At 63.5% G+C, this 56,745-nt stretch carries 53 protein-coding genes, 1 pseudogene and 1 riboswitch (1 of these 55 only partly in view); of the genes and pseudogenes, 30 read left to right on the top strand and 24 right to left on the bottom strand.

The genetic code is table 11. The features are described 5' to 3' along the window. Positions 1-421, bottom strand: partial view of a LysR family transcriptional regulator gene (locus tag HHL14_RS12810; protein ID WP_169497983.1) — the start only. 521 nt of this gene lie to the left of the window's left edge; only the first 421 of its 942 coding nucleotides appear in the window; the start codon lies at positions 419-421; the stop codon falls past the left edge of the window. Positions 422-588: 167 nt separating this feature from the next. Here HHL14_RS12810 and HHL14_RS12805 point away from each other — a divergent pair, with 167 nt between their 5' ends. The 4 genes from HHL14_RS12805 to HHL14_RS12790 all read left to right on the top strand — a co-directional run bounded on the left by HHL14_RS12805 (position 589) and on the right by HHL14_RS12790 (position 4,059). Next, on the top strand, positions 589-1,806 hold the full coding sequence (locus HHL14_RS12805) for an FAD-dependent monooxygenase (protein WP_169497982.1): 1,218 nt from the start codon (positions 589-591) through the stop codon (positions 1,804-1,806). A 258-nt stretch (positions 1,807-2,064) separates the two neighbouring features. Next, positions 2,065-2,607, top strand: a complete 543-nt coding sequence (locus HHL14_RS12800; RefSeq protein ID WP_169497981.1) for a DUF488 domain-containing protein — start codon at positions 2,065-2,067, stop codon at positions 2,605-2,607. 68 nt (positions 2,608-2,675) lie between these two features. After that, entirely contained in the window at positions 2,676-3,302 is a 627-nt protein-coding gene (locus HHL14_RS12795; RefSeq protein WP_169497980.1) for a uracil-DNA glycosylase family protein, read from the top strand. 48 nt (positions 3,303-3,350) lie between these two features. Continuing rightward, a riboswitch (FMN riboswitch) is annotated at positions 3,351-3,512 on the top strand. A 70-nt stretch (positions 3,513-3,582) separates the two neighbouring features. Then, positions 3,583-4,059 (top strand): 6,7-dimethyl-8-ribityllumazine synthase, encoded by a 477-nt coding sequence (locus HHL14_RS12790; protein ID WP_169497979.1) that lies wholly within the window; start codon positions 3,583-3,585, stop codon positions 4,057-4,059. Between the two features lie 121 nt (positions 4,060-4,180). Here the strand turns inward: HHL14_RS12790 and HHL14_RS12785 are convergent, their stop codons facing one another. Further along, positions 4,181-6,394 carry a TonB-dependent siderophore receptor gene (locus tag HHL14_RS12785; protein WP_230413015.1) on the bottom strand — a complete coding sequence of 738 codons (2,214 nt, stop codon included), beginning with the start codon at positions 6,392-6,394 and terminating at the stop codon, positions 4,181-4,183. Between the two features lie 574 nt (positions 6,395-6,968). Between HHL14_RS12785 and HHL14_RS12780 the strand changes: the two genes are divergently transcribed. From HHL14_RS12780 to HHL14_RS12755, 6 genes are all read left to right on the top strand, one after another. Continuing rightward, positions 6,969-8,351 carry a lysine N(6)-hydroxylase/L-ornithine N(5)-oxygenase family protein gene (locus HHL14_RS12780; protein ID WP_169497978.1) on the top strand — a complete coding sequence of 461 codons (1,383 nt, stop codon included), beginning with the start codon at positions 6,969-6,971 and terminating at the stop codon, positions 8,349-8,351. After that, entirely contained in the window at positions 8,348-9,649 is a 1,302-nt protein-coding gene (locus tag HHL14_RS12775; RefSeq protein WP_169497977.1) for an MFS transporter, read from the top strand. Before HHL14_RS12780 ends, HHL14_RS12775 begins: the two co-directional genes overlap by 4 nt. Further along, positions 9,639-10,289: a GNAT family N-acetyltransferase gene (locus HHL14_RS12770; RefSeq protein WP_169497976.1), complete on the top strand. Its 651-nt coding sequence runs from the start codon at positions 9,639-9,641 to the stop codon at positions 10,287-10,289. The genes HHL14_RS12775 and HHL14_RS12770 overlap by 11 nt, the downstream gene beginning before the upstream one ends. Next, positions 10,286-12,181, top strand: coding sequence for an IucA/IucC family protein (locus HHL14_RS12765; protein WP_329601651.1), 1,896 nt, complete (start codon positions 10,286-10,288; stop codon positions 12,179-12,181). Before HHL14_RS12770 ends, HHL14_RS12765 begins: the two co-directional genes overlap by 4 nt. 2 nt (positions 12,182-12,183) lie before the next feature. Further along, positions 12,184-13,014: a siderophore ferric iron reductase gene (locus tag HHL14_RS12760; RefSeq protein WP_169497975.1), complete on the top strand. Its 831-nt coding sequence runs from the start codon at positions 12,184-12,186 to the stop codon at positions 13,012-13,014. 64 nt (positions 13,015-13,078) lie between these two features. Next, positions 13,079-14,284, top strand: a complete 1,206-nt coding sequence (locus HHL14_RS12755) for an aromatic ring-hydroxylating oxygenase subunit alpha (protein WP_169497974.1) — start codon at positions 13,079-13,081, stop codon at positions 14,282-14,284. Positions 14,285-14,318: 34 nt separating this feature from the next. Here HHL14_RS12755 and HHL14_RS12750 read toward each other — a convergent pair whose 3' ends face one another. After that, positions 14,319-14,702 (bottom strand): nuclear transport factor 2 family protein, encoded by a 384-nt coding sequence (locus tag HHL14_RS12750; RefSeq protein WP_169497973.1) that lies wholly within the window; start codon positions 14,700-14,702, stop codon positions 14,319-14,321. A gap of 309 nt (positions 14,703-15,011) precedes the next feature. Between HHL14_RS12750 and HHL14_RS12745 the strand changes: the two genes are divergently transcribed. Both HHL14_RS12745 and HHL14_RS12740 read left to right on the top strand, forming a co-directional pair. Further along, positions 15,012-16,490, top strand: a complete 1,479-nt coding sequence (locus tag HHL14_RS12745; RefSeq protein ID WP_169497972.1) for an aldehyde dehydrogenase — start codon at positions 15,012-15,014, stop codon at positions 16,488-16,490. Positions 16,491-16,569: 79 nt separating this feature from the next. Next, the gene (locus HHL14_RS12740) at positions 16,570-17,472 is read left to right on the top strand and encodes an NAD(P)-dependent oxidoreductase (RefSeq protein ID WP_169497971.1); all 903 of its coding nucleotides are present in this window, start codon (positions 16,570-16,572) and stop codon (positions 17,470-17,472) included. Positions 17,473-17,482: 10 nt separating this feature from the next. Here HHL14_RS12740 and HHL14_RS12735 read toward each other — a convergent pair whose 3' ends face one another. From HHL14_RS12735 to HHL14_RS12725, 3 genes are all read right to left on the bottom strand, one after another. Continuing rightward, positions 17,483-18,385, bottom strand: a complete 903-nt coding sequence (locus tag HHL14_RS12735; RefSeq protein ID WP_169497970.1) for a LysR family transcriptional regulator — start codon at positions 18,383-18,385, stop codon at positions 17,483-17,485. A gap of 177 nt (positions 18,386-18,562) precedes the next feature. Continuing rightward, the gene (locus HHL14_RS12730) at positions 18,563-19,966 is read right to left on the bottom strand and encodes an MmgE/PrpD family protein (protein ID WP_169497969.1); all 1,404 of its coding nucleotides are present in this window, start codon (positions 19,964-19,966) and stop codon (positions 18,563-18,565) included. A gap of 66 nt (positions 19,967-20,032) precedes the next feature. After that, positions 20,033-21,103: an amidohydrolase family protein gene (locus HHL14_RS12725; protein ID WP_329601650.1), complete on the bottom strand. Its 1,071-nt coding sequence runs from the start codon at positions 21,101-21,103 to the stop codon at positions 20,033-20,035. Positions 21,104-21,462: 359 nt separating this feature from the next. Between HHL14_RS12725 and HHL14_RS12720 the strand changes: the two genes are divergently transcribed. From HHL14_RS12720 to HHL14_RS12695, 6 genes are all read left to right on the top strand, one after another. After that, on the top strand, positions 21,463-22,827 hold the full coding sequence (locus HHL14_RS12720; RefSeq protein WP_206002300.1) for an LLM class flavin-dependent oxidoreductase: 1,365 nt from the start codon (positions 21,463-21,465) through the stop codon (positions 22,825-22,827). Positions 22,828-22,865: 38 nt separating this feature from the next. Continuing rightward, positions 22,866-24,230 (top strand): acyclic terpene utilization AtuA family protein, encoded by a 1,365-nt coding sequence (locus HHL14_RS12715; RefSeq protein WP_230413014.1) that lies wholly within the window; start codon positions 22,866-22,868, stop codon positions 24,228-24,230. Between the two features lie 2 nt (positions 24,231-24,232). Beyond that, entirely contained in the window at positions 24,233-24,544 is a 312-nt protein-coding gene (locus tag HHL14_RS12710; protein ID WP_169497967.1) for a DUF4387 domain-containing protein, read from the top strand. A 52-nt stretch (positions 24,545-24,596) separates the two neighbouring features. Further along, positions 24,597-25,424, top strand: coding sequence for a 3,4-dihydroxy-2-butanone-4-phosphate synthase (ribB, locus tag HHL14_RS12705; protein WP_230413013.1), 828 nt, complete (start codon positions 24,597-24,599; stop codon positions 25,422-25,424). Between the two features lie 17 nt (positions 25,425-25,441). Further along, on the top strand, positions 25,442-25,939 hold the full coding sequence (locus tag HHL14_RS12700; RefSeq protein ID WP_169497966.1) for a flavin reductase family protein: 498 nt from the start codon (positions 25,442-25,444) through the stop codon (positions 25,937-25,939). 381 nt (positions 25,940-26,320) lie between these two features. Further along, the gene (locus HHL14_RS12695) at positions 26,321-27,250 is read left to right on the top strand and encodes a LysR family transcriptional regulator (protein ID WP_169497965.1); all 930 of its coding nucleotides are present in this window, start codon (positions 26,321-26,323) and stop codon (positions 27,248-27,250) included. A 258-nt stretch (positions 27,251-27,508) separates the two neighbouring features. On the opposite strand, the gene HHL14_RS12690 is transcribed toward HHL14_RS12695, so the two are convergent. Next, on the bottom strand, positions 27,509-28,891 hold the full coding sequence (locus HHL14_RS12690; protein WP_169497964.1) for an MFS transporter: 1,383 nt from the start codon (positions 28,889-28,891) through the stop codon (positions 27,509-27,511). 179 nt (positions 28,892-29,070) lie between these two features. Beyond that, on the bottom strand, positions 29,071-29,772 hold the full coding sequence (locus HHL14_RS12685) for a GntR family transcriptional regulator (RefSeq protein ID WP_169497963.1): 702 nt from the start codon (positions 29,770-29,772) through the stop codon (positions 29,071-29,073). 208 nt (positions 29,773-29,980) lie between these two features. Between HHL14_RS12685 and HHL14_RS12680 the strand changes: the two genes are divergently transcribed. From HHL14_RS12680 to HHL14_RS12670, 3 genes are all read left to right on the top strand, one after another. Further along, complete coding sequence (locus HHL14_RS12680) at positions 29,981-31,255, top strand: glucarate dehydratase family protein (RefSeq protein WP_169497962.1); 1,275 nt, start codon at positions 29,981-29,983, stop codon at positions 31,253-31,255. A gap of 160 nt (positions 31,256-31,415) precedes the next feature. After that, positions 31,416-32,753 carry an MFS transporter gene (locus HHL14_RS12675; RefSeq protein ID WP_169497961.1) on the top strand — a complete coding sequence of 446 codons (1,338 nt, stop codon included), beginning with the start codon at positions 31,416-31,418 and terminating at the stop codon, positions 32,751-32,753. Positions 32,754-32,819: 66 nt separating this feature from the next. Further along, positions 32,820-34,109: an MFS transporter gene (locus HHL14_RS12670; RefSeq protein ID WP_169497960.1), complete on the top strand. Its 1,290-nt coding sequence runs from the start codon at positions 32,820-32,822 to the stop codon at positions 34,107-34,109. Between the two features lie 81 nt (positions 34,110-34,190). On the opposite strand, the gene yddG is transcribed toward HHL14_RS12670, so the two are convergent. Then, positions 34,191-35,117, bottom strand: coding sequence for an aromatic amino acid DMT transporter YddG (yddG, locus tag HHL14_RS12665; protein WP_169497959.1), 927 nt, complete (start codon positions 35,115-35,117; stop codon positions 34,191-34,193). A 286-nt stretch (positions 35,118-35,403) separates the two neighbouring features. On the opposite strand from yddG, the gene HHL14_RS12660 reads away from it, so the two are divergent. From HHL14_RS12660 to HHL14_RS12650, 3 genes are all read left to right on the top strand, one after another. Next, entirely contained in the window at positions 35,404-36,138 is a 735-nt protein-coding gene (locus HHL14_RS12660; RefSeq protein WP_169497958.1) for an ABC transporter substrate-binding protein, read from the top strand. A 401-nt stretch (positions 36,139-36,539) separates the two neighbouring features. Then, a complete protein-coding gene (locus HHL14_RS12655) occupies positions 36,540-37,661 on the top strand; it encodes an FAD-dependent monooxygenase (RefSeq protein WP_329601649.1) in 1,122 nt (373 codons plus the stop codon). Positions 37,662-37,695: 34 nt separating this feature from the next. Beyond that, positions 37,696-38,457 carry an IclR family transcriptional regulator gene (locus HHL14_RS12650; protein ID WP_169497956.1) on the top strand — a complete coding sequence of 254 codons (762 nt, stop codon included), beginning with the start codon at positions 37,696-37,698 and terminating at the stop codon, positions 38,455-38,457. Between the two features lie 192 nt (positions 38,458-38,649). Here HHL14_RS12650 and HHL14_RS12645 read toward each other — a convergent pair whose 3' ends face one another. The 3 genes from HHL14_RS12645 to HHL14_RS12635 all read right to left on the bottom strand — a co-directional run bounded on the left by HHL14_RS12645 (position 38,650) and on the right by HHL14_RS12635 (position 40,299). After that, positions 38,650-39,066, bottom strand: coding sequence for an organic hydroperoxide resistance protein (locus HHL14_RS12645; RefSeq protein ID WP_169497955.1), 417 nt, complete (start codon positions 39,064-39,066; stop codon positions 38,650-38,652). A gap of 255 nt (positions 39,067-39,321) precedes the next feature. Continuing rightward, positions 39,322-39,525, bottom strand: coding sequence for a hypothetical protein (locus HHL14_RS12640; protein ID WP_169497954.1), 204 nt, complete (start codon positions 39,523-39,525; stop codon positions 39,322-39,324). Positions 39,526-39,561: 36 nt separating this feature from the next. After that, positions 39,562-40,299, bottom strand: a complete 738-nt coding sequence (locus tag HHL14_RS12635; RefSeq protein WP_169497953.1) for a protein-L-isoaspartate(D-aspartate) O-methyltransferase — start codon at positions 40,297-40,299, stop codon at positions 39,562-39,564. A gap of 208 nt (positions 40,300-40,507) precedes the next feature. Between HHL14_RS12635 and HHL14_RS12630 the strand changes: the two are divergent. The 3 genes and pseudogenes from HHL14_RS12630 to HHL14_RS12620 all read left to right on the top strand — a co-directional run bounded on the left by HHL14_RS12630 (position 40,508) and on the right by HHL14_RS12620 (position 42,086). Continuing rightward, positions 40,508-41,345 (top strand): annotated as a pseudogene (locus HHL14_RS12630) (RNase A-like domain-containing protein). Then, positions 41,293-41,643, top strand: coding sequence for a contact-dependent growth inhibition system immunity protein (locus HHL14_RS12625; RefSeq protein ID WP_329601648.1), 351 nt, complete (start codon positions 41,293-41,295; stop codon positions 41,641-41,643). The pseudogene HHL14_RS12630 and the gene HHL14_RS12625 overlap by 53 nt, the downstream one beginning before the upstream one ends. A gap of 131 nt (positions 41,644-41,774) precedes the next feature. After that, the gene (locus HHL14_RS12620) at positions 41,775-42,086 is read left to right on the top strand and encodes a contact-dependent growth inhibition system immunity protein (protein ID WP_169497951.1); all 312 of its coding nucleotides are present in this window, start codon (positions 41,775-41,777) and stop codon (positions 42,084-42,086) included. 143 nt (positions 42,087-42,229) lie between these two features. On the opposite strand, the gene HHL14_RS12615 is transcribed toward HHL14_RS12620, so the two are convergent. Beyond that, a complete protein-coding gene (locus HHL14_RS12615; RefSeq protein WP_169497950.1) occupies positions 42,230-43,840 on the bottom strand; it encodes a glycoside hydrolase family protein in 1,611 nt (536 codons plus the stop codon). 358 nt (positions 43,841-44,198) lie between these two features. Then, a complete protein-coding gene (gene metE, locus HHL14_RS12610) occupies positions 44,199-46,505 on the bottom strand; it encodes a 5-methyltetrahydropteroyltriglutamate--homocysteine S-methyltransferase (RefSeq protein WP_169497949.1) in 2,307 nt (768 codons plus the stop codon). Between the two features lie 121 nt (positions 46,506-46,626). On the opposite strand from metE, the gene HHL14_RS12605 reads away from it, so the two are divergent. Further along, positions 46,627-47,535, top strand: coding sequence for a LysR family transcriptional regulator (locus tag HHL14_RS12605; RefSeq protein ID WP_169497948.1), 909 nt, complete (start codon positions 46,627-46,629; stop codon positions 47,533-47,535). A gap of 37 nt (positions 47,536-47,572) precedes the next feature. On the opposite strand, the gene HHL14_RS12600 is transcribed toward HHL14_RS12605, so the two are convergent. The 7 genes from HHL14_RS12600 to HHL14_RS12570 form a co-directional block, all read right to left on the bottom strand. Continuing rightward, on the bottom strand, positions 47,573-48,823 hold the full coding sequence (locus HHL14_RS12600; protein ID WP_169497947.1) for an acetyl-CoA hydrolase/transferase family protein: 1,251 nt from the start codon (positions 48,821-48,823) through the stop codon (positions 47,573-47,575). 87 nt (positions 48,824-48,910) lie between these two features. Next, entirely contained in the window at positions 48,911-49,186 is a 276-nt protein-coding gene (gene catC, locus HHL14_RS12595) for a muconolactone Delta-isomerase (protein ID WP_169497946.1), read from the bottom strand. Continuing rightward, positions 49,071-49,619 carry a thioesterase family protein gene (locus HHL14_RS33950; RefSeq protein ID WP_407945285.1) on the bottom strand — a complete coding sequence of 183 codons (549 nt, stop codon included), beginning with the start codon at positions 49,617-49,619 and terminating at the stop codon, positions 49,071-49,073. Before HHL14_RS33950 ends, catC begins: the two co-directional genes overlap by 116 nt. A gap of 491 nt (positions 49,620-50,110) precedes the next feature. After that, complete coding sequence (locus HHL14_RS12585; protein WP_230413011.1) at positions 50,111-50,440, bottom strand: EthD domain-containing protein; 330 nt, start codon at positions 50,438-50,440, stop codon at positions 50,111-50,113. 67 nt (positions 50,441-50,507) lie between these two features. After that, the gene (locus HHL14_RS12580; protein WP_230413010.1) at positions 50,508-51,944 is read right to left on the bottom strand and encodes an MFS transporter; all 1,437 of its coding nucleotides are present in this window, start codon (positions 51,942-51,944) and stop codon (positions 50,508-50,510) included. Further along, positions 51,850-52,512 (bottom strand): 3-oxoacid CoA-transferase subunit B, encoded by a 663-nt coding sequence (locus tag HHL14_RS12575; RefSeq protein WP_169497943.1) that lies wholly within the window; start codon positions 52,510-52,512, stop codon positions 51,850-51,852. The genes HHL14_RS12580 and HHL14_RS12575 overlap by 95 nt, the downstream gene beginning before the upstream one ends. 23 nt (positions 52,513-52,535) lie before the next feature. Continuing rightward, positions 52,536-53,213, bottom strand: a complete 678-nt coding sequence (locus tag HHL14_RS12570; RefSeq protein WP_169498195.1) for a 3-oxoacid CoA-transferase subunit A — start codon at positions 53,211-53,213, stop codon at positions 52,536-52,538. 460 nt (positions 53,214-53,673) lie between these two features. Between HHL14_RS12570 and HHL14_RS12565 the strand changes: the two genes are divergently transcribed. Further along, the gene (locus HHL14_RS12565; protein ID WP_169497942.1) at positions 53,674-53,910 is read left to right on the top strand and encodes a hypothetical protein; all 237 of its coding nucleotides are present in this window, start codon (positions 53,674-53,676) and stop codon (positions 53,908-53,910) included. Positions 53,911-53,960: 50 nt separating this feature from the next. On the opposite strand, the gene HHL14_RS12560 is transcribed toward HHL14_RS12565, so the two are convergent. Next, positions 53,961-54,356: a hypothetical protein gene (locus HHL14_RS12560; protein WP_169497941.1), complete on the bottom strand. Its 396-nt coding sequence runs from the start codon at positions 54,354-54,356 to the stop codon at positions 53,961-53,963. Beyond that, entirely contained in the window at positions 54,353-55,657 is a 1,305-nt protein-coding gene (locus tag HHL14_RS33790) for an RHS repeat-associated core domain-containing protein (protein ID WP_169497940.1), read from the bottom strand. The genes HHL14_RS12560 and HHL14_RS33790 overlap by 4 nt, the downstream gene beginning before the upstream one ends. A gap of 39 nt (positions 55,658-55,696) precedes the next feature. On the opposite strand from HHL14_RS33790, the gene HHL14_RS12550 reads away from it, so the two are divergent. After that, complete coding sequence (locus tag HHL14_RS12550) at positions 55,697-55,924, top strand: SymE family type I addiction module toxin (protein ID WP_169497939.1); 228 nt, start codon at positions 55,697-55,699, stop codon at positions 55,922-55,924. A gap of 33 nt (positions 55,925-55,957) precedes the next feature. Here HHL14_RS12550 and HHL14_RS12545 read toward each other — a convergent pair whose 3' ends face one another. Then, positions 55,958-56,287: a hypothetical protein gene (locus tag HHL14_RS12545; protein WP_169497938.1), complete on the bottom strand. Its 330-nt coding sequence runs from the start codon at positions 56,285-56,287 to the stop codon at positions 55,958-55,960. Positions 56,288-56,745: the final 458 nt, after the last annotated feature.

The following is a 56,745-nucleotide window of genomic DNA, read 5'->3' as shown; positions in this document are numbered from 1 at the left end:
GTTCGCCGAGATTGACGCCGCTGTGACGCACCGTATTGAGCGCGACGCCCGGTGCTTCCCGCGACAATCGTTCGAGCAGCGCGGGCAGAAACACCACTTCGCCGATATCCGTCATGCCGATGGTCATCGTCGACGTCGCGCGCAGCGGATCGAAGCCGGTCACCGGATTCAGCGCGCCGCGCAGCGTCGCGAGTGCCTGCGCGACCGGTTCCGCCAGCCGCAGCGCGAACGGCGTGGGCACCACGCCGCCCGGCCCGCGCACGAACAGCGGATCGCCCAACCGGCGACGCAGCTTCGCGAGCGCATTGCTGACGCCGGGCTGGCTCATGTTCATCTGCTCGGCCACGGTCGCGACGCGCCGCTCCTGCATCAAGCGATGGAAAAGCAGCAGCAGATTAAGATCGATCTCGCCCAGTTCCATGGTTCCGGCCTTCCGAGGTTCATTCAATTCAGTGATGAAGCAGATTTCCTCCATTTTATTGTGGAATGAGAGTCGGCCACCGAGAATAGCCACACGGCGTACGCATTCGACACGCCACGAGCGGCCAGCGTCGCCTCGCCTACCAATCTGAATAGCGGAGACACCTCATGAAGCAGAACGATCTGAAAATCGCCATCGTCGGCGCCGGCATCGGCGGTCTGACGCTTGCGCTCGCCCTGCGCGAACACGGCATCGATGCGCAGCTCTACGAGCAGACCGACGAGCTTCGCGAGGTGGGCGCGGCCGTCGCGCTGTCGGCCAATGCGACGCGCTTCTACGATCGGATGGGCTTGCGTGCCGCCTTCGAAAAGGTCTGCGCGGAAGTCCCCGCCCTCGTCTATCGCGACGGCCGCAGCGGCGAAGTGATCGGCCATCATCGCGGCGCGCCGGACTATCGCGGGCAATTCGGCGGCTCGTATTGGGGTGTGCATCGCGCCGATCTCCAGGCGATCCTGTCCAGCGCGGTCGGTCTCGACCGCATCAAGCTCGGCCATCGGCTCGTCGAGCTGACCCAGAACGCGGATCGCGTGGAACTGACGTTCCAGAACGGCGAGCGCGTCGAGGCCGATCTGGTGATCGGCGCCGACGGCGCACGTTCTCTCACGCGACGCTGGATGCTCGGCTACGACGACGTGCTGTATTCGGGCTGTTCCGGTTTCCGTGGCGTGGTGCCGGCCGAACTCATGGATCTGTTGCCCGATCCCGAGACGATCCAGTTCTGGGTCGGACCCGGCGGTCATCTGCTGCACTATCCGATCGGCGACAAGGGCGACCAGAATTTCCTGCTGGTCGAGCGTCATCCGTCGCCGTGGCCGTCGCGTGACTGGGTCATGCCGGCGAGCGAGGGCGAGCAGTTGCGGCTCTTCAAGGACTGGCATCCGGCCGTGGTGCAGATGATCACGGCGGTACCGATCAGCCAGCGTTGGGGTCTGTTTCACCGTCCGCCGCTCGGCCGCTGGAGCAAGGGCCGCGTGACGCTGATCGGCGATGCCGCGCATGCGCTGGTGCCGCACCACGGCCAGGGCGCGAATCAGTCGATCGAAGACGCGGTGGTGCTGGCCGACCAGCTCGCGAAGGCGGGAGCGGGAAACTGGCGCGCGGCACAGGAAGCTTACGAGCGTCTGCGTCGAGGCCGCACGCGCAAGGTGCAATACGCGTCGATTTCCACCGCCGACGTGCTGCATCTGCCCGACGGCCCAGCAGCATCGGAGCGCAACGCCCGCCTCGGCTCGCGCGAACGTGTGCTGCATCACCTCGACTGGATTCACGATTTCGATGCGCTCTCGCAGGAGCCGAATGAACGTCAGGGCGGCACCTGGCTTTAAGCTGCGGCATTCCAGGTCGCTGTAAGCGGGGGATTCTTGCCTGACGGCATCCGATCAGTCGAGCCGTATCACGAGGAGAGCCGAACCGGCTCTCCTTTTTCATTGCCGCGTCGCACGCGTGCACATAAGCGGCAACGCAGCATGAGCGGCGAATGCGTTCGGTTCGCTGAGCCTGTCATGCCACACCGCGGTTGACCATCCATGTTCCACGTTGTAAACCTATGGCGATCGTCGCCCGACCCATCCGGCGAGGCACCGATGAAACGCGCGTTTTACACGATCGGCCACTCCACCCGTTCATTGCAGGACTTCGTCGCGCTGCTGAAAGGCGAGCAGATCGCGATGCTGGTCGACGTGCGCAGCATTCCGCGCTCGCGCACCAATCCGCAATTCAATTGCGACACGCTGCCCGCATCGCTCGCGCCCGAGCATATCGATTACGTGCATCTCGCGGCGCTTGGCGGGCGTCGTAGCAAGCGCAAGGACGACACCCCGTCGCCGAACGGGTACTGGACCCATCCGGCGTTTCGCAACTACGCGGACTACGCGATGAGCGACGCGTTTCGCGAAGGATTCGCGCAACTGCTGACGCTCGGACAGCGGCAGCGCTGCGCGATCATGTGCTCGGAGGCGGTCTGGTGGCGCTGTCACCGGCGTATCATCACGGACTATCTGCTGATGCACCGCGAAACCGTGCTGCACATCCTGGACGCGCACCACACGAACCCCGCCACGATGACGCCGGGTGCGCAGCCTCAATCCGACGGCACGCTGATCTACCCGGCTCAGCAGGAAACCTGAACCGACTCCCGGCTAATCGCCTTTCAGTCGCCCCTGAGTCTCCCGCCCGTCACATCGCTCCACCTTATATGGCTGTGACGAAGACACCCACTTCCCCACCTTCCTCGCTCGACACCCTGCTGCTCGAGATCCGCGCGTGCACGCTGTGCGCGCCGCAGTTGCCGCACGCGCCCCGCCCCGTGTTGAGCGCGTCGGTGGAGTCACGCGTGCTGATCATCGGCCAGGCGCCGGGCGCCAGGGTTCATGCGTCGGGTGTGCCGTGGAGCGACGCGAGCGGCGCGCGGCTGCGGACGTGGCTCGGCGTCGACGATGCAACGTTCTACGACGCCTCGAAGTTCGCGCTCGTACCGATGGGCTTCTGTTTTCCGGGGCGCGGCGCGAGCGGCGACTTGCCGCCTCGCCCCGAATGTGCGAGCCGCTGGCATCGCGAGTTGCTCGCGCAGATGGAGTCGGTGCGGCTCACGCTGCTGATCGGCCAGTACGCGCAGCGCTTCGGGCTCGGCGACGCATTCGGCCCGACCCTGACGGATACGCTTCTCCGCGGGTCGAAGTTCGGGCCGCGCATCATGCCGCTGCCGCATCCGTCGCCGCGCAATATCGCGTGGTTCAAACGCAATCCGTGGTTCGAAGGCGAGGTGCTGCCGGCCTTGCGCGAGCGGGTCGCGGCGGCACTGACTTACGGCGCCCGCGGCTAGCCAGCAGTGCGCCTGAATTCATGGTAAGGTACGCGCCGTTCGTCAAGAACCCGTTCTCGGGGCGGGGTGAAATTCCCCACCGGCGGTAATCGTCTTTCGCAAGACGTAGCCCGCGAGCGCTCTGGTGCTGCTCCCATTGCGGCGACAGAGGTCAGCAGACCCGGTTGGATTCCGGGGCCGACGGTATAGTCCGGATGAAAGAGAACAGGACGGCCAGCCTGCTCGCGCATGCGGGGAGACGGCCGTCCTTCGCCCTGTTCACACAAACAGGCTGAAGTCCATGAACACATCTTTCTTTTTTTCCAACGAACGTCCGCGTATCGCGTTCATCCAGGCATGCTGGCATCGCGACATCGTCGATCAGTGCAAGACCTCGTTCCTCGAAGCGATCAAGGAATACGGCTATAGCGCCGACGATATCGATCTGTTCGAAGTGCCCGGCGCGTTCGAAATTCCGTTGCACGCGAAGCGTCTTGCGCAAAGCGGCCGTTACGGCGGCATCGTCGCCGCGGGTCTGGTGGTGGACGGCGGCATCTATCGGCACGAGTTCGTCGCGCAAGCGGTGATTACGGGACTTATGCAGGTGCAGCTCGAAACGGGTACGCCGGTCTTCTCGGCAGTGCTCACGCCGCACCATTTCCATAGCGGTGAAGAGCACGTGAAGTTCTTCCGCGAGCACTTCGTCGTGAAGGGCGCGGAGGCCGCACGCGCATGCGCCGAAACCGTGCGCAAACTGTCGGAGCTGGTCGCGCGATAACTCGCCCTACCCGTTCGATACGTGGCCGCGAACTCACACACGGTCGCGGCCACGCCAACTCAAACGAATACGGCCGGTTCACCGTCGAGGCGAACCGGCCGCTAAACGCATCACGCGTCGATCAGAAATCGATCTTCGCGTTCACGCTGACCATGCGCGGATCGCCCGGCGCGATGTAGTCCGAGTACTGATACATCCAGTAGCGACGATTCGTGATGTTGTCGATCGCCGCGCGCAGCGTCACATCGTGCCCACCAATGCGGGTCAGGTAGTTCGCGCCGACGTTCACGATCATGTAGCCGCCCGTCTCCAGATCGCCCGCCGGACGCACCTTGGTGCTGCCCGTGAATTTCGCGGCGGCGCCGACCTGCAGACCCGGAAGCTGCGGCACGTCATAGGTCACGCGGCCGGAGGCCACGAATTGCGGCGCACCGGCGACGCGATTGCCGTTGTAGGCCTGCCCCTTCGCATACCACGAGTCGAGCAGCATCATCGAGCCGGCCACCTTCCAGTTGCGTCCGAGCTTCACGCTGCCAGCCGCTTCGACGCCTTGATAGATCGAATTGCCGTCCTGCACGTAGACGTTCTGATCGTTTGCATAAGACGCGCCGCGTTCGATGCGGAACAGCGCGGCCGTCGCGCTCCAACGCTCCCGCTCGGTCTTGATGCCGACCTCGTACTGACGCGAGCGCAGCGGATTCAGCAGCGCTCCGCCGTTCGCGTAGATCGTATTGACCAGCGCGCCCTGCTCCAGCGCCTCCACGTAGCTCGCGTAGAGCGTGGTGTACGGATCGAGCTTGTACATCAGCGCGGTCGTCGGCGTGAGCACGCCGTTCTGACCGTACCGCGACGCAAGCGAACCGTCGAGGTTATAGGTTTCCTGATCGTAGTTCGTGTAGCGCACGCCGGCGAGCAGCGACAGGCGATCCGTCAGCTGGACCGTATCGCTCGCGAACAGCGACTTCTGCGTGATCTCGCTAGCACGGTACGTCTCCAGACCCGCACCTGAGTAGTAACGCCACGGGTTCGGCTGGAACAGATTGCCGTCGCCCAACGTGAAGTAGTGCGAAACAGAGCTGTAGTCGTTGGTCTGATGCTGATACGCCGCGCCGAACACCAGCTGATGCGAGAAGATGCCAGTCTTCACCTTGCCTTCGAACATGCCCTGCCAGTAGATATCCTGGTGAGCTTCGTCGCCGTTCCAGCGGTTGTCGGTGTAGTCGCCCGCCTGGTTCAGCAGCGTCAACGTGCTCTCGTTACGATCGCGCGACGACTTGCTGTAGCTCATCGACGTGTTGAACGACCAGTTCGGCGTGATCTGATATTTGACGCCCCCCGTGTACAACTGCAGGTTCGTATTCAGATGCTGATCGGTGCCGCCGAGAAAATTGCTGCCGCCGCTGATCGTCGCGGGCAGGCTCGTGCCGACATAACTGCCGGTATAGATCGCGGGCGTCTGACCGCTCGAGCGGCTTTGCTGATAGATCGCGTTGAAGTAGACACTAAGGTCGCGCGTGAGCTGACCGTCGAGCGCGACCGCCAGCGAATTGCGGTTGATGTCGCCCGCGTTGTAGGTCTTGCCCGCCTCGTGCGTGTAGTTGATGCGCGCGCCGAACATGCCGTCCGGGCCGAAGCGCCGGCTCAGGTCCGCGTGCTGGCTGAACACGCTGTCCATCCTGTAGCCGACCGAGACGCTCGTCACCGGCTGGTCCGCCGGCTTCTTCGTCACGTAGTTGACCATCCCGCCCGGCTGCGCGAAGCCATACATGAAGCCACCGAGGCCCTTCAGCAGTTCGACTCGTTCGAGGTTTTCGTAGGGCATCGTGATGCCGTACGAAATGAACGGATTGCCGTCGATACGGAAGCCGTTCTGCCAGTCGATCGGCAAACCGCGAATCGAAATATAGGTGGCCCACGCGCTATACGCGCTGCTGTTGTCGGTGACCGACGCGTCCCCCGCGAACACGTCGCCGAGCTTGTTCGCCTGGCGGTCGGCGAGATCTTCGCCGGTCACGACCGTGGTCGAAAACGGCGTCTCGAGCTGGGAGCGCGAGCCCAGCGCGCCGGACGACACAGGCGTGCGCAGGTTCAACGGCGAATCGCTCTGCGCGCTTGCGCTGACGTTGACGGCCGGTAATGCCCGTTCCGCCCCGCTTGCCGCTGGCGCTCCCGACGTCGGCGCGGCGGTACTGGCGCCCGGCGCCGCGGCTTCCCCGCTCGCGGCGCTTTGGGCTAACGCAGCTTGCGCCGCGCCGGCAAAAGCCAGCCAGACGGCAATCTGCAACGGACGATGAAGGGAGAGTCTTCCTGTACGTGTGTTCTTTTGATTCTTCATGTCTACCAGCGAACGAGCGCCTCCGTCAGTATGAGAATGAGATTGATTCTTATTCCAAGAGAGCGCGATAGTAGCAAAGGCTTATGCCTTTTGAAAGCATTACGACCTGATTCGAATGGCTTGCAGTGGTAACGGCGCGACAGCCGCGGCTTTCCCGCGGCGCTAGCCCGGACAGCGACTTGCCGCGTGAGGCCCCATCGTCAGAAGGGTTTTTACGAGACAAAATCTCGAAAAAACGACGCCGTCGAGGAGCTGATCGGCGCGGCCAAAGCAAGCCCTCTGCCATCCGTGGCCGACCCGAGCCGGCTGGACTTTCGCGTCGATACGGCGCGTCGCTGCGCGATGCGTGGCGAATCGAGCCATTGATTCGGATTCCTACCGACACCGCGATTTGGCTCTTGCGATCCTTCAACAAACTTCCTATGATTCGCCAACAAGAATGAGATCCATTCTCATTTGATGCATTTCTCAGGTCGTCTACGTCCTGCCGCACAGCCGTCTGACATCTCTCCGATTTCCGTCCATCGATGAGGCATCTCACCATGGTCTTATCCGGCCAAACAGGAAGCTAACCATGAGTACACCTAATGTTTATTCAGGAATTCAAGCAAGGCAGACGCATGCCGCGACGCAGCCCGCCGTGCTCGACTTCGTCGCGATCGGTCTGGGGCCGTTCAATCTGAGCCTCGCGTGTCTCGCCGAGCCGATCCGCGATCTGCACGGCCTCTTTCTCGAGCGCAACGAAGACTTCGACTGGCATCCCGGCATGCTGATCGACGACACCACGCTGCAGAATCCCTTTCTCGCCGACCTCGTCAGTCTCGCCGACCCGCAGAGCAAGTTCAGCTTCCTCAACTACTGCAAGCAGGAAGGCAAGCTCTACGCGTACTACATCCGAGAGCGCTTCTATCTGAGCCGCGCCGAGTACAACCGCTATTGCAAATGGGCGATCGGGCAACTGTCCAGTATCGCGTTCGGCTCGAACGTCGAGACCGTCGAATACGATGCCGAGCATGCGCATTACGTGGTGAGCGGCCGGCACGTACGGACCGGCCAGCCGTTCGTGCATCGCGCGAAACGCCTCGTGGTGGGCGTCGGCTCGGTGCCGCAACTGCCGTCCTGCTGCGAAGACACACGCGAGCGTTGCATTCACAGCGCGCAATACGTCGCGCGTAAAGAGGAGTTGCAGCACAAGCGCTCGATCGCGGTGATCGGCAGCGGCCAGAGCGCCGCCGAAATCTTCTACGACCTGCTGAAGGAAAGCGACGAGCACGACTACTCGCTCACGTGGATCACCCGCTCGCCACGCTTCTTCCAGATGGAGAACACCAAGCTCACGCTGGAGATGATCTCGCCGGATTACATCGACTATTTCTACAACCTGCCGGATGGCGTGCGTGAAAGCATCATCGCGAAGCAGGACAGTCTTTACAAAGGCGTGAACGCGTCGCTGATCAACCAGATCTACGACCTGCTCGACGACCGCCGCAGCCGGGGCCATCAGAACGCGCGGCTCATCACCAACTCCGAGATGACCGGCTGTCATTACGACGCCGTCGACGACCGCTACCACCTGCGCTTCGTGCAGCGCGACGAAGGCGTGCAATACACGCACGTGACCGATGGCGCGATCTTCGCGACCGGTTATACGCAGAACGTGCCGCGCTTTATCGACGGTATTCGCGAGCGCATCCGCTGGGACGACAAGGGCCGCTATCGGCTGTCGCGCAACTACGCGATCGACGTCAACGAACGCGACGTGTTCGTACAGAACGCCGGGCTCTACAGCCATGGCCTGACCAACCCCGACCTCGGCATGAGCTGCTACCGCAACTCGTGCATCCTGCGCGAAATCACCGGCGTCGAGCACTACAAGATCGAGCGACGCATCGCATTGCAGGACTTCTCGGTGCCGGACACCGACGCCTTCGTGAAGGCGCCGCTGGAGGCCGAATGAGTTTGCGCAACATGATCATCCTGATGACGACGTTTGCCGTCATCAGCGACGCGATCCTCATTCCGTTCTACCCGCAGTTCTTCGCCGCGCGCTATGGTGTGACGAGCCCCGTGCATGCGGGCGCCTACGTCGCGTTCATTTCGATCGTCGTGATGCTGACGCTGCCCGTGTGGGCGCGCATCGCGAAGCGGCTCGACGCGATGCACCTGCTCGTCTATACGCAATTCGCGGCCGGCGTGCTGTCGCTCGCGAGCTACTGGGCGCCGACGGTGCCGCTCTTCTGGGTGCTGTCGCTCGCGATGTTTATGTGCAAAAGCAGCTATCTGCTGATGTATCCGTACATGATGCGCTTCGAGCCGAAGGAGTCGCACGCGCATACGATCGGGCTGCTGTCGGTGGTCGTGCACTTCGGCGCGATCGCGGGCGCGGTGGCGGGCGGCTTCGTGATGCAGGTCTGGGACGCGCACACCTGCATCTTCGCAATGGCCGCCGGTGACTTCGCGCAGATGTTCATCTGCCTGTGGCTGATCCGCGCCCATGCGATCCCGCGACGCTGCCGCTTCGCTGACGAAGCCCACGCCGGGACACCCGCCGGGATGCACGCAGACGCGCACACCGCGCGCCGCACGCTGCGCGACCGTCTGCCGATCTTGCGGCTCGCGCTGCTGATGCTCGCGTTCGATTTCTGCGTGTACCTGATCCGGCCGTTCATGTCGTCGTACTGGCAAAGCGTCAGCGGCTCGCCGAGCGAACTGGTGTCGGGCGCCGTGTTCGCGATTCCCGGCATGGTCGCGCTGATCGCGTTGCGCATCAACAAGCGGATCGCCGACGCGGGCCGACGGCTGCCGGATCACATGATCGGCAACCTGCTGCTGTGCACCGTGGGACTGCTGCTGCAAGGCATCGAGACGCCGCTCGCGATCATCGTCGGGCGCGTGCTGTTCGGCTGGGCGTTCTTCCAGATCGTCGTGAAGCTCGACGTGACGATGTTCGCGCTCAGCAAGCCCGCTTCGTATGCAGCCGACTTTGCCGTGGTCAATTTCTTCCAGAACCTCGGCGTGTTGCTCGCGTCGTTCGCGGCCGGCGCGATCGTCGATGAAACCGGCTTGCGTGCGCCGTTCTTCGTCGCCTCGGCGGGGCTCGTGCTGACCGGCCTGCTCAGTCTCTGGCTGCTCGAACGCGCGCCGGCCACTCAACCGGCTAATCAACCCGCAGGACAACCCGCGAATGCCGCGCTCGCCGACGCGACGCTTGCCCCCGAACTTGTCGAACCAGGAGCCCCTGCCCATGCGAACTGACATCGTCGCCGACGAAATCGCGCTGCGCTACGCCGCGCCCTTGCCTGCCGTCCAGCGCTCGCCGCGCGTCGCGGGACTCTCCCGCAGCACCGCCAACGACTTCGAGATCCGCGCGCTCGACGTTGCGCGTGACGCGCCGACGCTGCATCGCTGGTTCATCGAGGAACGCGCGGCGTTCTGGAACATGCGCGACAAGAGCGTCGACGAAGTCGCCGCGTTCTATCAGGCGATCCAGGATTCCGGCCATGCACAAGCCTGGATCGGCAGTCAGCACGGCGCGAGCGCGTTCCTGTTCGAAAGCTACGACCCCGCGCACGACGAAGTCGGCGAGCACTACGCGCCGCTGCCGGGCGACCTCGGCATGCATCTGTTCGTCGGACCCGCGACGAAGCCTGTGCCCGGCTACACGCAACACGTATTCCGCTCGCTGATGACGTTCCTGTTCGAGCAACGGGACGCGATGCGTATCGTCGTCGAACCGGATGCGCGCAACACGCGCATTCATGCACTCAATCGCGCGATGGGCTTCGTCTATGCGAAGAACGTCGCGTTCCGCGAGAAAACCGCGTCGCTGGCGTTCTGCACTCGCGCGGATTTCTACGCTACTCAAACCACTCCGGAAAAGGATCAATCGCAATGACTTCGACGACCCAACTGACCATGCAACAAGCCACCCAGAACGTGATGCTGAACCCGCCCGAGGCCGCCGCGCATCTGACGCCGGCAGTGTGGCGCAACGCCAACCGCATGCTGGTGCGCAAGGCGCTCGCCGAATACGCGCACGAGCTGATCGTCGAGCCGCAACGGATCGGCGACGCGGCGGCCGAGCATCACGCCCGCTACGAAGTGAAATCCGACGACGGCACGCGCGTCTACACGTTCGACGCGCGCCAGCTGGCGCTGCGCCACTGGAGCATCCGGCCGGAATCGATCGTCTGCACGAAAGACGGCGTCGAACAGCCGCTCGACGCGCTCGCGTTCATCCTCGACGTGCGCGCCCGCCTCGGCATCAAGGAAGAGATGCTGCCGATCTATCTCGACGAAATCAGCAGCACGCTGTACGGCGCCGCCTACAAGGCCGTCAAGGAGGGACCCGACACGCCCGATCTGCTGCACGCGGATTTCCAGGCGATCGAGACCGCGATGAGCGAAGGGCATCCGGGCTTCGTCGCGAACAACGGCCGCCTCGGCTTCGACGCAGGCGACTACCGTGCGTTCGCGCCCGAGGCCGGCTCGACGATCCAGGTGATCTGGCTGGCTGTCCACAAGGACAATGCCGCGTTCCATTGCTCGGAGGATCTCGACTACGCGCGCCTGATGGACGAAGAACTCGGCGCATCGACGGTGGCGAAATTCCGCGCGATCGTCGAGGCGCGCGGTTGCGATTTCGACGACTATCACCTGATGCCCGCTCATCCGTGGCAGTGGTTCAACAAGCTGTCGATCGCGTTCGCGTCTTACGTCGCGACGAACCGGATCATCTGTCTCGGCTACGGCGAGGACCGCTATCTCGCGCAGCAGTCGATCCGCACCTTCTTTAACGTATCGGACCGCTCAAAGCGCTACGTGAAGACCTCGCTGTCGATCCTCAACATGGGCTTCATGCGCGGCCTGTCGCCGTACTACATGTCGGGCACGCCGGCGATCAACGACTACATCAAGGGTCTCGTCGACGGCGACGCGTATCTGCGCGGCCAGGGCTTCACGATTCTGCGCGAAGTCGCGTCGCTCGGTTTCCGCAACGGCTACTACGAAGCGGCCGTGCAAACGGATACGCCGTACAAGAAGATGTTTTCTGCGCTGTGGCGTGAAAACCCGCTCGCGCATGCGGGCGAGGGCCAGCGCCTGATGACGATGGCCGCGTTGCTGCATACCGATCGCGATGGCCGCGCACTGCTGCCCGCGTTGATCGAAGCGTCGGGGCTCGGCGTACAAGCGTGGCTCGACCGCTATATGGAAGCGTATCTGGCGCCTCTCGTGCACTGCTTCTACACGTACGATCTCGTCTTCATGCCGCACGGCGAAAACCTGATCCTGGTCCTGGAAAACCACGTGCCGGTGCGCGCGATCATGAAGGACATCGCGGAAGAATCGGCGATCCTGAACAAGGACGCGAAGCTGCCCGACAACGTCAAGCGGCTCGCGGTCGACGTGCCCGAGCGCGTGAAGCTGCTGGCGATTTTCATCGACGTGTTCGACGGTTTCTTCCGCTACGTGAACCAGATTCTCGTCGAGCATGGCTGCTGCACCGAAGACGTGTTCTGGAACGCGGTCGCGCGTTGCGTCACGCGTTATCAGGAAGCGCATCCGCAGCTCGCGCAGAAATACGCGGAATACGACATGTTCGCGCCGGAGTTCCTGCACTCGTGCCTGAACCGCCTGCAGCTCGGCAACAACCTGCAGATGGTCAATCTGTCCGACCCGGCCGGCAACCTGAAGATGGCGGGCAACCTGCACAACCCGCTCGCGGGCCGACGCGCGGCAGACCGAACCGCCGACGCGGGCGTGCTCGCGGAAGCCGTCGAGGCCTGAGCATGACGGCGCGCCCTGCACTGGACCATCTGCTGCGGCTCGCCGCGAGCGTCGTGCCTGGCCTGCGCGGCGTAGTCGCCGACGGCCCGCGTGTGATCGGCACCCTCGACGCCATCGGCACTGTCAGCACCGCCGAAGCCGGACGCGGTGGCGTCGCGCAACAACGCCCCGCTGCGGACGACGGCAATCGCGCCGCGCTCGAAGCCCTGCTCGCGCACTGGACCGACGCCTATCCCGAGGCTGGGCGCGCGTACTGGTCGCTGCGCTGTTGGGGCATTCTGATCTGGCAGCCGATCTACCTGAGCGTGATCGGCGCGCATACGACGCAGCGCGTGCTGTCGCTCGCGCGCTTCGAGCAGCCGATCGAAAACGGCTGGACCCGCGAAGTGCGCGTGCCCGCTCACGAGCCGGCGCAGGCGGAGCCCGCCGCGCTGATCGAACTCACCGCGCGCGAAATCGTCGCGTGTTGCACGCAGAGCTTCGACGATTTATCGCGCGTGATTCGCGTCAATCCGATCGCCGCCGCGGGCATGCAGGCCGACTGTGTGCTCGCGGCGCTGCTGGCGGTACGCGCCGTGCATCCCGAGTGGGATCACGCGCACGTCGAAGCGCTCGGCGAGCGTTGGCTCGCGGCGCTCTCGCTCGACGGACGCGGCGGCTTCTTCGCCTACACGCGCAGCGACCGGTCGAGCGCCCTCGCGCTCGATCGACAGACCTGCTGTTATCACTATCGGCGGCGCGACGGCGAACTCTGCAGCACCTGTCCACGGCTGCAGAAGTGCGAGCGCATCGCCCGTCTGAATGCGGAGCACGACGCCGCGGCGGCCGCATGAATGCACCCGCATCGACACACGCGCATGCCGGAGCGCGCGGCGCTCCAACGAAAGGAAACGATCGATGAACGACATCAGCAACCTGCCCCATCTCGCCCTGACGGACGACGTCGGCGACGGGGACCTTCCACTGCCCGCGAGCGCGTACTTCGACGACGCGCTGTTCGAGCTCGAGATGGCGCGCATCTTCGCGAACTCCGCGCTCTACGTTGGCCACGAGCAGTCGGTGCCGAATCCTGGCGACTGGCGACGCCTGCCGCAGGACGAAGGCGGCCGCGTGCTGGTACGCAACGCGGGCGGCGTGCAGTTGCTATCGAACGTATGCCGGCACCGCCAGGCACTGATGCTCGGCGGCGAGGCTGGCGACGTCAGCGGCTCCAGCCACACCAGCGGCAATCTCGCGGCGACGGGCGGCAACATCGTGTGTCCGCTGCATCGCTGGACCTATGACGGCCGGGGCGAACTGATCGGCGCGCCCGAATTCGAACACAAGCCGTGCCGCAATCTCGAACGCTTCGGTCTGAAGCATTGCCACGGACTCCTCTACGAAGGACCGCGCGAACCCGCCGACGACATGGCTCGCGTGTTCGCGCGTCTCGAGTTCGATTTTTCCGGCTACGTGCTCGATCACGTCGAAACGCACACGTGCCATTACAACTGGAAGACCTTCATCGAGGTCTATCTGGAGGACTATCACGTCGCGCCGTTCCATCCCGGCCTCGGCAAGTTCGTGACCTGCGACGACCTCGACTGGGAATTCGCCGACACCTACAGCATGCAGCGCGTCGGCGTGCACAACGCGCTCGCGCAGCCGGGCTCGGACATCTACCGGACGTGGCACGATCGACTGCTCGAGTATCGCGGTGGCGAAGCGCCGTCGTACGGCGCGATCTGGCTCGCGTACTTCCCGACGCAGATGATCGAGCTGTATCCGCATACGCTGGTGGTGTCGACGCTTTATCCGAAGGGGCCGCAGGAGACGCTGAACGTCGTCGAGTTTTACTACCCCGAGGACATCGCCGCATTCGAGCGCGAATTCGTCGAAGCGCAGCGTGCCGCCTATCTGGAGACCGTGGTCGAAGACGACGAGATCGCCGAGCGCATGGATGCAGGTCGGCTGCGCCTGCATCGGCGCGGCACCAGCGACGCCGGGCCGTATCAGTCGCCGCTCGAAGACGGCATGCGCCACTTCCATGCGTGGTATCGGCGCGCGCTGGCACGGAGTGCGCCGGGGATCGGGCGTCGAACGTGGGAGATGCGGGTGGTTTGAGAGCCGGCGCGCAAGCTCGGCGCATCGCTCAAGCTCATTCGATCCGCTGAACCCATTGACTGCGCCAGGCCGGTGCCTCGAACGGATCCGAGAAGTACTGCGTCTCGTGGACGACCTTGCCCGCGCGGAACTCCATGATGCTGATCGTGTAGGCGATCCGGTCCTGATAGGCGATGGTGTACTCGGTTATCCAGAGATCGCCGTTCCCCTGAATTCGCCTGACGGCGAAATTCGACGGCTTGCCGGGATGATGACCGCGCAGCGCCTGAAGATTGGCCCGGCCGACGATTCGTTCACCTGATTGGGGATAATCGCAGATGGCGTCGTCGGCGTAGATAGCATGTTCCGCGTCGAGATCGCCGGCGGCCGACGCCCGCCAGTGTACGTCCAGCTCTTCACGTAGGCTGCCTTGCTGCATGGAACGCCTCCATCCAGATAGCGTTGATACGAAGCGGCCGGAACACCGCCGCTTCGTACATCGAGGGCGTTGTGTGGATTGCCGCGTTTTAGCGGCTATATCAACGGGCAATCTACCGACAGCGCTCACGGCAGCATAGGCGACCTATCTCCGTCTCGCAAGCCGCACACCGTCGACACGAATCGAAATAACAGAACTTCGAAATCGATATTGGACGCCTGCTCTCCCTGATCCGAAGATGACGCCTGTCGTTGCGTCGCGCGCCTCGCCGCCGATGCACGCTCATCGATACGAAAAACAGGAGACGACGTGGTCAAGCGATACCAGCTCTATATCGGCGGACGGCGCGAGGACGCGACCGGCAATCGAACGCTACCGAGCACCAATCCCTATACCGGCGCCGTGTGGGCCGAAATCCCCGATGCCAGCGCGGCCGACGTCGCGCGCGCGGTCGCCGAAGCGAATCGCGCGTTCCAGCAAAACTGGCGCCACACCCCCGGCGTGCTGCGCGCCGGTCTGATGCAGAAGCTCGCCGCGCTGATCGAAGCCAACGCCGAGCGCATGTCCGCGATCGAGAGCACGGACAACGGCAAGATCGTCCGCGAGACGCGTCCGCAGATGTTGTGGGTCGGCCGGCAACTACGTTATTTCGCCGGCTATGCCGACAAGCTGTTCGGCCAGCAACTGCCGCTCGATCAGCCGAACACGCTCGATTACCTGTCGCTCGAACCGTACGGCGTGGTCGGCCTGATTACCGCGTGGAATTCGCCGCTCGCGCTGCTCGCGAACAAGCTCGCCCCCGCGCTCGCGGCGGGCAATTGCGTGGTCGTCAAACCGTCCGAGCATGCGTCGGCGTCGACGCTCGAATTCGCGGCACTGGTCGAGGAAGCGGGCTTTCCGCCCGGCGTGTTCAACGTCGTCACGGGCGGCGCGGAAACCGGCCGCGCGCTGGTGGACGACCCGGGCGTAGCGCTGGTGAGCTTTACAGGCAGCCCGAACGTGGGCCGCCATATCGCCGCGGCGGCCGGACGGCGTCTGGTGCCCGTGAAGCTGGAGCTGGGCGGCAAGTCGCCCAACATCATCTTCGACGACGCGGATCTCGACAAGGCAGTGGTCGGCGCGCTGGCCGGCATTTTCGGCGCCACGGGACAGACCTGCGTGGCCGGCTCGCGCCTGCTCGTGCAGCGCGGCGTGTATCAGCAGGTAGTCGAGCGGCTCGCGGCGCGCGCCGCCACGATCCGCATGGGCGATCCGCTCGCCCCCGCCACCGAGATGGGCGCGGTCGCCAACGAACTGCAGTACCGGCGCATCCTCGCCGCCATCGACGCCGCGAAGGACGCCGGCGGCAGACTCGTGACGGGCGGCCGTCGCGCGAGCGGTCCCGGCCTCGAACACGGCTACTTCATCGAGCCGACGATTTTCGCCGACGTCGACAATCGCAGCGAACTGGCCCAGGAAGAAATCTTCGGCCCGGTGCTCGCGATCATCCCGTTCGATACCGAAGCGGAAGCCATCGCGATCGCCAACGACACCCGCTACGGCCTCGCCGCCGGCATCTGGTCGCGCGACATCTCACGCGTGATGCGGGTGTCCAGGGAAATCCGCGCCGGCAGCATCTGGGTCAATACGTATCGGGCGCTCGCCGCGCAGGCGCCGTTCGGCGGCTTCAAGGAATCGGGCATCGGCCGCGAACGCGGCGAAGCCGGTCTGCACGAATACATGACGACCCGCAACGTGATGATCGATTACTCCGAGGGCGTACGCGACCCGTTCGCGATCCGTACCTAAGTTCACTTAGACAGACGGGCGGCGCCTCGCGCTCGCCCTTTCAGCAGTCAATCCACGACACAAAAATTCAGGAGACGCCATGAATCAGTATCAGCAAATCGGCTTTATCGGTCTCGGCGTGATGGGCGGTCCGATGTGCACGAATCTCGTGCGCAAATCCGCGTTGCCCGTCCACGTATTCGACACCTCCGCTGAAGCCTTGCAGCGGCTCACGCAAGCCGGTGCCATCGCGCAGGACAGCATCGCCGAGGTGGCGCGCAACGTCGACGTGGTGTTTCTGTCGTTGCCGTCGATCGATCAGGTCGAGACGGTCTGCGCGCAGTTGCGCGGCGCGGGCGACCGGCTGCGTGTGATCGTCGACATGAGCACGAGCGACGTCGCGCGTACGCGGGCGCTTGCCGAATCGCTGGCGCAAGACGGTATCGCCTATGTCGACGCGCCGGTGGCGCGCACCGCCGAGGCGGCCGTCAAGGGCACGCTGCTGATCGCGGTGGGCGGCAGCGAAGCACTGTTCGAGTCGATTCGCCCGCTGCTCGCATGCATGGGCAGCGACATCCTGCATTGCGGCGACGTCGGCGCGGGTCAGATGGTGAAGATCCTCAACAACATGATGGTCTTCATGACGGTGAACGCGCTGTCGGAAATCATCACGATCGGGCGCCGCGCGGGGCTCAAGGGCGACGTGCTGTTCGACATGCTGTCCAAGGGTTCGGCCGACAGCTTCGTGCTGCGCAATCACGGCATGAAGTCGATGGCGCTCGACACGTTCCCCGAGAAAGTCTTTCCGCTGGTCTACGCGATCAAGGATGCGGGCCTCGCATTGACGCTCGCGAAGCAAGGCGATTTCAGCCCGCGCATTGCGCAGTACACCTACGACGTGATGTGCAAGGCACGCGATGCCGGCTTTGGCCAGAACTATCATCCCGCGATCGTGCAGATCGTCGACGGCCGGGCCGGCGCGAACGCGCAATCCGCGGCCTGACGCGAGCGCGCTAGACGTCGCTCGCAAGACCGCCCGCGAGCCGCGGCAGGATCGACGCCACAATCTTGCGCGTGAGCCCCGACGCATGACGTTCGCACCAGATCGACTCCATGCGCACGCTGCCGGCCGTCGCCGGCAGTTCGCGAAAGCGTACGCCCGGAAAAGCGCTGTGCGCATAGGCACGCGGCACTAGCGACACGCCGAAACCGAGTCGCACCATCTGGAAGATCGTCAGCGGATTGCGGGCGGTGTGCCGGAATTCCGGACTGAAGCCGGCCTCGTGGCAGCACGCGACGATCGCGTCGAAAACGGCGGGCCCATGCTCGCGCGACAGTCCGACCATCGCCTCATTCGCGATGTCGACCAGTTTGAAATCCGGCTTGCTGGCGAGCCAGTGACGCTCCGGCACGGCGGCGACGAGCGCCTCGCTGAAGATCGGCACATGGTTCAGCTTCATGCGGTCCGGCCTCACGTGGACGATGCCGAGGTCGAGCGTGCCCTGCGCGACGGCGACGACCTGGTCCTGCGATTGCATGTCGTTGACCGAAATCTCCACGTGCGGAAACGCCTCGTGCATCAGCGTGAGAAAGGTCGGCATCACGCTGAAGAGCGCGGCCGTCGCCACGCCGACGCGCAGCGTGCCGGCATCGCTATTCGCGGTGCGCACGGTCGCGTTGACGGCGGCGCGCAATTGATCGAGCAGCAGCCGGCTCTCGCGAAGAAACACCACGCCGGCATCGGTCAGCCTGACGTCGCGTTTGGTGCGCGCGAATAGCTGCACGCCCATCTCCGTCTCCAACGCCTTGATGTGCTGCGAAAGCGGCGGCTGCGAAATATGCAGCCGCTCGGCGGCACGGCTGAAACTCAATTCCTCCGCGACCGCAACGAAGGAGCGCAGATGCCTCATGTCCATGACGGATTGCCTGTGAACGCGTGATAACGGCAGATTCTATAGCGCATGCCGCGCGCGACGAAGCGCTCGCGCGAAGCCAAACGCAAAAGGCCCGGCAACCAGCCGGGCCGGGTCTTCGGGTTTCCTGCTCCATTGCTCGAACGGAACGCGGACGGACGCCGCACCCCGCGCCGGAGACTAGCCAAGCGCGCGCGTCATCGCACGCACCGGCGTATCGGGCGTCGCGCGCAGCAGCACGTCGAGCACCTCGTCGACGCGCGCCGCCGAGATGTGCAGGCTCGCATTGCCGCGGAATTTGCCGACGATGTCCTCAAGCGACAACGCGCGCTCGCCGCTGCCGAGATTCATCGGTACATGCGCGCGCAGCACGCGGCCGTCGGCAAGCGTCAGCGACACCGCGCCCGAAAAGTACTTCGGAAAACTGGAGTCCTGCTCCGTCACGCACTCGGTTTTCGCGGCGAGCGCGAGGATGTCCGGATCGCGCAGACTCTCGTCGCTGAGTTCGGCGAGCGTGAAATGCCCGCGCGCGAGACACGCGGCCACCACGAACTGGGCACTGAACTTGGCTTCGTAATCGCTCTTCGGCACGATCTTCGCGCTCGCCGGCTCGGCGACGATCGGCAGCGTGGCCTGCGGCAACTCGCAGACGATGCGCGAGATGGCTGCCGTCGCACCGAGTTCGCGTCGCAGTTGCAGCGCGGCCTCCGCGCATCCGTGAATGAAATGGCACACAGGATACGGCTTGATCGACGTATCGAGCAGGGTCCAGTGCGTGCCGAGTTGCTCTGCCACCGAATTGGCATCGACCTCGCTCGCGAGCGCCTGCAGATGCGTGTCGAGCAGCCCGAAGCGGCCCTCGTACGGTCGCCGCGGTCCCGCGAAGCCCGCCTTCGCCATGTGCGCGGCCGTGATGCCGGCCAGCGCGCCCCAGCCCGGATGCATGCGCTTGGTCCACGCGCCGTTCTCGAGAAAGACCTGCACGCCCGACGCGGTGCTCGCCGCGATGCCTTGCGCGCTGACGAGCTGGTCGACGCTCAACCCCAGCAGTTTGCCCGCCACGACGGCCGAGCTGAAATGCGACACGATGCCGGTCGCGTGAAAGCCCACGTGATGGAAGCCGCCCTTCACCGCGCGGCCGAGCCGGATCGCCGTCTCCATGCCGGCGACATACGCGGCGAGCAGCTCCGACCAACTGGCATCGGTCGCTTCGGCGAGCGCGAGCGCGGTCGGCAGACAGGCAACCGACGGATGCACGATGCTGGCCGGATGCGTGTCGTCGAAATCCAGTCCGTGCATCAGATACCCGTTGGCGAGCGCCGCGTCGCGAGGAGCCAGATGCAGATCGCCGCCGATCACAGTGGCGATGCCGGGGCCCGCGGCGGCGCGAATGCCATCGAGGCCGGGGCCGGCAAACGGAAAACGGTGCGAAGCAAAGGCGAGCCCGATCGCATCGACAACGTGATGCAGCGACTTGAGCCGGACGGCTTCGGGAATGGCCTCGAATTGCAGGCCGTGCGCGAACTGCGCGAGCGCTTCGGCGAGATTGCAGGAGGGCGGCTGTAGAGCGGACGTGCTATGCATGGGGTCTCTCGATACTGACATAAGCGGGACGGCCCGCGCGAACCTCGCCGGGCCGTGACAGGCAACTCAATTCAGTGCGCGCGCGGCGTCGCCGATCCGGTAGGTGCGTGCGGCGGTGCGGTAGAACAGATCGTCTTTTTCGGCTTCGCTCGCGTGGGCCGCGAGGCGCTTGAACGCATTCCAGACGGTCGCGTAGCTCGCCGACGTGCGATCCACCGGGAAGTTGCTCTCGAACATGCAGCGGCTCGCACCGAATGCTTCGATCACCGCTTCGACCGTGGCACGCCACGCGTCGGCCAGCGTCGCCGACGACGGTGGTGCCGGCTGGCTCACGAAGTCGTAGCCAAACACCGTGGTGCCGTAGCCGCCGATCTTCATCACGACGTTCGGGCACGCGGCGAGCGGTGCGAGCAGCGGCAGCCATTCGTCGAACGCGGCCCGCTGCTGCCCCGCGTAAGGACCGACGCCGAGCAGCCCGCCGATATGGTCGAGCACGATCGTCGTCTCGGGCACCGCGCGCGCGAGTGCCAGCACGTCTTCCAGTTGCGTGTGATAGACCCACGCGTCGAACGAGAGGCCGAGCTTCGCGAGCCGCCGCATGCCCGCGAGAAACGCGCGGTCCGCATAGAGACCGAGCGGCGGGCGCGGCAACACGCCATGCTGGAACGACTCGTGGCGAGAAGCCGCAACACGCACGCCGCGAAAGCGACCATTACCGGCTTCGATCTGCGCACTCAGCACGTCTTCCACCGCGTCGCCGAGCAGCAGATCGGCGTAGCCGACGATCCCCGCCGCGACCTCAGTCGACGCCCCTCTTGCGCGCGCCGCCTCGGCGAGCCGCACGACCGCCTCGGTTTCGCCGAGCGGCTTCAGGCGTTCGTCGCCCGTCGTGCGGTACTCCCATCCGCACTGCACGTAGACCGTGTTCTCGATCCGGTGACCGGCGCCGGTGTCGCGCAGCAGATCGTCGAGCCCATAGCCGCCCCAATGATGCGAGAAGTGATGGTGCGGATCGATGATGCGGCGCTGCGGCTCCAGCACCGGTTCGACGGCGCTGGCGAGCCATGCGGCGCTCGGATGGCGGGTCGGCAAGCGCGGCGGCTCGTGCTGGACGGCGGCCTGCGTTGATGGGTTCACGACGTGTCTCCTCCGAAGGAAGTAACCAGGGGGCAAGGGGCGGATCGGTACGAGGTATTCGGTATTCGCAACGCAATCCGGCTCGCTCGTTGCGAGCTCGTTGCGGCTCGTCCGATTCATTCGCGAGGCGGATGAATGCTGCGCGAGACGCGGACGATTCATTCGCGCCCGGTGCTCGCTGCGGCACCGTTCAGGCCTCGCGACAAGCATAACCGCATCGTTGCAGCGTCCGGTGGGCTCGATTCATTCGATATGCCTATAGATCTATCGGACACTGCAAATTGTCCTCGCCCCCCTCCCGGGCATACCTTTGCATCCGTGCATTCCGTTGCCCAATCCTTCTCGAGGACACTCACATCATGACTTCCGCTCAGTCGCGACAAATGGCACTGGTCGCTTTCCTGCAGGCGCAGAACTGCACCAACTACGCGGGTTCGTGGCGGCACCCGTCGAGCATGACCGACTACCTGGCGCCCGAGTATTACCAGCGCATCGCCCGCACGCTCGAAGAAGGCTGCTTCGACATGGCGTTCTTCGACGATCGTCTCGCGATGCCCGACATCTACGGCAACAGCTATCGCGACACGGTGCGCTACGGCGTGCGCGCGATCAAGCTCGAACCGACCGCGGTGCTAATGGCGATGGCGATGGTGACCTCGCGCCTCGGCCTCGGCGCGACCTATTCGACGACGTACTACGAGCCCTATCACGTCGCGCGTCTCTTCGCGACGCTCGATCTGATGACGAAGGGCCGGGTCGCGTGGAACGTGGTCACGTCGATGAACGATTCGGAAGCCGCCAATTTCGGCGCCGCCGAGCATCTCGATCACGACGTTCGCTACGACCGCGCGGACGAATTCATGGAAATCGTGATGGGCCATTGGGACACGTGGCGCGAAGGCGCGATCGTCGCCGACAAGCAGGAAAACTATTTTGCCGATCCGTCGAAAGTCACGCGGCTCGACCACAAGGGACGCTTCTTCAATTCGCGCGGCCCGCTGACGGTGCCGCGCTCCGCGCAGGGTCATCCGGTGATCCTGCAGGCCGGTCAAAGCGGCCGCGGGCTCGCGTTCGCCGCGCGCTGGGCCGAAGTCGTGTTCGCCAAGTATCCGACGCTCGCCAACGGCATCAAGCAATACGAAGGACTGAAGTCGCGCGTCGTGCAGGCGGGGCGCCATCCGGATTCGCTGAAGATCTGCGCGGAAGTGAAGATCATCGTCGGCGACACCGAGGCCGAGGCGCGCGAGAAGCACGATCTGATCGCGTCGCTGTCGCGCCCGATCGACGGCCTCACGATGATCGGCGAGACGCTGAACATCGACTTCGCCGGCCGCCCGTACGACCAGCCGTTCACCGACGAGGAACTGGCCCTGGTGTCGTGGCAGAGCCTGCGCGACAAGGTGGTCGAGGTCAGCGGCAAGAAGAATCCGTCGGTCAAGGACTTCGTCGAGGCGTCCGGGCGCGGCACGCTGCGCGACGGTCCGTGCTTCGTCGGCACCGGCAGCCAGGTGGCCGAGCAGATGATCGAATGGTTCGACAAGGCCTGCGACGGCTTCGTGCTGTCCGCGACCTATGTGCCGGGCACCTACGAGGACATCGTGCGTCTGGTGGTGCCGGAACTGCAGAAGCGCGGCGTATTCCGCAAGGGCTACGGCGAGAGCACGCTGCGCAGTCATCTGGGGCTGCGCAAGCCGCTCGCGGGCGACTGGCGCACGCCGTCGTGACCATCGGCGCCACGAACCACACAGGAGAACACGTCGAAATGACGGCGAAGACAGTACGCATGATGTCGGCGAGCGGCATCCTCGGATACGGCTTTCCGGAGGCCTCGATCCGGGCGGCGATGGAGCGCAGGCCGCATATGTTCGGCGTCGACGGCGGCAGCTCCGACCCGGGCCCGTATTACCTCGGCTCCGGCAAGACGCTGAACTCGCGGCTCGCCATGAAGCGCGACCTGTCGCTGCTGCTGCGCGCTGCGATCGCCGCAGGCGTGCCGATGATGGTCGGCACGGCGGGCGGCGCGGGCGGTGAACCGCATCTGCAGGTCTGCGCGGAGATCGTGCGCGAAATCGCCCGCGAGCACGATCTGCACTTCCGGATGGCGCTGATCCATGCCGAGCAGCCGAAGGACTACCTGAAGCAACGGCTCGCGCAAGGCCGCATTCGCGCGCTCGACGACGCGCCGCCGCTCGATGCGCAGGCGCTCGACGACGCCACGCGCATCGTCGGCATGATGGGCCCGGAACCTTATCGCGCGGCGCTCGAAGCGGGCGCGCAGGTCATCCTCGGCGGACGCGGCACCGACCCGTCGCCGTGGGTCGCGCTGGCGATGCATCACGGCATGCCGGCCGCGTCGTCGTGGTACGCCGGCAAGATGCTGGAATGCGCGTGCAACGCGGCGATTCCGAAGAAGCACGACTGTCTGCTCGTGACCGTCGGCGAGGACTACGTCGAGGCCGAGCCGATGAATCCGGAGCTGCGCTGCACGCCGCTGTCGGTGGCGGTGCAGGCGCTGCACGAGACCGCGAGTCCGGTGATCCGTCACGAACCGGGCGGGCTCGTCGACACCGCGGATTGCCGCATCGAAGCCGTGACGGATCGGGTGGTGCGCGTCACCGGCATGCGCTGGCAACCGCAGCCGTACTCGATCAAGCTCGAAGGCGTGCGCAGCGTCGGCTTCAGCGCGGTGACGTTCGCCGCAACGCGCGACCCCGGCCTGATCGCGCAGATCGATACGTTCGTCGAGTTCGTGCGCGAATCGACGCGCACCAAGGTGACGGCGCTCGGCATCGACCCCGCCTCTTATCAACTGGTGCTGCGCGTGTATGGCCGCAACGGCGTGATGGGCGCGTGGGAGCCCACGCGCGACGTGGTGCCCATCGAGATGACGATCGTCGCCGAGGTGATCGGCACCACCCAGGAGATCGCCAACGCGGCGCTCTCGCTCGCGCGCGTGACGCTGCTGCACTCCGATTTCGCCGGGCGCATGTGCCGCGAGGGCAACATGGCGTTCCCGTTTTCGCCGTCCGATATCGAACGCGGTGAGATCTACGAATTCATGCTGCAGCACGTCGTGTTGCCGGACGATCCGCTCGAAATGTTTCCGATCGAATACGAGGAGGTGTGACGATGGCCCGTCTCAAAGACATCGCCAAGGCCTGCAAGAGCAAGAACGCGGGGCCGTTCCATATCACGCTCGACATCATGTTCGACGACGCGGCGCTGTACGAGAAGGTCCGCGCGTCGGGCGTGATCGACGCGCGTCTCATCGCGTCGCTCTATCACGTCGACGTCGAACAGGTGCGCTTTACCGAGTATCCGCCGGCGCTGGCGTGGAAAGCGACGCTGCCGCGCCGCATCGCGTCCGGGGCGATCGGCGACACCGACATCTACGGCGCGCAGCAGCATGCGCCGCTGCTCGATATCGACGTGCCGCTCTAGGACGCGACGGCACCGGTTCGAGCCAACGAACAATCAGGGAAGGTCAATCGATATGCCACACGCCAATTCAATGATGGAAACCTGCACGGCACGCGAGCCGGACGACGATGCCGCGCTATCCGGTTCGCTACTCGACTCGGCCGCCGGCGCGGTGCGGGCGCGGCGGCCTGCCGCTCGACCTGCGGCACCGGCTCCGGCCTCTGCTTCCGCCATTGCCTCCGCTCCGCTCGCCGCGAGCACGCGCCGCGGCCACGCCGCCACACCGCAGTTCGACACCGTCCCCGCGGCGATCCGCGCGATCGAACGTGGCGAGTTCGTGATCGTCGTCGACGACGAGGATCGCGAGAACGAAGGCGATCTGATCATCGCCGCCGATGCGGTGACGCCCGAAACGCTGGCGTTCATGGTGCGTCACACGAGCGGCCTCATCTGCGTGGCGATGCCGGCACGCGTGCTGGACCGTCTGCAATTGCCGCCGATGGTGCAGCAGAACGACGAGCCGTTTCGCACCGCGTTCGCGGTCAGCGTCGATTTGCGCGTCGGCGTGACAACGGGCATTTCCGCGGCCGACCGCGCGGCGACGATCCGCGCGCTCGCGTCGGCGAAATCGACGGCCCACGATTTCGTGCGCCCCGGTCACGTGTTTCCGCTGCGCGCCCACGAAGGCGGCGTCACCGAACGCCCCGGCCATACCGAGGCGGCCTACGACCTCGTGCGGCTCGCCGGACGCGGCTATGCGGGCGTGCTGTGCGAACTCGTCAACGACGACGGCAGCATGGCGCGGCGTCCCGATCTCGTGCGCTTTGCCGTCGCGCACGGCATCACGGTCATTTCGATCGCACAACTGCTCGCCTATTGCGGCGCCGCGGAAACCGCCTGAACGCACGGAGAAACAGCATGAGCAGTATCGATAGCAAAAGCCTGCGCAACACGCTCGGCGCGTTCACGACAGGGGTCACGGTGATCACCACCGTGGATGCCGAAGGCCGGCGTTTCGGCGTGACCGCGAATTCGTTCAGCTCGGTGTCGCTCGATCCACCGCTCGTGCTGTGGAGCCAGTCGACGACCTCGCGCAGCCATCCGGCGTTTCGCGATACCGGACGCTTCGTCGTCAACATCCTCGCCGTCGATCAGATCGCGGTATCGGATCGCTTCGCGCGCTCGGGCGACGACAAGTTCGTCGGCGTCGATATCGACGAAGGTCTCGACGGTCTGCCGATCATTCGCGGCGCGGCGGCGTTTCTCGAATGCCGCAAGGTCGCGACGTATCCGGGCGGCGATCACGTGGTGTTCCTCGGTCACGTCGAAAATATGTTTCGCGGCGAACGGCCTCCGCTTGCTTTCCGCGACGGCCGCTACCTGACGCATCTCGCGCACGCGCTGGCCGAAGTGTAGGAGTGTTGGCTCGTGGCGGCGCCGTCGATATCTTTCGGCACGGCACGACGCGGTACGACACATCGCGCCGCGACGCGACATGCGCGGGTGGTGTTTGGGCCGTGTTTTGGTCGTGCGTTGCCTGTATCCGGGCCGTATGCGGCGCACGCGCGGCGCGCCTTTCGTCGAGCCCGACATGCATCGCCCCAACGCAGCGGCTACGCGTTTTTCCCTACACAATCACGCCGTTTCCGCACTGATTCGCGACGAGGCTGCGTGCTACCATCGCCGCTACGGTTTCGCTGCCGAACCTTGCCTCACTCTTGCCGACCGATGCGTTCGAGGCGCGCCGGGCCGCCCGTCACGCGCCGACCCTTGCCCCGCTGCGCTTCGCCTGACCCCATGGACAATCCCTCGTTCCGCTTCCACCTCCCCGAACTCGAAACGTTTCTGGTCGTACTGGAAGAGGGGCAATTCAGCAAGGCGGCCGAGCGGCTCTGCATTTCCCAGCCCACCGCATCGAGTCGCGTGAAAAAACTGGAGTCCGTGCTGCGCGTGCAGTTGCTCGTGCGCACCACGCGCAGCGTCGAACCGACCGAAGAAGGCCGGCTGCTGCAAGCGGCCGCGAGCGACGCCCTCAGCGGTCTCTACGACGTGCTGCGCCAGTTCCGCGGCCGCTCCGAGGCGGCGCGCAATCGCGTGGTCGTGGCCGCCACGCCGATGATCGCCGCGACTTTTCTGCCGCAGATCATCCACTCCTATTGCGAGCGCTTTCCCGACGTCAGCGTGCAGCTCAAGGACATGCCGTACGAAAGCATGCTGAAGACGATCGCCGACGGCACCGCCGATCTCGGCGTCGCGGCGGTCGACGGCGACCACGACAATCTGCTGTTTCGCCCGCTCGCCGAGGAACCGGTCGTGCTGATGGCACCCGCCGCTCATCCGATCACCCGGCTCGACAAAGTGACGGTGGAGATGCTGCTGCCTTATCGGCTGATCCTGCTCGCACGCTACGGCGATCTGCGGCAACGGCTCTCGCGCGCCTTCGACGAGCGCGGCGCCGTGTTCGACGCGGCCACGGCCGCGACATTGCCGACCCTGCTCGGCATGATCGACACCGGCGGCTTTCTCACCTTCATGCCGCGTTCGCTCGCGGAGTCGAACGCAAGGCGCAATCGCGCGACGCTCGAACTCGCCGACTTCCATGCGACGCGCTGCTACGGCAGCATCGTCACGCGCAAATCGGTGCCGACCTCGGCGATCAAGAGCTTTCGCGAACATCTGCACAAGGAATTCCCAGGTTTCATGCACGAGGCGGGCGCGGAGTCGTAAGCGGTCGGCGGCTCACTGTTTGCCGTTTGCCGTTTGCCGTTTGCCGTTTGCGGCGAGTGAAGCGTAACGCGTGACGTGCGGCGCAGCTTGCCGGCACCCATGCCACGCGTCGGCGCGAACATCGCCACGGCGAAGTTGCATCGCTGTGCCCTCTTCCAACGAAAAAAGCGCCACGGTCGCAAAACCGTGACGCCTTACAGTAAGTCTCGACGCCGCGCGTCGATGCAATGCAATGCAATGCGATGCGACACCCCGTACTTACGGCGTCCCGCTGCCAACCACCGATGCCCCCGCGACAACCGTATCGTTACCGCCGAGCGTGCGCTCGCCGACATAGCCGACCGCATGAGCGCGGTGACGCAGCCTGACGTAACCGATACCACCGAGCGTCGCGATGGACCCCGCCACCGACACCATCCCGGCCAGATACCACCATGAGCCGGTCGAATGCATCAGCCATTCGGCGATCAGCGGTGTCGGCGCGCTGAACAGGATCGACGCGATCGCGCCCGATACCGCCACGCCGGTATAGCGATACTCCGCCGGGAACAACTCGGCGCTCATGCTGCCGACTACGCCATACGTGGTGACCTGGCCGCAGACCATCGTGACCGACAACGCGATGCCGACCAGCAGCGGAGTGGCCGTATTGAGCATCAGAAACAGCGGCACGCTACAGAACACCGCGAACAGCGTCCCGAAGAAGAACACGCGATGCGCACCGACACGATCCGCGTAAGAACAGACGAGCGGAAAGGCGATCAGGTCGATCAGCGAGGCGATCATCACCAGATTGAAGGTGGTGGCCTGCGGCATCTTCAGATGGTACGTGGCGTACGACACGAAGTAGGTCGCCACCATGTAGAAGACCACCGCGAACGACGCGGACATCGCGGTCGCCACCAGCGTGGGCAGCTTCGCGTGACGCAGCACGTCGGCGATCGGCAGTTTCACGCGGCGGCCCAACGCCTTCACGCGCTGGAAATCCTCCGACTCCGCGACGCCAAGGCGAATGACCAGACCGATGAGCACGAGCGCGAAACCGGCGATGAACGGCACGCGCCATCCCCACGCGAGACGTTGCTCGGGCGGCAGCAGGCCGACGAGCGCCATCGCGCCGGTCGACAGGAAAAGCCCGAAACCGCTGCCCATTTGCGGCGCCGCGCCGTACAGACGCACCTTGTGTCGCGGCGCATTCTCGACGGCCACCAGCACCGCGCCGCCCCATTCGCCGCCGACCGCGAGCCCCTGCAGCAGCCGCAACACTACGAGCAACACCGGCGCGAGCACGCCGATCTGCTGATAGGTCGGCAGTAGTCCGATCGCGCCGGTGGCGACGCCCATCAGCACGAGCGTGAAGATCATCGTCGATTTGCGGCCGATGCGGTCGCCCAGATGGCCAAACACGAACGCGCCGAGCGGCCGCGCCAGAAAGGCGACGCCGAACGACGCAAAGGCAATCAGACGGGCAATGCCGGCATCCTTGTTGGGAAAGAAGAGCGGCCCGAAGTAGAGCGCGGCGGCCGTGCCGTAGATGAAATATTCATACCACTCGACCGACGTGCCCACGCAACTGGAGATGAGCGCGCGGCGCGCCTGCTTGACCTTGTCGACCCCGGTCCGGGTGCCCTGCTCTTTCATGGTGTCTCCTGATCCGAATGTTATTCGCTCAGCCGGGAACCCCGATGCACGGCAGCGGGTCCGGCAGTCGGCTACGTCACATTCTCGTCAAGGGACGACGAGGCATCCATGCGTTGACCAAATAGATTGATTGGATTTTCGGAAGAATGAAAAACGGCGTGGCGCGGATGGGCGCGCGCTCAATCGTCCGTCAGAAAACTCGGATGACTCGTGCGAATCTGATCGATCTGATTCAAGGTCCCCGACAGATGCTTGCGCAGCGCCACCTGCGCGGCCGCCACGTCGCCGCTCGCAATCGCCTCGACGATCTCGGTGTGATCGCGCACCACGGCCGCCGTCTTGCCCTCCACCGGCAAATGCAGACGCCGCAACCGGTCGATATGTCCGCTCAGCCGGCGCACCAGGTCCCACAGTTGCGGCACGGCCGCCGCCTCGTACATCTGCCGATGAAACGCCTGATCGAGCAGCGAGAACTGTTCGTAGTTCTTCAGATCGAGCAGCTCGGTCTGCTTCGCGATGCTCGCGCGCAACTGCGCGATCAGCGCCGCGTCGCGTTGCTCCGCGAGCGTGCGCACCACTTCGAGCTCGATCGAGCGGCGTAGGAAATGCGCCTGCAACGCCGAGGTCACGTTGATCTGACTGACCACCGTCGCGTGCTGCGGATAGATGTCGACGAGCCCCTCCTCGCCGAGCTTCATCAGCGCGTCGCGCACCGGCGTCTGACTCAGACCGTAGCGGCTCGCGAGCTCAGTGCGCGACAGCACCGTGCCCGGCGTCAGTTCGAGGGAAAGGATCATTTCGCGCAGTCGTTCGAAGACTTGCGGCGCGGCGTGGCGGGAGCGGTCGAGGCGCGTCACCGCTGAGGAAGCGTTGTTTTTCATGACGGAAACTGAAGCATAAAAACGCGCGGGCCCGACGTGGCCGCCCGCTGAGGCATTCGTACTATAGCCGACGCAAGCCCCTTCCAGCGGGCTTCCGGCGGATTTACACGGGTCGCCCGAATGAGCGTTTACCCGACTAACGCACTAATATATTAGTGCTTTACTATCCGTTCATCCCAGTCCGAACCTCTTATTGCCGATTGCCATCATGACTCGCGACATCACCATCACGCAGGTGCGAATCACGCCCATCGCCTTTCGCGACGGCCCGCTGCTGAACGCCGCCGGGATCCACGAACCCTGGGCGTTGCGCGCCATCCTCGAGCTGGAAACGAGCGACGGCCGCGTCGGCATCTCCGAAACCTACGGCGACGAACCGATGCTGCGCGTGCTCGAACAGGCGAAGTCGCTGGTGATCGGCCTGTCGCCGTTCGACCTCAACCGCATGGAAGAACGCGTGCGCGCCACGATCAAGGCGAGCCCCGGCGCGGTCGAGTTCGAACTCGCGCCCGGCTCGCATGCGGCGAAGAACGCGCCGAAGGTCATCAGCACGCTCGAGGTCGCGATGCTCGACCTGCAAGGGCAGATCGTCGGCGCGCCGATCGTCGACCTGCTCGGCGGCAAGGTGCGCGACGCGGTGCCCTACAGCGCCTACCTGTTCTTCAAGTACGCCGAGCACGTCGAAAAGCCCTATGCGCCGGATGCGTGGGGCGAAGGCATCAGCCCCGGGCAGATCGTCGCGCAGGCCCGCCGGATGATCGAGCTATACGGCTTCCAGAGCATCAAGCTGAAAGGCGGCGTGTTCGAGCCCGCGCATGAGATCGCGTGTATGCGCGCGCTGCATCAGGCGTTTCCCGGCGTGCCGCTGCGGCTCGATCCAAACGCCAACTGGACGCTCGAAACCAGCATCGCGGCCGCGCCGGAACTCGATGAACTGCTCGAGTACTACGAAGACCCGTGCCCGGGACTCGCGGGCATGGCCGAACTCGCGAAGCACACGCGCCTGCCGCTCGCGACCAACATGGTCATCACCACGATGGACGATTTCCGCCGCGGCGCCGAAATGGGTTCGGTGAAGGTGCTGCTGTCGGATCACCACTACTGGGGCGGTCTGCGCGCCACGCAAACGCTCGCGCGCATGTGCAAGCTGTGGGACCTCGGGATGTCGATGCATTCGAACTCGCACCTCGGCATCAGCCTGATGGCGATGACCCACGTCGCGGCAAGCATTCCGAATCTGACCTACGCGTGCGATACGCACTACCCGTGGCAGGAAGAAGAAGTGATCAAGGGCGGCCGCGTGCGCTTCGACAACGGCGCGGTCCGCGTACCGACCGCGCCGGGTCTCGGCGTCGAACTCGATCGCGAGCGGCTCGCCGAGCTGCACGCGCAGTACCTGTCGTGCGGCGTGCGCAATCGCGACGACCTCAAACAGATGCGCAAGTACGACCCGAGCTTCAGCGGCAAGAACCCGCGGTTTTAACGCGCTGAGTCGAATCGACACGCGGATTCGGACGACACCTTCGAATCCGCGTCAGTCGATTCGTGCTTTCGATCCGCCCGCCCGCTTCGTCGCGGACATCCGGCACACGGTATGCGGCGCACGGCAAGCGAACCGCGCGGCCCCCGAAGGAGACAACCCCATGAACCGACCCACCACGGACGCGGCCCGGCAAGACCGCGCCAGCGTGCTGGCGAGCGCCGTTAGCAAGATCAAGTGGCGCGTGCTGCCGCTCTTCGTCGTGATGTTCATCGTCAACTACATCGACCGGGTGAACATCGGCTTCGTGCGCCAGCATCTGAGCGCCGATCTCGGCATCGGCGCGGCGGCCTACGGACTGGGCGCGGGGCTTTTCTTCATCAGCTATGCGATCTTCGAAGTGCCGTCGAATATCCTGCTGCAGCGCTTCGGCGCGAAGCTGTGGCTGACGCGGATCATGCTCACGTGGGGGCTCGCCGCGGTCGGCATGGCGTTCGTGCGCGGCGAAACCTCGTTCTACGCGATGCGTCTGCTGCTCGGTGCGGCTGAAGCGGGCTTCTTTCCCGGCGTCATCTATTACTTCACGCAATGGCTGCCGGGCAATGAGCGCGGCAAGGCGATGGCGATTTTCCTGAGCGGCTCCGCGCTCGCATCGGTGCTGTCCGGACCGATCTCGGGCGGGCTGATGCTGATCCAGGGCGGCGGCCTGCGCGGCTGGCAGTGGATGTTCGTGATCGAGGGCATGTTCTCGGTGGTGCTGGCCGGCTTCATCTGGCTGTGGCTCGATTCGAAGCCGCGCGACGCGAAGTGGTTGAGCCGCGCCGAGCAGGACGCCGTCGTCACCGAGATCGACGACGAGCAACGCCGCCGCGCGTCGATGCACGCAGTCAAGCCGTCGCTGTGGGCGCTGCTGCGCGATCCGCAGATCCTGATCTTCTGCCTGATCTACTTCGCGGTATCGCTGACCATTTATGGCGCGACCTTCTGGCTGCCGAGCATCATCCGCAAGATGGGCCATTTCAACGATCTGCAGGTCGGCCTGTTCAACTCGATTCCGTGGCTGATCTCGATCGCGGCGATGTATGTGTTCGCGATGCTGGCCGCGCGCTTCAAGTATCAGCAGGCGTGGGTCGCATGCGTGCTGCTGATCGCCGCGGCCGGCATGTATGCGGCTGGCCAGGGCGGCCCGGTGTTTTCGTTCGTCGCGATCTGCTTTGCGGCGATCGGCTTCAAGGCGGCCTCGTCGCTGTTCTGGCCGATTCCGCAGGGCTATCTCGACGCGAGGATTTCGGCGGCGGTGCTGGCGCTGATCAATTCGATCGGCAATCTCGGCGGCTTCGTCGCGCCAGCGACGTTCGGCCTGCTCGAACAGAAGACCGGCTCGATCGAAGGCGGGCTCACCGGACTCGCGGTGATGTCGGTGGTCGCCGCCGGCGTGGTGTTCCTGTCGCGGATGAGTCCACGAGAAGGCTTGCCTGCTGCCGCGCGCAAAGCACATTAGGCGCATTGGACACATCAAGCGCATCGAAGCGAATAGACAACCATTCCTATTACTCTCGGAGACACGGTGAAAACACTAGAAGCCAACGCGTCCGCTGCCCGCACGGCCGTCGGACGATATCGCTGGACCATTTGCGCGATGATCTTCGCGGCCACGACGATCAACTACATGGATCGTCAGATGCTTGGCCTGCTCGCGCCGCTGCTGCAGAAAGACATCGGCTGGACACAGGTGCAATACGCGCAGACGGTGATGGTGTTTACGGTCACGTATGCGATCGGTCTGGCGATCTTCGGGCGCATCGCCGATCGCGTCAGCACCAAGGTGGTCTACGGCAGCGCGATGGCGATGTGGAGCCTCGCCGCGATGCTGCACGCGGTGGCCGCGACCGTACCCGGTTTCGCGGCCGTGCGCGGCCTGCTCGGCTTCGGCGAAGCGGCCAATTTTCCGGTCGCGATCCGCACCACCGCCACGTGGTTCCCGAAGAAGGAACGCGCTCTGGCGACGGGCTTCTGGAACATGGGCGCGACGATCGGCGGCATCGTCGCGCCGGCCTTCGTGCCGATCGCCGCGCTCACGTGGGGCTGGCGAGCGACCTTCGTCGCCGGCGGCGCGACCGGCTTCATCTGGCTCGCGGTGTGGCTGCTGGTGTATCGGCAGCCGGGGCAACATCCGTCGGTGTCGAAGGAAGAATTCGATTACATCAACGCGGATCGCGACGAAGTCGTCGAGCAACGGGTCGGCTGGCTGTCGGTGCTGAAGTACCGTGAAACGTGGGCGTTTGTCGTCGGCAAGCTGCTGACCGATCCGGTCTGGTGGTTCTATCTGTTCTGGCTGCCGAAGTGGCTCAACGAGTCGCGCCACATCGACATCGGCAATATGGGTTTGCCGCTGATCGCGATCTACACGATGGCGTCGGTGGGCAGCGTGGCGGGCGGCTGGCTGTCGTCGCGTTTGATGGCGCGCTCGAACCGGCCGAACTTCGCGCGCAAGATCGCGATGCTGGTGTGCGCGTTGTGCGTGGTGCCGATCGCGACGCTGTCGTATTTCCAGAGCCTGTGGTTCGCGGTGTTCGCGGTTGGACTCGCCGCGGCCGCGCACCAGGGGTGGTCGGCGAATCTGGTCACCACCGTCGGCGACGTGTTTCCGAAGCGGCTCGTCGGCACGGTGGTCGGGATTGGCGGCGTCGCGGGAATGGTCGGCTCGTTCTTCTTCTCGGGCGTGATCGGCGAAACCTTGCAGCGTACCGGGCAATACTGGGCGCTGTTTGCGGTCGGCGCCTCCGCGTATCTGGTCGCGCTCGGCATCATTCATCTGCTGATGCCGCGGATGACACCGGTCAAGCTGCGGGACTGACATCCCGCGTGGCGTGAAGGCGAGGCGAAGGGTGTGCGTTCGCTTTCGCCTTCGCTTGTGCCTTCGCCAAACGTCAGCGTTTCAGCAACCCTTGCCGGACTGAACCGGGGTCACAGTTTTAGGCGGCCGCGCACGCGTCGCGAGCCAGCACAGAATCGAACCGCCGCACACCATCAGCGCGCCCTGCCAGAATCCGACCGACAGCGGCGCATGCAGCACCAGCGCGGCCAACGCGGCCGACAGCACCGGAATGAAATACGACGCGCCGGCCAGCACCGTCACGTTGCCGTGCAGAATGCCGACGTTCCATGCAGCGTAGCCGAAGCCCATCGCCGACGCGGCCAACACCAGATAGACGATCGCGTGAGGGCTGAGCGTCATCGCGCCGCCACCCTGGAGGCCGTACTTGATCCACAGCACGGCGGCAACCAGCATGAAGAACAGCGTGACGCCGTTCTTGCCGTTGGCGATCCGCGCGGTCACCGTGCAATAGGCGGCCCAGATCAACGCGCCGGCCAACGCGAGGCCGTAGCTGAGCGGGTTGTCCTTCACGTTGGCCAGCATGCCCGCCAGGTCCAGCCCCTGATCGCCGCCGAGCACCCGGCAGATGCCGAGCATCGACAGCAGAAAGCCCGGCACCACCAGCAGGCTGGCCCGCTGGCGGTTGAACAGGATCGCCGACACCAGCGTGAAGGTCGGCCACAGATAGTTGACCATGCCGACCTCGATCGCCTGTCGGCCACTGTTCGCATAGCCAATGGACAGCGACAGGCACAGCTCGTAGGCGACGAACAGCAGACTGCCCCACAGCAGATAGCTGCGCGGAAATTCCCTGAGCTTCGGAAAGCCGACCGAGAACCACAGGAATACGGACGCCACCGTATATATCATCGCCGCGCCGCCGGTCGCGCCGAGGCTTTCGCTGACGCCGCGAATCAGCGCGACGATCGAGGCCCACAACAGCACCGCGATCAAGCCGATAAGCGTTGCCTTCCTCTTGCTCTTCATACTCCTCGCCTGCTTCAGATCATTCGATTCCATCGGCGCACGCCGCGCCGGACCGCAATCATAACCGCTCGACCCCGACCGGCAGCGGCCTTGCTGAACGCCGCCGCGCGCGTCGAACATCCGGCGGTCCAAGGAGCGCGGCCGGATACGCAGCTCTGCCGCGTTGCAAACGTCGCGGGAGTATTTCTCGATACACTCGATACCACGTCTCGCCCTCGCGCCATCGTTGTTCCCTTGAACCTTAAAACCGCGCCGTACCTCCGGCGCGCTCGCCACGAGAACCGTCATGAACCTCGATCCCTCCATCGTTGCCGCATTCATCCCGACGGGCACACTACGCGCGTCGATCAATCTCGGCAACCCGATTCTCGCCAACCGGGACGCCGACTCCGGCGCGCCGTTCGGCGTGTCGATCGACCTCGCACGCGCCTTCGCCGCGAAGCTGAATGTCGAACTGGAACTGGTGGTCTTCGATACGGCTGCCCAATCAGTCGCGGCCGTCAACGAAGAACGCGCGGATTTCGGCTTCTTCGCCGTCGATCCGCTGCGCGGCGAGAAGATCGCGTTCACCGCGCCCTATGTGTTGATCGAAGGCTTCTATATGGTGCGCGACGACTCGCCGATAAAAACCAATCGCGACGTGGACCAGACAGCTCACCGCGTGGTCGTCGGTAAAGGCAGTGCCTACGATCTGTTTCTCACGCGCGAACTGAAGGCCGCGCAGATCGTGCGCGCGCCGAGTTCGCCGAGCGTCGTGCCGACCTTCATCGAGCAACATCTGGAAGTGGCGGCTGGCGTCAAACAGCAACTCGAAGCCGATGCGCGCAAAACCGCCGGCCTGCGGCTGCTCGACGAACGGTTCATGGTGATCCAGCAGGCGATGGGGACGCCGAAGAGCCGCGGCGAAACGGCGGCTGGGGCGCTGCGTGAGTTCGTCGAAGAGATGAAAGCGACGGGCTTCGTCGCCGAGGCGCTGGCGCGACATGGGATCGCGGGCGCATCGGTGGCGCCGGCGGCATAGCGAGCGTTTGCAGGCACTGGTCCCACGACGCTCGCTGCGCGCGGCCAGTGCCTTCGATGTTCGAGCCGTTCTGTTCTCCCCCTTTCCTCCGCATCGACTTGCCGCCTTGATCGCCGAAGACCCTTGTCTTCGACCCGGCGCTTGCTTTACATCTAGCGATCCGGCGGAATCCCTCCGCTGACGATCGCGCCGTCTGAACTATCGCCTTGGCGCGCGCGATTCATCGCTAGCTTCTGCCCCTTCCTCCCAACACCCTCGCCACCTTCCCCGCTTCCCGACCAAGGGATTTTCCTGGTCCGTGCCGCACGCAAAGCCATTGCACTGCGATTTTTTTATCGCCACAATTCATAACCGTTCAAATTAATATCAATATGTTCATTTATGAACATAAGAGAGACGAAGTGCTGAGGATCGGGATCAACGGTGGCGGTATCGGCGGCCTCGCGGCGGCCATTGCGTTGCACAAGCAGGGCCACGACGTCGTCGTGTTCGAACAGGCCGAGCGCTTCGGGCGCGTCGGCGCCGATATCAACCTGACGCCGAACGCGGTGCGCGCGCTCGACGGCCTCGGCATCGGCGCGACCTTGCGCGAGACCGCCGCGCGGCCGTCGGCACGCATCAGCCGCATGTGGGATACCGGCGCGGTGACGTCGCATCTGCCGATGTCCGATGAAGCCGAGATCAAATACGGCGCACCGCAACTGACGATGCACCGCGCGGACGTGATCGCCGCGCTCGAAGCCGCGATGCCCGCCGGCGCGTTGCGGCTCGGCCAGCGCGTGACGAAGCTCGCGCAGGAAGATGGCGCGGCGAGTCTGACGCTTGCCGACGGCACCGGGCAGCGCTTCGATCTCGTGATCGGCGCGGACGGCATCCATTCGGGCGTGCGCGAATTCATCCTCGGCCCGGACGCGCCGCAGTTCACCGGCATCGTGTCGTATCGCGCGGTGGTGCCGGCCACGCGTCTCGCGAGCCTCGACACCAGCGCCTTCGTCAAATGGTGGGGCCCGACGCCGGAAGCGCAGATCGTCACGTTCCCGCTGAATCGCGGCCGCGACGTGTTCATCTTCGCGACCACCGCGCAGACCGACTGGACCAACGAATCGTGGACCGCGCCGGGCGACCCCGACGCGCTGCGCGACGCCTACAAGCACTTCCACGCCGATGCGAAAACGCTGCTCGCCGCCTGCGATACCGTGCTCGCCTCGGCGCTCTATGTGCGCGATCCGCTGCCGCAGTGGAGTCGCGGCAACTTCACGCTGCTCGGCGACGCCTGCCATCCGATGATGCCGTTCATGGCGCAAGGCGCGGGCATGGCGATCGAAGATGCGGTCGTGCTGTCGCGCGCGCTCGCCGACGCGTCCACCGCGACGCTCGATACCGCGCTCGCACGCTACGAGAACGCGCGCCGCGAACGTACCGCGCGCATCCAGATCGGCTCGCGCGGCAACAACTGGCTGAAGGAAGGCGGCAACGGCGACTGGGTCTATGGTTACGATGCGTGGACGGTTCCTGTGGCATGATCCCACTCCCGCGCCCTGTTCTTCGTTCATCGGTATGGCTAACAATTCAGAACGCACCGCCGAGTCCTCGAACGCGGTCGAACGCTCGTTCCGTCTGCTGCGCTTCATCGCGGAAGGCGGCCAGACCGTCAACGTCAGCGAGACGGCGCGGCAGATCGGCGTAAATCGCATTACGCTAATGCGACTGATCGCGTCGCTCGAAGCGCTCGGGCTGATCGTCGAAGATGCAGCCGGGCATCGGCTGGGACTGCCGTTTCTGACGCTAGCATCGGCCGCGCTCGGGTCATCGGATCTGATCGCGCATGCGCGCGCGGTGCTGCCGACGCTCGCCACGCTGACGCGTATGTCCGCCTATCTGGTGGTGCGCGAAGGCGCGGAAATCGTCTACTCGCTTGCCGAAGTGCCGGATACGCCGCTCGTCAGCCAGATTCGCGTCGGCAGCCGCTTGCCCGCGTATCGCGCAACGCCCGGGTTGGCGATGCTCGCGCTGCTGGAGCACGCGGAACTCGAGCAGATGTGCTCGACGCAGTGGCCGGAAGCCGATGCGCCATCGTTCGATGCGCTATCGGCGCGTCTCTCAAAAGTTCGTGCGGACGGTTGCGCGTGGAGCCATTCGGGCCTCGAAGCGGGGATCGATTCGTGCGCGGCGCCGATCGTCGATGCCACCGGCAACGCGGTCGCGGCGCTCAGCATCGCGGGGCCGTCGCGGCTCTTTGCCGAGCGGCCCGAGCATGACGAAGCGCTGGCGCAGCCGGTTAAACGCGCGGCTGCGCAGATTTCGAAGTTGCTGGCTTAAGGTTGCCGTGTCGGTGCGGCGGGTAGATGCATGCGGCACGGTGTTGTGCACGGCTTCGCTCGCAACGCGCATGTGAGCTCCATCAACGTAAAAACGAGGTCGAAAGCGACCTCGTTTTTACGAGGGCTGGACAGTGCGCCGCCCGCCCTCGATGCCGCTCAACTGCGGCTCAAACACGGCTCAACTGAAGTTTCAAACCAGCGTCGTCTGCACATCCACATTGCCGCGCAGCGCCTTCGAGTACGGGCAGGTCTGGTGTGCGCGCTCGATCAGCGCATGCGCGACGTCGCGCTCGACGCCAGGCAGGCTCACGTTCAGACGTGCCTGCAGGAAGTAGGCGCCATCGGTGGTGCCGAGATCGATTTCCGCGTCGACGCTGGTATCGGCCGGCAACGTGACATGCAGCGCACGCGCGGCCAGTCCGAGCGCGCCGATATAGCACGCGGACCAGCCGGCGCCGAGCAGTTGCTCGGGATTCGTGCCGGCGCCCGACGAGCCCGGCGACGACAACCTGACGTCGAGGCGGCCATCGGCGCTGCGCGCGACGCCGTCGCGGCCGCCAGTCGTGTGGGTCTTGCCGGTGTACAGCACTTTTTCGATGCGGGTCATGATCGATTACTCCTGTTGATCCAGTGAATAGAGAATGGCGAATCCGAGGTCGAGCCCGGCCTGGGCGATGCGCCGGAGCGGCTGGCGCGATGGCATGGGGCTCGACTTGCGGTGAACGTATTGGAACGCGCGGGTGTATCCCGTGTGTGTCTGGGTCGACGGGTTTGGTAAGCGTGCGTATCGGCACGGCCGGTTGATACAGTGCGATACAAATGGCGCGGTGGGCGTCGCGCAGGTAACGGGGACTACATGCAACTATCCCGGCTCGAGCGTGAAGCCCCTCATCGATTCGGCTAGAACCGCATGCGCCTTATGCGGGTCTCTGACGACCTCGGACCGCTCGCCGGGCGACACGTCCTCCGGCACTTCCAGCGGATTCCTGTCGCCGATCGAACGCAGCTCATCGTGACGCAGCGCGACGCCCGCGACGAATACCGCGGCGAACGCATACGCATGCAACAGCAGCGCCCGTCGTGGGGACGACGTCGGCCCGGCTCAACTCGGCGGCCGCGAGTTCTTCGGCTCCGGCGCGTCGAAGCCCGCCGCACCCGCCCCACCCTGCCTGCGCGACGGCTCGCCACCCGGCTCCGGCCAGCCATCGCCGCCGACGAGCGGCACGAATCGCACGTCGCCGAAGGTCTCCTCGTCGTAATCGTGTTCACCAAGGCGCAGCACCTTCACAAGCCGCTGATGATGCGGGCTACCACCGACTGGCATCACCAGCCGCCCGCCCTGCGCGAGTTGCGAACGCAGCGCCTGCGGCACGTGCGGGCCGCCCGCGGCTGCGATGATCGCGTCGTACGGCGCGTGCGCGGCGAAACCGGCCGTGCCGTCGCCGACATAAACCTCGACGTTGACATAGCCAAGCCGCCGCAGACGCTCGCGCGCGCTGCCGGCAAGGCTCGCGTCGCGTTCGATCGAATCCACGCGCGCGACGATCTCCGCGGCAATCGCGGCCGCGTAGCCCGAGCCGGTGCCGATGTCGAGCACGCGATCGCCCGGCCGCAACTGCGCGGCTTCGAGCATCTTCGCGACGATGAACGGCTGCGAGATCGATTGCTCGCCGCCGATCGGCAACGCCGTATCGTCGTACGCGAATTCGCGCAGATCGATGGGCACGAACGCCTCGCGCGGCACGCGCCGCATCGCCGCAAGCACAAGCGCGTCGCGCACGCCGCGGCGCACGACCTGACGCTCGACCATCCGTTCGCGCGCTTCGCTGAAATCGCTCATGGCAGCCTCTGACGCAACGCCCGATGCGACCTCCTGAGAGGACAGTTCAAAAACCTCGACACCGGGCTGTCTACCTTTGCAGCAACCTGCGAACCCGGGGGATCGCAGGCCGATGGGACATAAAAATCATCCTTCGCCCATTTTAGATATCGAAGGCGGTTGTTAGGGTGATTGCCCTTTTTCAAGCGAGCGAAAGCGGGCGATTCGGATGTCGTATCAACAGGATTCAGACGGCGTGCGCGTGGTACTAAGCGCGCCGCAACTGGCGGCCATATTGGCTCGTCAGTCGATCAGCCAGACAGAGATGCTGACCAACCGGCTGTGGGGCGGGTTACAGATTGTCGGCGGGGTGCTGGAAATGGTCGGGGCGGCGGCGCTATGCGTGCTGCCGGAACCGACGATGGCGAGCAAGGCCGGCTGCATCGTATTCGGGGTGCATGGCTCGGACACTGCGGCGGCGGGTGCGCGTCAGGTTTGGACCGGCTACGACACCCTCACGTTGACGCAGCAGGGCACCACGAAGCTGGCCCAGACGATGAAGGCCAGCCCCGATATGGCGAACAGTATCGGCCTATCGATCGATCTGGCGGTGCCGTTTGGTTTTGCCGGCTCGGTCAGGGCTGCACGCGCCGCCCGTATTACGATGGGCCGGATCAGCCTCGAGATGCACGAGGCGAAGGCGGCGCAGCCGAGGCTGGGTGGGCATACCCATGCTTAAGCATGTGGGCAGGGATGAGGCCTGGTTGAGGGATCGGTTGAGGCGGGAGCCGAAGCGACACGTCGTATCGTCGTTCGCAAATATTCAACAGGCCGAGCGAGCGATTTCGGAGACAGTACATGCCAACGCGGCAAGGATCAGTGACTGGGCGCGGTCCCCACATCGAGAAATTACGCTAACAGTAACCAAGGTCATTTCCGGCGACATTGGGTACGGCGTGACGCGGGCTACTGGTGAGCTTACGCGAATGAACAAGGTTTTCGTCACGCTGAAATATGAAACCTACAACGGCATGCCATGTTACGTTCTTACCTCCTACCTTGGATGAAAAAGAAATGAGTTCGTCAAAGCATTACCCCTCAATGGACCACCTCATGATCACTTATTTCGGCCAGGACTTTGATTTGTTCGGAGAAACTGTCCCAGAAATTGTCGCTTGTTACGAGAAAGACTCTCCATACAGTTATGCAAACCTGATTTACGAGATTGACGCGTTCAGAAACGAACATCCGAATGATCTGACTATCGCGTTCAATCAGAAGTATGGAAGCGGGTTCTCGCCGGAGCCGTGGGGGTACACGACCGCCTCCTTCCTTGATGAGGTACAACGTCTCCTGCGCGACTGAGCAGCTTGTCGCCGGACGCAGGCACAAGCGCGCCGCTACGCCATCCTTCGCCTGGATTCCACTGTAGCCAATCAATCTCACGACGGCATGCCGTACTACATCCTTACGGCCTTTCTTGAATAAGAAACAAAATGAGTTCTTTAGAGCGGTATCCCGAGATGGACAATTTTTTCAGCATCTATTTCGGTCAGGACTTTGACCTCTTTGGCGAAACCGTTCCAGAAATTGTGGCGTGCTACAAGAAGGGTTACCGTCATCATTATGCAAACCTGCTTCGGGAAATAGTCGAGTTCAGAAGCGAGCATCCGGAGGACCTGGACAACGCCTTCATACCGTTCAGTCGCGGGTTTCGTCCCGAGGGGCGGGGCTACACGACTGCATCCTTTCTTGACGAAGTACAACGCGTCCTGAACGAGAATCCACTTGTCGCTAAACGCCGATAACGCGGCGCTGCTTGCCTCTACACGTCTACCGGAGTTCGCATACCGGGCCCAAGGGTCCACACCTTTATTCGCCCGTGACTTCGTATGTGCCACCGCAAAGACTTGGCACCTACCCTAAGTGAGCCGGATCGCACACTTGCGCGCTATTGAATGCGGATCAGTGCCGCGCTAGCCGGCGCCACCTGCACGGCCACCCGCTGATCCTTCACGTCGGATGACTGCTGCGGCGCGCCTTGCCATGTGCCATCGAGCGCAATAGGCTGGCCGCCAAACGTAATCGCCGTGCCGCCGTTGTAGATGCCCGGGTTCGCGAGTTGAGCGGCAGCGCTGTCTGCCGACGAAGCGAGCGTCATCACGGTGGCCCGCGACGACGGTGCGTCCAGTGCAATGGTCACATCCGCGCGCCTGTTCGTATCCTTGTTATTGACGACGACATACGTTGCGCCGTTACTCGTCGCCACCGCGAATGCGCTGACCGCTGCGCCGCTCGCGCTCAACGCGGTGGTTAGCAGCTGGCCGTTCGCTCCACCCGCGAAAATCTGCGAGAAGAACATCAGTGCGTAAAAGAGCGGCTGCACCGCCGTGATGGGACCGCGAGCGTCGCCGATAGCCGTATAGCTCCCGATCGAGCCGTTGTTGTGGAAGTTCAGGCCGCTCGCACCGTATTCCGCATGCGTGAAAATGAAATCGATCGCCCACAGCGCGCTCGCAAACACATTGCAGACGCCCCCCGGCTTGGTGCTGCTGAAATACGAATTGGCTTCGTCGATGCGAAACGGCACACCCGCGGTCTTTGCTGCCGCCTGCAAGCTGCGCAGTTCCGCCACGAGACTCTCGTCGGGATAGTTGAGCATGCCGGCAATCGAAGGCGCCGCATTGTTGTAGTTGCTGATGTAGTAATGCTCGGTCAGCAGCGCGATCCTGGCGCTCTCGTTCGTGGCGAACGATTCAGCCCAGCCGGCCGCATCGCTCGAAGCAGCCGGTCCACACAATACGGCGCCGTTGACCGCATTTGAAATGGCCCGCGCAAACTGGTTCCAGCCCGCTATCGTGCCCTGCGCGACGGTGCCGCCATTGAGAAAAATGTTGTACGTGATCCCGCCGAGGTTCTGGGTGGAGTCGCCGCCGTAAAGATCGGGCTCGTTGCCGATCTCGAACGCGAGCAACTGACTGCCGAGCTGCTGCGCCACGTAAGCGGCTTCGTCGGCGGCCAGCGCGGGCGAACTCGTCGAACCTCGCGCGCCGGCGAAATTGATCCCATAGATCACTTTCCAGTTCGGGCACAGCTTGATGCAGCCGGCCAGATTCGCCACGTCGATGCGCGAGACCTGCGCCTTGGTCCGGCCAGCCCCCTCGGGTGTCCACGTGATGCGGTCCACGCTGTTGCCGCCGATGCGCAGCACACCCCCGCCCAGCGCATTGAGCAATCCGATCAGATTCGTATTGTCCGGGCCGAAATACACCTGCGACGAGGTACTCATATGGCCCTTCTCGTAACTCAGACTCGCGAAGCCCGCGTCGAGCGTGACCGTGTCCGGCAATGGCTGCTGCACGCTCAGCGTCATCGCGGCGCTCGTCGGCGACGTGGCGGATGAACCGGCCGCCGCCCCATTCGCTCCTGAACCGCCACCACCACACGAAGCCAGCATCGATGCAACCGCGCAGGCACTGAAGCTGATGAACCCACGGCGGTTCATCGACAGCGGAGCATGATGCTGATTAGTCGACGCAAGCAGGCTGTTTTGTGGCTTCACGCGCTGTTCCTCGTAAGGGGTGGCTTTTTATGTTTATGCGCATCATGGGAATGGCGATGGCCAGATGCGGGGCCATTTTTGGGCCCTCACGGTAACACGCCAGCGTGGAGATAATTCGGGGAAAAACAGGGGAATAAGTCCGGTAATTCGCGGCATTGCCGGATTGCGACTTCGGGGATTCGTGCAAGCCCTCGCGAGCGTGTCGAGGTTGGATGCAAACCTGGCTGGAAATAGCGCGAGGTTCAACGAATGCGTCCCAGGACGAGGCTCGGGGCGCTGACGGGAAGTGCCGATACGAGGTGACGATACGACGTACCGACACGGGCCGCCACGCTGAAAGCAGCAGCCCATCCACGCATTACTGAAGCTGGTTGCGCAGCGTCTTCGCGGCGGCGACCATGTTCGTGAGCGCCGGAATCACCTCCGCCCACTGACGCGTCTTCAGACCGCAATCCGGATTCACCCACAGACGCTGTGCCGGAATGCGCTCGGCCGCCTTCTGCATCAGTTGCACGATGTGCTGCTGCGTCGGAATGTTCGGCGAGTGAATGTCGTACACGCCTGGGCCGATTTCGTTCGGGTAGTTGAAGTGGTCGAACGCGTCGAGCAGCTCCATGTCCGAGCGCGAGGTCTCGATCGTGATCACGTCCGCATCCATATCGGCGATCGACGCGATGATGTCGTTGAACTCCGAATAGCACATATGCGTGTGGATCTGCGTTTCGTCCCGCACGCCATTCGCGGTGATACGGAACGATTCCACCGCCCAGCGCAGGTACTCGCCCCACTGTGCGCGACGCAGCGGCAGACCTTCGCGCAGCGCAGCTTCGTCGATCTGCACGACCCGCACGCCGGCCTTTTCCAAGTCGAGCACTTCCTCGCGGATCGCCAGCGCGAGCTGGTAGCACGACACCGAACGCGGCTGGTCGTCGCGCACGAACGACCAGTTCAGGATCGTCACCGGGCCGGTCAGCATGCCCTTCATCGGCTTGTTCGTTAGCGACTGCGCATACGTGATCCACTCGACCGTCATCGCGGTCGGGCGGCTGATGTCACCGAACAGGATAGGCGGCTTCACGCAGCGCGAGCCGTACGACTGCACCCAGCCGAACTGGCTGAACGCATAGCCGTCGAGTTGCTCGCCGAAGTATTCGACCATGTCGTTGCGCTCGGCTTCACCGTGCACCAGCACGTCGAGGCCCAGTGCTTCCTGCTCGCGCACGCTGCGCTCGATTTCCTTGCGCATCGCGTGCTGGTAGCCGGACTGATCGAGCGCGCCGCGCTTGAACTGGCTGCGTGCATGGCGAATTTCCGCCGTTTGCGGGAACGAGCCGATCGTCGTGGTCGGATACGCGGGCAGCTTCAGCAGCGCGGCCTGTTTGTCCGCGCGCTCGGCGTAAGCGTGCTGGCGGTTGCCGAGGTTCGCGTCGATGCGAGCCAGCGCGGCCTTCACCGCCCGGTTGTTCACGCGCGGCGAATTGCGGCGCGCAGCAATCGCGGCGGCATTCGCTGCGAGTTCGTTTGCAACCTTGTCGCGGCCGCCGTTCAGTGCGGTGGCGAGCGCCTTCAGTTCGTCGAGCTTTTGCAGCGCGAACGCGAGCCAGGAGCGGATTTCCGCATCGAGCTTCACTTCGCTCGCGAGATCGACCGGCACGTGCAGCAGCGAACACGACGGCGCGAGCCACAGGCGATCGCCGAGTTGCTGCGCGAGCGGCGCGAGCCATTCGAGCGCGGCGTTCAGATCGGTTTTCCAGATGTTGCGGCCGTTGATCGCGCCGACCGACAGCACGCTGGTCGCCGGCAGCTTCTGCGCGACCAGCGCGACTTCGTCGCGTGCGTTGATCGCGTCGATGTGCAGACCGTCGACGGGCAGGCTACACGCAAGTTCGAGGTTCTCTTTCAACTGGCCGAAGTAGGTCGCCAGCAGCAGCTTGACGCCGCGTTCCTCGAAGCCCTGATACGCAGTTACAAACGCGTCGCGCCAGGCCGGATCGAGTTCGGTGACGAGCACCGGTTCGTCGATCTGCACCCACTCGACGTCCATCACCTTGAAGAAGTCGAGCAGCGCGCGATACACGGGCATGATGCGCGGCAGCAGCGCGAGCTTGTCGGCGAGTTTGCCGGTCCCGTCCTTCGTCTTGCCGAGCCACAGATACGTGATCGGACCGAGGATCACCGGCTTCGCCTTCACGCCCTGCTCGCGCGCTTCGCGCAGCTGTTCGAGCAGGCGGGACGTGTCGAGATTGAACGTCGTATCGGCGGTGAATTCGGGGACGATGTAGTGGTAGTTGGTATCGAACCACTTCGTCATTTCGCCGGCCGCGACGCCGCCGCAGCATGCGGCGTGCTCTTCGGCGCTTTGCGCCGAACGGCCGCGCGCAACGCGGAAATAGTTGTCGAGCTTGTCGCCATGAAAGCCCTGCACGCGTGCCGGTAGATTGCCGAGCGTGAAGCTCATGTCGAGCACCTGATCGTAAAACGCGAAATCGCCGACGGGCGCGAGGTCGAGTTCACGCTGGTCGTGCCAGTGGCGTTGGCGCAGTTGCGCGCCGAGTGCCTTCAGTTCGTCGCGCGACGATTCGCCCTTCCAGTAGCGTTCGAGACCGAATTTGAGTTCACGTTGGGCGCCGATGCGCGGGAAGCCGAGATTGTGTGTAGTGACCATGGGCGCTGCCTTCCAATGAAAATTGCAGAAACGATGCGAGGACTGGCAGCGATGATAGGGTTTTCATTCCATGAATAAAAATGGCATTATTTCATTCATCCATTAGTTTTGTTCATTGTCCATGCTCGAACGCTTTCATCTCACGCTGATCCGCGAAGTGGACCGGCAAGGCTCGCTCACGGCGGCGGCCGGTGCGCTGCATCTGACACAGTCGGCGCTCAGCCATACCGTCAGGAAGCTCGAACAGCAGCTCGGTACGCCGGTCTGGGAGCGCGACGGCCGTAATCTGCGCCTCACGCAGGCGGGTCGATACCTGCTGTCGCTTGCCGACCGGATGCTGCCGCAGTTCGAGCACGCCGAAGCGCGCATGAAGCAGTACGCGGACGGCGAGCGCGGCACGCTGCGCATCGGCATGGAATGCCATCCGTGCTACCAGTGGCTGCTGAAGGTGGTGTCGCCGTATCTCGCGCGTTGGCCCGATGTCGACGTCGACGTCAAGCAGCGCTTCCAGTTCGGCGGCATCGGCGCGCTGTTCGGCTACGACATCGACGTGCTGGTCACGCCCGATCCGCTAAAGCGGCCGGGCCTCGTCTTCGAGCCCGTGTTCGATTACGAGCAGGTGCTGGTGGTCGCCGACGGCCATCGGCTAGCCGACGCGAAATACGTGGAACCCGAGCAGCTCATCGACGAAACGCTGATTACCTATCCGGTCGATACCGATCGCCTTGACATCTACAACCTGTTTCTGCGTCCCGCCGACGTCGCGCCCCGCCGTCACAAGACGATCGAGACCACCGACATCATGCTGCAGATGGTCGCGAGCAATCGCGGCGTGGCCGCGCTGCCACGCTGGCTCGCGGAGGAATACGCGGACCGGATGCCGGTGGTGAGCGTGAAGCTCGGCAAGAAAGGGATCGCCAAACAGATTTTTCTCGGCACGCGCGAAGCGGACGCGGCGCTCGACTATCTGCAGTCGTTCGTCGAGTTCGCACGCAAGTCGGGTTGGCAGGACGCGAAGCCGCGACGTTGAACGCTGCGTCACACGCAGCCGACCGGGCGGCTGCCACTCACATCCGTCCCTCGCGCGCCAATTCGTCCCTGAAGTCGGGATGCGCAATGTCCACCATTCGACGGATCCGCTGCTTCAGATTCAGTCCGCGCAAGTCGGCGACCCCGAACTCCGTCACGATCAGACCGACGTCGCTGCGCGGCGTGCTGACAGGACCGTTGAGGCGCGCGACGATCCGGCTTCGCGCTTTGCTCGTCGACGGCAAGGCAATGATCGGCACGCCGCCTCGCGAGCGTGCGGCACCGCGCAGGAAGTCGCCCGCGCCGCCCACCGCGCCGAGATAACTGCCGTTCGCCACCTCGGCATTCACCTGCCCCGTTAAATCGACTTCAATCGCCGAATTGATGGCGACGAATCGATCGATGCGGGACAGCACGTCGGGATGGTGGATGTAGTCGGTCGAGCGCATCAGCAGATTCGGATTGCGATGCGCGAAGCGATGCAAGGTTGCGCTACCGATCAGGACGCCGGCCACCGTCTTGCCTCTATCGATGGTCTTGCGCGCGTTCGAAATAACGCCGCGATTCATCAGCTCGGCCACTCCGTCGCCGATGCTGCCGGAATGCACGCCGAGATCGCGATGCGCGCTCAGGCTACCGAGTACCGCATCGGGAATCGCACCGATGCCCATTTGCAGGGTTGCGCCATCCTCGATACGGCCGGCCACGTGTCGGGCAATCTGTTCATCGCAAGGTGTGGATGCGCCGCGCGCCTGCTCCAATACCGGTCGATCGGTGAGCAGCACAGCGTCGAACCGGTCGAGCGTCAACGTCTGCTCGCCGTATACCCACGGCGCTTGTCGATTGACTTCGGCGACGACCACGCGCGCGCTCTCTAAAGCGGGCAGCAGATATTCGTGGGCAAGGCTCAGGCTGTAACGCCCTGCTTCGTCGGGCCCCGCTACCTGCAGCAGCAATACGTCGACACGCAGCGCACCGTCGCGTATCAGTGCCGGCAGTTGCGAGTAATGGCACGGCAGCACGTCGAGCACCCCGGCATTGGCCAACGCGCGATTCGTGCCCGATCCGCCGTAGCTGACAAACTCCACATGATCGGCGTGCTCGGGACGGCACGCGTCGCTCGACGCGATGCCCAGCATCACACGAAATCGCCCGATCCGCTCTCGTTGCGCCATCAGCGCGCGGGTCAGCGGCAACGGCTCCGCGTTGGCCTGCCCCCACAGCACGGTGTCGCCCTCGCGAATCCAGGTCGAGAGATCGAACGACTCAGGAGCCAGATAATGTGTCATTGAACCTTCAGCCGGACGGTGGGGAAAGCGGAAGAGACGCGGAAGGAGCGCACGGTAAAAAACCGTGCGCCGTCATAACGCTAGTACTCAGATCGCGGATGGATGACGCGCCAACGGAGTCACCTGAATCGTCATGTACGGGAACAACGGCAGCGAAGACAACAGCTGATGCAGCTCGTCGTTGCTTTCGACATCGAAGATGCTGATGTTCGAGTACTTGCCGACCACGCGCCACAGATGCGGCCATTTACCCGATTTCTGTATCTCGATGGCTTTCGCCTTCTCCGCCGCCTTGATTTCCTCGACGCGGCTCGCATCGAGCGAGGCCGGAATGTTGACTTGCATTTCCACGCAATACAGCATGTTCGTCTCCTATTGAATCGATCTGAAATTCACCCACGTTCGTTACGAGCGGGCAAGTCTTCCGTGTGCTCGTTGCAAGCAGATCGCCGGTATGCGACAGGATGTGCGTATCAACGGAATAAACGTGAGCGGTCGAATACGTAATCGCGCTGTCTAGTAACAGCCAGTCGTTGACATCGAATACGCCACGGTGAAACCGCATCGAGAACTCGTATGAGCGAGGCTCGATGTCTTCGACACAGCCAGGTACTCGACATATATCAAGTGCAGCCGATGCGTGACTCGCAGCGATATACGTCAATGCAGCTGGGGCCCACACCCCCCTGGTCGGCAACGGCTGCCGAAGCCGGCACCAGACTCGCAGCCGGACGCCGCCAGCTGCCAATGCACGCGATGGCGTCACGACCCAAGGACGAATTTCGGCGAACGGCATGCAGCTTTCCACCTGCCGTGTTGCTTCCATCGACATCGACTCCGACTCCAACGCGACTTCGCCGTCCAATGCGTCGTCCAAGCATGTTGGCCGTGACGTCGTCACAAACGATTCGGCCCCCGCAAAATGCACCTGCATATGCCCCAGCATATCCAGCCCTTGCACCGCATAGACGTCGCGACACAACGCTCCAGCGTTTGCGCTGGCGAATTCGACCGCGTACTCCAGTTCTTCGTCCAGACGAGGCTCGTCTGAAATGCTCAGTTTCAGCGCGTGTACACAGCGTTTTTCGATCGACTGCGCCGCGGCCCAGACACCCTGACCGGCCATCAGCCCCGCGCCGAATATCGAGCGGTACTCGGGATGCACGAAGCAGCTCCGATAAGAGCGCTCGCCGATACTCGTCACCGGCAGCAGGATCGTCAGGTCGTCATATCCCGACGACGCAAACGGGCGATCGCATGGTTCGCGCATGAGCGTGTATCCGCGAACTACTCGCCGTGCCGCGACGAGACCGCTTCGGTGCGAAACGGCTTGAGCTTGCCGATAAAGGTCTTGCCGTGCTCGAACCACGTCTTGCGAATATCCGAGTCGAGATATCGCTGATAGGCTTCCTCGTTCTCGAACCAGCATTCGCCGATCGCATCGACGTGACCGATGTCGAAAAACGGCACATGCGTATCGGTCGGCTGTTCGGCGACGAGCCGCACCTCGTATTTCAGCAGCCCCGGTATGCCATGAGACATCTCGTCATGCCGCACGCACTCGCGTTTGAATTGTTCGTCCGACATGCCTTCGGGTTTGACGAGGAGATAAAGCATTCGAATCATTTCTTTTCCCTTTTCAAAAGACTGATAGGTGTCGGGCAGTGCGACTAGCCCGAGCGAGTCATTGCTGAGCAGCCACGGCGCCCGTTCGCGGCGCAACGCCAGCACCGTTCAAACTTGCATCCACTTCGTCGAGTTTCACACCTCGCGTCTCCGGCAGCATCAGGATCGCAAACACCGAGATCGCATAGGAACCGAGACAGAACAGGCCGATTGCCGTCGCCAGACCGGTGCGCGCCGACAGCATGCCAACACCCGCCACCGCGCTCGCGCCGACGGATTTGCCCACGTTGTACGCGAAGCCCATGCAGGTGGTTCGGACGTTGGTCGGGAACAGTTCGCTCAGGAAAGGGCCAAGGGCGGCAAACATGCCGATAGACAGGAAGCCGACCCAGAAACCCATGACGTTGGCCAACACCGGACTGAGCGCGACGAACATATAGCAAACCGTCACGATCCAGCTACCCAGCGATAGTGCGATCAACGTGGGACGCCGCCCGACCTTGTCCGCGAGATAGGCCGACACCGCAAATCCGCAAAAGGACCCCAACGCCATGATCAGAATGGTGGTGATGAGCGAGCCCGGCGCAACATGGCGCTCAGCCAGCAGCGAAGGCAACCACACGAGGATCGCGTAGCAGCCAGCCTGCAGCCCGATCACCAGCAAACTGGCGAGAATGGTCGATCGCAGGTACTGCGGATTGAATGCCGACGACAGCGACGCGCGCGGCGCTTTGGTATGCCGCGCTTGCTCGAACAGCGCCGGTTCCTTGACGTTGCGGCGAATGAGCAGCACGACGCTTGCCGGAATGATGCCGCTCCAGAAAGCGACGCGCCAGGCGAGCTCCTTCGGCAAATGCGTGAGCAGAAACGTGGCAACCAGAACCGCAAGCGCCCAACCCAGCGCGAATCCGGATTGCACGAAGCCCATCGCCTTGCTGCGATATCGCGGCGTGGAGGCTTCGGCCATCAACGCAGCACCGACCGCCCATTCGCCGCCGAATCCGAGTCCCTGCAACGTGCGGGCGACCAGCAACTGTTCGTATGACTGAGCAAAACCGGCCATCACGCCGAAGAACGTGAACCAGACGATCGTGAAGATCAGCACTCGAACCCGTCCGTAACGATCGCTCATGATGCCCGCGATCCATCCGCCGATCGCCGTGACCACCAGCGCCACCGTGCCGATGAGTCCAATCTGCCCTTTGCTCAACGCCCATGTCGCCATCAGCGCGGGCAAGAGAAAGCTGAACATCTGCATGTCGAACGAGTCGAGTGCCCATCCCGAGTAGCACGCCCAGAATGTTCTCTTCTGCTGCGGCGACCCGTGTCTGTACCATTCAAACATTGTCTGTCTCCAGTGAGTTCGTTTTATTTTTTGTCTTACGCGATAAAGCTCGCCCCTATGCCGGCTGCGATGCCTCCAACAACGAAAAATCCAGCGCGACGCCTGTCGCTTCCTGCAACGTCGACGGCGTGTTTCCGTCGACGATTTCAAGCACGAATACGCCGTCCTCACGTATCTCGAGCGTCGCGAGATCGGTATAAACGCGGCTCACGCAACCGAGACCCGTCAACGGATACGTGCAGCGCGGCAGCAGTTTGCTTTTTCCGTCTTTGGTGAGGTGGTCCATCATTACGAACACGCGCTTGGCGCCGATCGCCAGATCCATTGCGCCACCGACAGCCGGAATCGAGTCCTCTTCACCGGTGTGCCAGTTCGCGAGATCGCCTTTTGCTGAGACCTGAAACGCGCCCAGCACACAAATGTCGAGATGGCCTCCACGCATCATTCCGAACGAGTCCGCGTGGTGAAAGAACGCGGCACCGGCGCCGAGCGTGATCGCTTCCTTGCCGGCATTGATCAGATCCCAATCTTCCTGCCCTGGCGCCGCCGCGCTCCACTGACCCAGTACGCCGTTCTCGCTGTGCAGGATCACTTCCTTGTCGCTGCCGAGATGATTAGCCACGAGAGTCGGCAAGCCAATGCCGAGATTCACGTAAGCGCCGTCGGGAATGTCGCGCGCGACGCGAGCCGCCAATAGATTTCGCGCTTGCTGATTCATTTCGTTCTCCGTCCTCGCTGCGTTCAATGTGTCCGGCTGCCGCCACGGACGACCACGCGGTTGACAAAAATGCCCGGCGTAACGATCGTTTCGGGGTCCAGTTCACCGAGTCCGCACACCGCTTCCACCGCGGCGATCGTGGTACGGGCCGCCATCGCCATCACCGGTGCGAAGTTGCGCGCGGTCTTGTTGTAGATCAGGTTGCCCCAGCGGTCGGCGGTCTTGCCATTGATCAGCGCAAAGTCGACATGAATCGGATATTCGAGAACGAAGTCGCGTTCGTTGATGCGGCGCGTCTCCTTGTTTTCCGCGAGCATCGTGCCGAAGCCGGTCGGCGTATAAAACGCACCGATGCCGCAACCGGCGGCACGCAAGCGCTCGGCCAGATTGCCTTGCGGCACGACCTCCAGTTCGATGCGCGCGGCCCGGTACAACTCCTCGAACACATACGCGTCTTTCTGCCGGGGAAACGAGCACAGCAGGCGACGCACACGGCGCGCTTTCAGCAACGCGGCCAATCCGGAATCGCCATTGCCTGCGTTGTTGCTGACCACGACGAGATCCTTCGCCCCTTGCTCGATCAGTGCATCGATCAGCTCGTCGGGCATGCCAGCGCCACCGAAACCACCCACTGCGATAGTCGCGCCGTCCGGTACATCGCGAACGGCATCCAATGCCGTGCTGCAAATCTTGTCGATCATGTCTTTCGGGTCTCTCGCCAGTGACAGGAGCGCTGCGCTCATTCGCGACGCTCGACTTACGTAGCGTGCCACGCCCTTTCCGTACTCACAATTTGGCGATCCGCAAGCGCTATTAAGCTGGGGTTAAGCCCCCCGCGAGGGTCGATGCGACAGAGGCAAGCACGAGGTTGCCACGCGCTTCGTGTGCATAAGGCGTGCGGTTCAGCTCCTTCAGCACGTTGCCGATACACTTCGGCAACGACGCCTCCCATGCGTCCAGCTTGCGCCTGTCCTCCACGCCCCGCCTGTTGTAACGCAGCGGCGGATATTTTTCGCCAGGATTCGCCCGCAGCCATGCGGCGTCCTCCGCACGCTCCCGCGCGAAGCGCGACGCCTGCTATTCCGGCAGCATGACCGTCACGCTGAGCGATACGCCCGATGGCTATTCACTGGATACACTCCGCGCCCCCAGCAGCCTTTCATGCCTTGGGAACACATCGACAGGTGGTTAGGCGCAGGCCATCTCTTCAGCACCGGACAGCGCGTCAATGTCTCGGTTGACTACATCCGGCAAAGCCTTACCGTTACCCCTGAATACGATGATGCCGTCAAAGCGCGCGAGCGCGAAGCGTTGGCCATCGCGCGCAAGGCCGACAATGACGAACTGCGCAAGGTATGGCGCGCTCAGGTGCAGATAACCAGGCGCGACCGGGCATGACCTCCAGATAGAAGAACCAGGGGCCGCATTTACGGCCCCTGGTTCAACATCTATCGGTTCTCAAGGTTGTATTTGGCAACTCTAGAAACATCCTGATCCTCATCCTGCACAAGCCTCCTGATTATCGAAACAGGAGTCTTTTTATTTGAGGCAATGCCTTGTCGAACAACTGCGTCGAGATCCTTTGATAGAAGCTCAAACAACTCATCAGACAATTTTCTCTTCACAGCAATGAAGCGGCGAACATCAGGTTCAAATTGACAAAGCAACGTCAAGATCTCCAGTGGGACGGTCTTGTTATGAGCGACCCATTTCCTATATTCCGGAAATCTGTCGATGACGTCTTTCCACACTGAAACAGGAGCCTCGTCAGTTGCAGCGCGATCATATTCATCCTTGAGAGAACTATCTCGCAGAGCTATGAATTCCTCGGCAGAGTGAATCATTGCGCGTCCTTGCACTTCAACGAGTCAAAGTCAATGCCCTTGCCAGTATCGCTCTTGTGCTTATTCATGTAATCGCCATAGACGTCGGCGTCTGCCACCCATGCACCATTCTTGTCGTACACCTTCCAGGCACTGTTCCCGTGTCCTGTTTGATCTTCAGACCACCACATGCCTGTGCCCGGATCTCGCACATACTTGGCATAGCCCACGCCAGGCACGTTGCCTGAACATATCCTGTCGAAACGATTCACTTCCCACTTGTTTCTGCATGGGCATTTAGCGTTCTGGTTCGCCTTTGAAGACGCTTGTTTCCTTCCAGCACCGACTGGCGATTTTGACAATCCGAACGGATCGACCCACTCAACCGGATTCGGCGCGTACCGATAGACGTTGATCCCACCGGCCAGCCCGATCGGATCTTTGCTGATGTAGCGCCCCGACTGCACATCGTAATACCGATGCAGGTTATAGGCGAGCTCCGTCTCCTCGTCATGATACTGCCCCTGGAACCGGATCCGGTTATCCGCGCCAACCGCATCGGCCTTGCCATACGGCGCACGCTTTACCTCACCCCACGCCTTGTACCGCGCAAGCCACACCACCTTGCCCGACTCGTCCACCATCTCCTGCGGCGTGCCCAGGTGATCATTCTGGTAGAAGTACGTCGCATGCCGCGTCTTTGCCGGCACCTGCACAAAGCGCCCGTCCGTGCCCGTGGCGAGGAACGCCGGTTCCACCAGCTTCTCGTCAAGCCGCGCAAGCGGCACGAACGATCCCGGCTCGTGCAGATAAAGCGACGCCGCCTGCCACTCGTGATGCCGCTCAAGCGTATGCATGCGCTGCGCGACCGGCAGCGAATACACATCCTCCGGCTCCTCCCGCACGATCTGCGCCCTGCGGAACTCCAGCCCGCGATACACATGCTCGTGCTTCACCGGCAGCCCGAAGCGCTCCTCCATCAGCAGCACATCGCCGTCCCACGTGAAGAACGTGCGCTCGATCCCGCCATCCGGTCGCGTCACCTTCTTCTTCGTGCGTCGGCCGAACGCATCGTACGCAAAACTCACTTCCAGCAGCGGCCGCACACTCCCATCGACGAGCCGCATACCACCACCCGCCACCGGTTCCCTACGCGCCAGCTCATCTGCCTCCGGCGGCTTCGCATAGCGCTTCGCTTCGATCAGCCGGTTCGCTGCGTCGTACCCGTACAGCCACGTCGTGCCGTCCGGCTCACGCAGCGAACAGAGAGGGAAACGACAGACGTAAACGAAGCGCGGGTCGTGAGTGCTACCAACACTCACGACCCGCTGACCACCACCAACTCAGACAGGGAGTTGACTATGGCTGACGCCAATCTTAAAGCACGCCTACCCGTCACGGAACGGTTCGTGACCATCCAGCAGTCATGGCGCTATCGCCAGTGGCAACCCCAAGGCTATCTCAACGACCCGCCTCTTTATCCCTGGATGAAGCTCTCCGGACGATGGATCGAGCACGCCGGCTTTGAAGCAGGGCAGCGCGTGCGAATCACCGTCGAATACGGCCGCCTCCCCATCACCGCCGAATAAACGTACGAAGGGCCGCATATGCGGCCCTTCGTTCTAACGAGAAATTTTCGGAACCTGAACATCAATAGCGACGACCGTTAATATTGGCTCGTCGGTCCAGGCTGAGATAAAACTGAATTCCTTGAAGCCATTTGGTGGCTCCTCTGCCGCCTCACATGTCTCAGAGAGATACATACTCTCGGTACTTTCGGCTAAACGCGACAGATCCTGTCCTTCCGGGGAAACGGTTTTCATGCTGAGAACCGTATGGAAGACAACTTCGAAGGCACCCCCATCAGTTCGGATAAACACCGTCAGACGTCCTCCTTCATAGGCGAACGATTCAATCTGGGCATCTGCAACAAGAACTTCACTACTTTTCATTTCCTAGCTTCCCGGAAAGTTTTCGCCCGGATTAAAACCAGTACCACTGCCTGGCGTATAACCATCCGGCTGTGATTTGGTTACCACACCGCGACGGGCTGCCTGGCCCCAGCTCACACCATCGGGTTTTTTTTCAACATGGTAATGCGGCCCATGATGTCGTGAATTGAATCCTTTGTCACAAGGACACAAGCCCTCGGGATGGCTTTCGTAACGAATGCGCGTATTGCTATTCGGAAACCAGGTGTGACGAGATGTGCTGTCTGGGGTCGTTCCGATCTTGGGATCCCAATCATTGGCTTTAGCAATTTCCGAACGAGGATCTGCATCTTGTAGTGGTCAACTCACGCCGGACACCGAGTTAAGTTTTTCTTCTGCGACTGCCGGCGCTAGACCGTCATTGAATTGATGCGGTCGAGTCCAGTTGTATCGCTGCATCAGGAAATAGCTGATGTCCC

The organism is Paraburkholderia antibiotica (assembly GCF_012927125.1).
Lineage (GTDB): Bacteria > Pseudomonadota > Gammaproteobacteria > Burkholderiales > Burkholderiaceae > Paraburkholderia > Paraburkholderia antibiotica.
The sequence above is the reverse complement of the archived record's forward strand: the minus strand, read 5'-3'. Positions and strand labels throughout refer to the sequence as shown.

Bases quoted from the DNA above. Each gene is read 5' to 3' on its own strand.
- HHL14_RS12805 (WP_169497982.1), top strand. From the start codon at position 589: ATGAAGCAGAACGATCTGAAAATCGCCATCGTCGGCGCCGGCATCGGC.
- HHL14_RS12800 (WP_169497981.1), top strand. From the start codon at position 2,065: ATGAAACGCGCGTTTTACACGATCGGCCACTCCACCCGTTCATTGCAG.
- HHL14_RS12795 (WP_169497980.1), top strand. From the start codon at position 2,676: ATGGCTGTGACGAAGACACCCACTTCCCCACCTTCCTCGCTCGACACC.
- HHL14_RS12790 (WP_169497979.1), top strand. From the start codon at position 3,583: ATGAACACATCTTTCTTTTTTTCCAACGAACGTCCGCGTATCGCGTTC.
- HHL14_RS12785 (WP_230413015.1), bottom strand. From the start codon at position 6,394: ATGAAGAATCAAAAGAACACACGTACAGGAAGACTCTCCCTTCATCGT.
- HHL14_RS12780 (WP_169497978.1), top strand. From the start codon at position 6,969: ATGAGTACACCTAATGTTTATTCAGGAATTCAAGCAAGGCAGACGCAT.
- HHL14_RS12775 (WP_169497977.1), top strand. From the start codon at position 8,348: ATGAGTTTGCGCAACATGATCATCCTGATGACGACGTTTGCCGTCATC.
- HHL14_RS12770 (WP_169497976.1), top strand. From the start codon at position 9,639: ATGCGAACTGACATCGTCGCCGACGAAATCGCGCTGCGCTACGCCGCG.
- HHL14_RS12765 (WP_329601651.1), top strand. From the start codon at position 10,286: ATGACTTCGACGACCCAACTGACCATGCAACAAGCCACCCAGAACGTG.
- HHL14_RS12760 (WP_169497975.1), top strand. From the start codon at position 12,184: ATGACGGCGCGCCCTGCACTGGACCATCTGCTGCGGCTCGCCGCGAGC.
- HHL14_RS12755 (WP_169497974.1), top strand. From the start codon at position 13,079: ATGAACGACATCAGCAACCTGCCCCATCTCGCCCTGACGGACGACGTC.
- HHL14_RS12750 (WP_169497973.1), bottom strand. From the start codon at position 14,702: ATGCAGCAAGGCAGCCTACGTGAAGAGCTGGACGTACACTGGCGGGCG.
- HHL14_RS12740 (WP_169497971.1), top strand. From the start codon at position 16,570: ATGAATCAGTATCAGCAAATCGGCTTTATCGGTCTCGGCGTGATGGGC.
- HHL14_RS12735 (WP_169497970.1), bottom strand. From the start codon at position 18,385: ATGGACATGAGGCATCTGCGCTCCTTCGTTGCGGTCGCGGAGGAATTG.
- HHL14_RS12730 (WP_169497969.1), bottom strand. From the start codon at position 19,966: ATGCATAGCACGTCCGCTCTACAGCCGCCCTCCTGCAATCTCGCCGAA.
- HHL14_RS12720 (WP_206002300.1), top strand. From the start codon at position 21,463: ATGACTTCCGCTCAGTCGCGACAAATGGCACTGGTCGCTTTCCTGCAG.
- HHL14_RS12715 (WP_230413014.1), top strand. From the start codon at position 22,866: ATGACGGCGAAGACAGTACGCATGATGTCGGCGAGCGGCATCCTCGGA.
- HHL14_RS12710 (WP_169497967.1), top strand. From the start codon at position 24,233: ATGGCCCGTCTCAAAGACATCGCCAAGGCCTGCAAGAGCAAGAACGCG.
- ribB (WP_230413013.1), top strand. From the start codon at position 24,597: ATGCCACACGCCAATTCAATGATGGAAACCTGCACGGCACGCGAGCCG.
- HHL14_RS12700 (WP_169497966.1), top strand. From the start codon at position 25,442: ATGAGCAGTATCGATAGCAAAAGCCTGCGCAACACGCTCGGCGCGTTC.
- HHL14_RS12695 (WP_169497965.1), top strand. From the start codon at position 26,321: ATGGACAATCCCTCGTTCCGCTTCCACCTCCCCGAACTCGAAACGTTT.
- HHL14_RS12690 (WP_169497964.1), bottom strand. From the start codon at position 28,891: ATGAAAGAGCAGGGCACCCGGACCGGGGTCGACAAGGTCAAGCAGGCG.
- HHL14_RS12685 (WP_169497963.1), bottom strand. From the start codon at position 29,772: ATGAAAAACAACGCTTCCTCAGCGGTGACGCGCCTCGACCGCTCCCGC.
- HHL14_RS12680 (WP_169497962.1), top strand. From the start codon at position 29,981: ATGACTCGCGACATCACCATCACGCAGGTGCGAATCACGCCCATCGCC.
- HHL14_RS12675 (WP_169497961.1), top strand. From the start codon at position 31,416: ATGAACCGACCCACCACGGACGCGGCCCGGCAAGACCGCGCCAGCGTG.
- yddG (WP_169497959.1), bottom strand. From the start codon at position 35,117: ATGAAGAGCAAGAGGAAGGCAACGCTTATCGGCTTGATCGCGGTGCTG.
- HHL14_RS12660 (WP_169497958.1), top strand. From the start codon at position 35,404: ATGAACCTCGATCCCTCCATCGTTGCCGCATTCATCCCGACGGGCACA.
- HHL14_RS12650 (WP_169497956.1), top strand. From the start codon at position 37,696: ATGGCTAACAATTCAGAACGCACCGCCGAGTCCTCGAACGCGGTCGAA.
- HHL14_RS12645 (WP_169497955.1), bottom strand. From the start codon at position 39,066: ATGACCCGCATCGAAAAAGTGCTGTACACCGGCAAGACCCACACGACT.
- HHL14_RS12635 (WP_169497953.1), bottom strand. From the start codon at position 40,299: ATGAGCGATTTCAGCGAAGCGCGCGAACGGATGGTCGAGCGTCAGGTC.
- HHL14_RS12625 (WP_329601648.1), top strand. From the start codon at position 41,293: ATGAAACCTACAACGGCATGCCATGTTACGTTCTTACCTCCTACCTTG.
- HHL14_RS12620 (WP_169497951.1), top strand. From the start codon at position 41,775: ATGAGTTCTTTAGAGCGGTATCCCGAGATGGACAATTTTTTCAGCATC.
- metE (WP_169497949.1), bottom strand. From the start codon at position 46,505: ATGGTCACTACACACAATCTCGGCTTCCCGCGCATCGGCGCCCAACGT.
- HHL14_RS12605 (WP_169497948.1), top strand. From the start codon at position 46,627: ATGCTCGAACGCTTTCATCTCACGCTGATCCGCGAAGTGGACCGGCAA.
- HHL14_RS12600 (WP_169497947.1), bottom strand. From the start codon at position 48,823: ATGACACATTATCTGGCTCCTGAGTCGTTCGATCTCTCGACCTGGATT.
- catC (WP_169497946.1), bottom strand. From the start codon at position 49,186: ATGCTGTATTGCGTGGAAATGCAAGTCAACATTCCGGCCTCGCTCGAT.
- HHL14_RS33950 (WP_407945285.1), bottom strand. From the start codon at position 49,619: ATGCCGTTCGCCGAAATTCGTCCTTGGGTCGTGACGCCATCGCGTGCA.
- HHL14_RS12585 (WP_230413011.1), bottom strand. From the start codon at position 50,440: ATGCTTTATCTCCTCGTCAAACCCGAAGGCATGTCGGACGAACAATTC.
- HHL14_RS12575 (WP_169497943.1), bottom strand. From the start codon at position 52,512: ATGAATCAGCAAGCGCGAAATCTATTGGCGGCTCGCGTCGCGCGCGAC.
- HHL14_RS12570 (WP_169498195.1), bottom strand. From the start codon at position 53,213: ATGATCGACAAGATTTGCAGCACGGCATTGGATGCCGTTCGCGATGTA.
- HHL14_RS12565 (WP_169497942.1), top strand. From the start codon at position 53,674: ATGCCTTGGGAACACATCGACAGGTGGTTAGGCGCAGGCCATCTCTTC.
- HHL14_RS12560 (WP_169497941.1), bottom strand. From the start codon at position 54,356: ATGATTCACTCTGCCGAGGAATTCATAGCTCTGCGAGATAGTTCTCTC.
- HHL14_RS12550 (WP_169497939.1), top strand. From the start codon at position 55,697: ATGGCTGACGCCAATCTTAAAGCACGCCTACCCGTCACGGAACGGTTC.
- HHL14_RS12545 (WP_169497938.1), bottom strand. From the start codon at position 56,287: ATGAAAAGTAGTGAAGTTCTTGTTGCAGATGCCCAGATTGAATCGTTC.